This window comes from Pseudomonas sp. R3-52-08, assembly GCF_003851745.1.
Classification (GTDB): Bacteria; Pseudomonadota; Gammaproteobacteria; order Pseudomonadales; family Pseudomonadaceae; genus Aquipseudomonas.
The window spans coordinates 2,159,076-2,214,210 of the sequence record NZ_CP027730.1; the positions used below are offsets into that span (position 1 = coordinate 2,159,076).

Consider the following 55,135-nt stretch of genomic DNA (forward strand, 5'->3'; position numbering starts at 1 on the left):
CGATAATCTGGTTGTAGAGCAAGCCTGCGGCCGCGCCGTGCAAGTGGTAGTCGCGCCCCTTGAGATAGCGGAAACGATACGGCTGATCCAGGGAACCCTGCCAAGGATGCCAAACACGGCCATCCTGGCGTTCGACAAACAGGTCCACGGCAATCTTGCCGATGTCATGGAGCAACGCGCCATAGGCGATGCCAGCGGACCAAGCGTCAGTCTGGGCGGCTTGGTCTTCAGGTGCGGCGCCGGTGGGAAGCAGATACGACTGACGCAATTTCAAACTACAAGCGACCAGTTCCAACCCATGGTCTAGCATGCCGCCAAGATAAGCATGGTGGTGCGTCTCGCTGGCTGGAAGCTGCTGGACCAGCTCAGCGTATCGATGGATCGGATTTAAATAGAGTTGGCTGAATTGCGGATGGGAGAGGGCGGTGTACTGCCAAATGCGATCAAGCAACTGGCGGCGATGCTCGGCGGCTAACAAGCTCTGGGACGATTCGATGGCCAGATACCCATCGGCGACGTTTACGGTTGGTGGCGGAGGAGGTTTTTGCCTTTTGTGCCGAAACAGACTGAGCATCATGGTTCTCCCGGGAACTGGCAGAGTCAGTGGCCTTTTAGCCTTTTAGCCTTTTCGGATAGGGCTCTTACCCTTGACTCCCCATTCCCCTTCCAACCCTTGCCTATCCTTTTGGCCCGTTTCCGTTTGTGCGGCAATCGGAATATCGATTTGTCCTGGTGCCGTTTTATTGGATGCGCGTGCTGGCGCGAAAAAGGAAAGTGTCGGTACACTGCGGTGCGAATTTTATTGGGTATGCCCATGAACCTCACTGACGCCACGCTCGTGCTGCTGCTCGCGGCACGTATCCATGGAACAGACGAAGCCGTCAGGGCCTCGGCGAAGAGCGTGGTCAAGAAGCTACCACGCAGCAAACGTGATCTGATCTACAAGGTGATCGACAGCCGAAGCCCACTCGAGCTGGTGGATTATCTGGCGGAGAACCTGGATACGTAACGGCGTTCTGCGGTTATGGAGTTCCTCATGTTCTTCGGGGCAGCGCCCAGCGGTATGGGGACTTTTCTGGGCATAGAAAAAGGGTCCAACTCGTGTTGGACCCTATGAAGCGTTTGCAGCGGTGAGGTGACGATCAAGCTCCATCGTTGATGCATCGCGAGTCATCCATTACCGCCTGCTTCCGTTGCTGCTCCAGGTTGAGCACATACTCCGAAGCGCATCGGACCTGGCCACTGGCGCGGAAAATCGCGCGGTTGTCAGCCTTGAGCAGGCCGAGCCAGGAGTCGATATAGCCCTCGTGCCGAATCTCTCCCCGTATACCGGCGTAGGCACATAAAAAAGCGGCGCCCATTTCGGCGATCAACTCTTCAAATGCATAGCCTGGCGAGCCGAATGGGCAAGGTGAGATCACGCCTTCACGCTGCAACCGGGAGTGGTGTCCGGTCCAGTGCGTCAGCTCGTGAAGCACGGTGGCGTAGTATCCACCTTGGTCGTGAAACTGCGCTTTTGTTGGCAGTTGGATGAGATCCCTTATCGGATGGTAAAAAGCTTCGTCGGCAGTTCGATGAATGATGTTTGCACCCGAACTTAACAACAGATCTTCCGCAGCGCTGTTGGGGAAGAAGGGATCGCTAGGTGCCGTCTCGAGCAAGGCTTCGTCGTGCGTTTCGAGGCCCTCAGTTTGTTCGATGTTGAACAGAAAATGCGTCCTGAGAATACCAAAGTGAGCGACCTTGGGCTGACCATTTTCGTCAAGCACCGGTTGGCCTGATTCGGTCTGTTCCTCGCGCTCCATCGGCTTGTAGAGCACTGCCAGGGTACTGTGCTCACCCTTACGGATGTGCCCGCCGGCTTTTTTGGCTTGGTTGAAGGTCAGCCAACGATCTTGAGTGAACCCTTGCAGTCTGGCCTCGGTCCAGAGCAACGGTAAATTGATGCCCGAATAGGCGCGCTGTGTGATGGCGTTGATAGGGTAGGGTTGGTGATGACTGACGTCGGCTGAGCCACTGGGGGACCAGGGTTTGATCCAGGGGGCTACGCCTTGGTCTAACGCGGTAACGATCTTATCTGTCACGTCTTGGTAGATATTACGCATGACATTTTCCTCGAGAGAAAACGGAGGAACGCCTTGCCCGTCGGGGAGGGTCCCCCGATGGGTGTTGGTTGGATTGGTGCAGTACTGCGCCCAGTTTGAGTGTGGATCGGCGGCCGGGTATGGTCGTTTGTGTTCAGCGTCGATGCTCTTCCGCAAGCGCTATCAGTAACGCGTTAGGTTGGTCTGATGCCTGAAGTAGGCTGAGGCTCAGTCGCAGTAATGGTTCATGATCAGCATCACTCGCCGAGACGAACTTGGCTACCTTAAACACCACGTAAGGTGCGTTTGGATCGGCCAGGTGAGCTTTGAAGGCTGCGCGTACGATGTTGCTCAGCCTATCGAGCTGCAGCTTTTCAGGATGGCTTGAACCATCGATCAATACTGCGTGTTGCCACGCGTCTGGAGTGAATACAACGGGCAAGTGCAGAGTGTTCAGTGCTTCGCTTGTGAATGAGTCGGACATGGGTGCCTCCGTTGATAGCGCGAAGAAACCTGTCCCATAGGGGAAAAAATTTCCCTGCGGTGGGTTGAAGAAAAGCAAGAGGGTTTGGGACGAGCCGAGCTCGAAAGACGCTCGGGAGAGCAGTAGGCGTTCATCACCGCGAAGCGTGACCGTGCGAGCCACCGAACGCTAATCGCACTTGGGGGGAACCATCACCGGAGTGACGTAGCTTTGAAGGCTCTGGCTACCTGGGAAGGTGCTGTCGATAACAGCGATCCGTACCCTCTATGTAACTGGATGATATGGATGGGTCAACGGCCATAGAGGCGCAGGTGCACGAGCTGCGTCTTCTGTCTTCCAGTGAAGAGTTTTTCAACCGAGCAAGCTGATAAACGGTTAAGCATGGGCGGTTTTCAGTAGTAGTCTGTAATTTCAATTTCCACAGGAATACGCTCAGAAGAGGACGCAATCATGTCCGCTCAGCAGCCACTTCAAATCTCCCGCGCACACCGCTGGGCATATGCATGCGGTATGTCGGTAAAACGTGTTTATCGCAGGTTGAAAGGATTTGAATCCCGCGTAGCTAAACGTGCGGCGGCGACAGGTATGCCTGCGGGTGGGCTGTTGATCCGCGGGACCTTTCTGGTTACGAAGCTGGCATTCCTCCTTGGGTTGCTCTTTATCGGTTTCTGGTTGGTCGCTTCTGTCGTAACGATGATTGCTGTGATTGGACTTCTGGTGTCCAAGGCTGCCATTGACACGGATCTTGAAGACAATGACCCAGGTCCAGACTTTTTAGGGGCCAACTCCTATCTAGGTAATTACGACGACGATGGCCATTACATTGGGCATTCCAAATCATCGAGTAGTGATGTCAGATGACTCTTTTCGTAGCACCCATCAACTGATCTGTGCCTTTGCTTGCCGCGCCATGCGCTGCTTTGCTCGCACTTCCTAGCATCCCTTCAAGGCTGCTGCCAATTGAGTAGCCTGCCCAGCTCATGACAACTAGAAATAGTCCTGGCAGAACCAAGAACATCGCCCCCATCACATACTCAATCACCTGCGCCGTGACTGTTCCGTCCATAAAACCGGATGTGGGCAGCGACAGCAGCACCTGATTGGACGCCGACACTTGGTTATACAAGGTGTCGAGCATGCTGGAGTCGACCCAGCGGGCCAACTCCCACCAGAAGGTCAGCATGTGCAGCGTGAACAGCGCGAACGTCACCGTCATGATGGTCTTTAGCTGGTAGGTACTGACCAGCAGGATCAGCGGCAAGCTGATGATGACGCCCATGATCAGGAAAGCCTGCACCATCGGCAGAGCGGCGCGTAGCGCGTTCATCGCCGGGAAATTGCTGAAGGATCCGAGAGCCAGCCCAGTGTTGGTGGCCAGGTTATTAAGCCCCTGATTGATCGACCCGCCGCGAGCACTGGAGCCATAGTCCTGGTACACCTGTCCGGGCGACATGGACATCGATTGTTGGCGCGGGCTGACCAGTTCGCGCAGGGTGGCATCCTCGATCTCGTTGCTTGAGCGGCCAGTCAACCAGCCTTTCAGCTGAGTCAGTAACGAAGGGTCGACTTGCTCGATCAAGCGCTCGCGCAACCCGACACCGCTGTCATTCCACCACTGTTTGCAAGTGGGGTAGCCCGCGCCATTCTCCAGCCGTGGCAAGGAAATATCACGGGTTTCATCGTAGGGCCAACTGACTCGTGGTGTCCGTGAGCGGTCGGTGTCGTAGTAGCCCGGAGTGTCGAGAAAATAGCTTGAGCCGATCCAGGACGCATCATGACTTTGCACCTTGTCCAGCTGTGGACGATTGGTGAACAGCCGAGAGCGAGAATAGCCGTAGCAGTCACGAGTGAAGTCTGCGACTTCCTGCAGCAGTACCTGGTTATCGATGCGCGAACTGTCGATCTCCATGCGCATCTGTCGGATATCCGGTGCACAGGGGATGGAGGAGGTGGCCGCTGCGGTCACTCCTTTACTTAAGGCGTGAACCAGAAACCACCAGATCGGCACGTTGGCAGAGCGTTCGCCGATGGTGTTGAACGTGTTGCCCCAAGCGGTTTCCGCTGGCTTGGCCACACTAATGCCGCAGTGCTGGCTTGCCGCATCATCGAACGCCATTGAGGCAAGGTTCAACGGAAAGACGGGCGCACAGGCGAACAGTACTACGATATAGGCCAGCCATAATCGGTTCTCAATCCGCGGCACAGAGAGCAATCCCTTGTTGCCTTCATCCGCGCCTTGCTGACGGGCCGACAACCACTCTTGCAAGATGATCGCGCCGAAGGGCGCGGCGAATAATCCAGTATCGGACATGACGTTCCAGATACCGTTGTTGATGATCCATGCCAGCAGGGAGAGGTAAAACTCCAGGTAGCTGTTGGTGCTCATGAGCATAGTGGTGACCTCACAATCGAGTGAGCTCGACGCAGGTAAAGAGCAAGAGCCCTAATGTCCCGGCGCGCTTCACGCGCAGTCGGTCCTGTGGTCGATGTTGGTAGCGCCTCAGCAGGTCCCACCAGAGTGCTAATAGGACGCCGTAGAGCAGGGCACGCCACCACCCCAGGTAAGGCCGTATCGATTCCAAGGCATGCTGCCAGACCTCGAAACTGCCCAGCGCAGTGCGGCCGATCCAGGCGACCAGTGCGGCGGCCAGGACCATCACCGCGGCAATGCCCAGGCCTGAAAGCAAAGTGACTAGCGGTGAGCGTTTCATGGCTCACTTGCGCCTGGCGTCAGCGTCGTTGAGTCGCCTAAGTTCGGGGTCGCCTTGCTCGACGGTGCGCGACGCATCGGCACCACCGGCATGCCGGTCGAGGACCAGACTGGCGGTATTGGTGGCGAGCATCTGCCGGACCTGCAGCTCGGTCTGCAGCAGGCGTATTTCGCGCTCCAGGGTGTCGATGTTTTTCGTCAAGGCCGTCTGTGCCGGTTCGGCTGAAGCGATGTTCGGTTCGTGACTGCCTGCCAGCAGCGTGCGCAGCAGCAGGAGCGCCTTATCGAGCACACTGGACAAGGCTGTCTCGCTGGCTAGGCGTCGCGCCAGCAGCTCCTGATCAGGATCATCACGCAAGGCCTCGATCACGCCACGGGTCACCGGCAGCATCGGGCTGGAGGCTTTGGCCAGGTTGTCGGGGGTAGGCGGCAGGGAGCCTGAGAGCAGCCCTTGCAGGGACTTGACGCGTTCGTTGTAGGCTTCCTGGATTAGCGGTGTCAGTCCGCTGCCGGCGGTCGTCCGAAGGGTTTCGCAGGTATCACAGGTCGCGACTTCGCTTTCGCCCAACACGCGAACGGCCCATTCGGACTCTTCCTGGGGGGAGGCCCAGGCCTGGCAAATAGCGCCCCCCAGGCAATCGCCACTACTGATCGAAGCGCTGTCATCCACCGATCGGTTATGTAGCAGGTTGTAGCCCGCACGCACCACATCGGATGTTGCCCGAATGGGCGTCTGCCCAACACCGCCAGCCTTTGAGCCGCCGACCCATGACACCCCATTATTGCCGTTACGGGCCTCGGTGTTTTTCACCGCGGCCACCGCATCACCGCCGGTTTGTTCGAGGTTGCCCTGCATCTCCTGGTTCTTGGCCAATGCGCCCCAGCCGGCTTGGCCGACCTTGTCAGCCATCTTCTCGGCCATGGCCTGGCAGGTCAGTTTGGAACGGTCGAAGTCGATGCGCCCTTGCATCACCCCGTTACTCAACAACTCATAAAGCCCGGGGTTGGCGCGCTGGATGATCAACGCAGGCAGCGACATCACCGCTTGGGTCGCGTTCTGTACAATGCTGCCCATGATCTGCTGGAACCCTTCGGTGACGCCGTTCAACTGGTTTTGCAAGGTGTTGGTGAGGCTCATGTTTCCGCACATCATGTTCGCTTGCCAGGATCCGCCGACACCGAGCCCGTTGGGGCGATAGAGCGAGCTCGGCGAGCCCGCTGCCGAGCCGCCACCGATGGTGTACATCACCCGGTCGTCGAGCACTTCGCCTTGAGTGCCTAGACGGTAATCGTCCTCGGCGGTGTGGGCATGCGTGGCCACGGCGAGCAGTCCGCAGAGCAACAAACTCCTCGGGCCCAACCATGGTCCTGCAAGAAGCCGACTCATGAAGCACTGCCTTCGAAGTCGATGCTGAACAGGAAGGTCTGCCCCTCACGCTTACAGCAGCTATAGGGACGCCACAGCGACCAGGCGTAGCCGCCATCCGTGCTCTGCACCGGATTGCTGGGGAAAATGGCACATGTGGGTTGAACCTGAGGGTAGAGCAACTGCCATTTGTGAGTCGAAGCATCGTTTTCAATTATCGGGCCGGGAGGCCAGTAACCGTCGCGAGGAGCGGGTGTGAGCGGTAAGTACACATGCGGCTGCCAGTTGCGAGTAATGAAATCACCCGCCCGCTGCGCCATCACCGCAGCGGCTTTGAAGTCGTCGGGTTGTACCAGAAATCCTTGCCGGGGATAGACATTGCCCCACATGTTCCCTGCCAGTTGACGACCGATCTCATGGACTCCCGGCAAGAGCGACTCGGGATAAAGGCTTTCAGGGATGCCATGACGCCAGGCCAGTGAGTCCAAAGTGCTCAAGTAGTAGGACATGAACGCAGTGGCGCCGCTGGCGCAGGCGTAGCCGGATTGTGAGGCCAGGCGGGTGGCGGCCCAGCCACCTGGATGGCCGATACCATCAACGTTTTTGAAACGAAGAAGATTGTCGCGCTGGTTATTCGGCGTGATCAGATTACCGCCACCTTCCGCACCGCTGATGGGATAGGAGAGAGCGGCCATCTCAGTCCACGGATTGCTACCGGTGGTGGCATAGCTCGAGATCACTAGTTCAGGAATGAAATGACGAACCTTGGTTGAGGTTTTAACCGTGCAGCCAAAGGGAGTGCAGAGCAACCAGAAGCAGATGCCGACGACCCTGTACTCGAAACAGTCTGGAGAAAGCACAGAGGCGGTAATGCTGACGGTATCCAGCGCCGTACTCGGCCCGGATGCCAGCAGAATGCTCAGCACCAAAGGATGTAACTTCTGGGGCGAAATGTGCGGGCAGGCAGCAGACATGATCCAGGCTCTGGGTGTATGGCCTGGACAGGTTCAATAATCGAGAGAGGGGTGTCAGTGAGAAAGCCGAACGCAGGATTGTCGGTTTACAGATACCTTCTAGATCAGCAGAGGGTCATTCAGCGCTTAGCGTACTAGCAAGCGCGTCAGACTCAATGAGCAACTGATCCGTTTTGATCTCGAAAATGTTGGCGAGTTTGCAGAGTACCAATAACGACGGGTTGCCTACCCCCCGTTCGATTTGACTCACATAGGTACGATCCACCTCGGCCATGAGCGCCAATTGCTCCTGGGTAAGGTTCTTCACACGCCGCATTGAGCGGATGTTTTCCGCCAGTTGCAGACGAAGCTGTTCGTAGTCTTGAGTCATGCGCGCAAACTGCGCCTTGAGGGACTCTCAATCCACGGGATATAGTCTACATTGGCTCTGATTCGGGCTTTTTTGATGCTTAAGCCGAGTGTCAATTTTGTTTCTATGCTGCTTAGAACAGACCGAGCATTAATAAATAATCGAAAGCTAAGGTGTCTATGGACGAAAATTACGTTTCAATTCCGGCGGCGGACGGCTGCCCGAGTCTTCTGACACCGTGGGGCAGCGAATTTGCGCCTATGATCGAACGTGGCGTGCAATGCGCCCAGGCCTGGCTTAATACACCCGGTGACGTACCGCTGTGGTGGGAACTGGCGCAGGCACGGAAGACTTGTCCGGCAGGAGAATCTCAGGATGCTTTCGAAGCAGGATTTTTATTGAGAATTCAGCAACGGCTTCAAGGCGTTTCATCGTAGCCGTGCGGCTCCAACCCTGACGATATGGCCTACACGGGAAAATTTACTGGAAGGTATGGTTCCAGGCTCCATTCCTCTAGAATGGAGATCTGACAGAAGTGACGTTGGTCTGTGATAAACAGATTTACGTAGCTAGGATTCTGATAAGTGCAGATTCTGCACGCTCTGAGAACGTGGAGCGCGATATGAAAGCCGACCAAGTGTTGAGTGACGATCTGGTGAGCCGACTGGAGGGTAAAATCCCAGCCATGGCTGAAGGTGCGATCAATACGGCCTATATCAACGCGCTGGCGGCCGGACGCAGCGTGATGGAAGTCATGGACGGCAAGCTCGTTGAGACGACTGCCGACGGTAAGCACAAGGTTATTCGAGTGGCCAAGCCCAAGCATAAAGTGACCTTGGGCGGGATTATCAAGGTGCACCGCTGCTCATGACCGTCCCTCGGCTGAGGGTGTTTGCCGGCCCTAATGGTTCCGGTAAAAGCACAATGAAAAGTGCCGTCCCTTCCCACCTGATCGGGATCTACATCAACCCGGATGAAATCGAAAAGGCTGCCAAAGAGGGGGGACGCCTGGAGTTCAGCGATTTTCAACTGGAAGTCGAAGGTGACGAGGTTCTCGGCTTTATCAAGGCGCACCGACTGATTCGGTCGACCCAGCTCGTTGAAGAGGCATCCAAAATAGGCTTCAGCAATAACGGCCTGAATTTCCAGTCCGTCGCGATGAACTCCTATTTTGCTTCCGTGCTCTCTGATTTCATCCGGCACAAGCTCCTTGAAGCCCAGTTGTCTTTCACCTTCGAAACGGTGATGTCTAGCGAGGACAAAGTCGCTTTTATGCTTAAGGCAAAAGCGTCGGGATATCGAACCTACCTCTACTTTGTCGCCACTGAAGATCCTGACATCAACATCAACAGGGTCAAGAACCGTGTCGCGGCAGGTGGGCACCCAGTCCCCACGGAAAAAATTGTGCAGCGCTACGGTCGTTGCCTGAACCTATTGCCAGCAGCCATCGCAGCCTCGAACCGGGCTTATATCTTTGATAACTCCGGCGCTGATCTGGTGCTGCTCGCTGAAGTAACGGACGGGACTGACCTTGAATTCAGGGCTGATGAGATCCCTGACTGGTTCATGCAAGCCTACGTGGAGAAGGTGTTCAAGGATTTGCTGCCGGGTTGATCGAAACCTAGGATCAGCTCCGTTTCACTTAATTCCTCGCATCCTATCGATTCGTTCAGCTACCCGGTAAGCCACCTCCAATTCCGAGCAGCCGGTGCTCTGCATCAGTGTCCAGCGTTCGGCTTTTTCCTCGGGCTCCGTCATGGCCAGGGCGAGATAAAGGCTGGGCGGCACGGCCCGAAACAGCGTTTCGAGCTTCTTCGAGAGCACGACTCCCTCAGTGTATTTTCCGGGCTCCTTACTGGCGGAGAGCAGCAAGGCTTTCTGTGCCGGCGTGAGTTTCTTGAACCGTGCTATTTCTTCGATTTCCGCGGGCGGCATGTTCAAACAAATCCACCATTCGATCATGTTCAGCATGGTCTGCGCGGCGGAAGGAAAGTCGGCAAGGTTTTGCGTCGCCAGCCAGAACCAAGCGCCGAGCTTGCGCCACATCTTCGTGCCCTTGACCACGAATGGCGCCAGCAGCGGGTTTTTGGTGATGATATGGCCCTCGTCGGTGACCATGATGATCGGTCGGCCCAGGTACTGGTCTCGCTCAGCAAGGTTGTTCACGGTGTTCATCAGGCTGATGTAGCTGATGGACATTTGAGCCTCATAGCCTTCGCGAGCATAAGTGGCCAGGTCGACAATGGTCACATCGCTCTCGGGCCAAGGCGTGCCTTCACGATCGAACAGTTCACCCTCGAAACCCTGGCAAAACAGGTCCATGGACTCGCCCATTTCCTGGGCACGCTCACGACGCTTCTCCGGCAAGTGCGAGTCGGCGGCGACGCGCAGCAAGGCGTCGCGCACGTCGCGGGCCAGTACCTGGCGCTCCGCTGCGACACAGGTCTGTGCCGCATCTAGGATGCACTCGCGGATCAAGCTGCGATCGGCTCGACTCAGGCGCGCTTCTTCCTTGGCTTCGCCGCCGGTGATCATCAGCCGGGCGGTAATTTCCAGTTCGCCGAGAACATCGCGCTGGTCTTCGCGACTGGTCACCACCTCATCGTCCCACTCATCGATCAATAGACTCGCCACCTGATCCGGCTGCTCGACCAGGCGCCAGGCATCGGCGAACGGGGCGAGGCTGACCGCGGTACCAGGTTTCAATTGGACCTTGTTGACCGACAGGCCTTGCGTTGCGAAGTAGTCGCCCTGTAAACCGAATGAGTTACCGGCCTCAACGATGAACAGGCGAGGGCGGTACACCGCCATGACCTGCATCAGCAGGGTGACCAGGGTGGCCGATTTACCGGCGCCGGTCGGGCCGAATAACAGCAGATGGCCGTTCATGGCCCGGTCTAGGCGTGACAACGGATCAAAGCTCAACGGCGAGCCACCACGATTGAACAGTGTGATGCCCGGGTGGCCGGTGCCGGTGCTGCGACCCCAGATGGGAACGAGATTTGCCAAGTGTTGAGCGAACATCAGGCGTGTGTACCAGTTGCGTGTGTCGCGGGCCGGGTTGTAAGTCATCGGCAGCCAACGCAGGTAACTGTTGCACGCGGCGACTTCATCGCCCTCACGTACCGGTTGCAGCCCCGCGCCCAACAGCGCGTTGACCAGGCTGACCGATCGCTGGTGCAATTGCTGTTCATCGTGACCGCGCACGTAAAATGCCAGGGTGCCCCGGTATAGCTTGTGCTGACGGCCGATGATCGCGCGAGCCTCTTCAACATCCTGGCGGGTCTGGGTCGAGGCCAGGTTTTCACCGATGGCTTTGCGCGCCAGACGGTTCAGCTGCTCCTCGAGCACATCTTGGGGTTTGACCACCAGGGTCAGACTCATCACCGTGCCTTCGGGTAACTGGTCGAACAGCGCATTCACCGCGTCGCCCTTGCGAGTTTCACCAGTGAGTTGACCAATCAAGGGAGGCCGCCGCAGTTTGTCCACCACCATGACCCGATGGGGTTGCCCATCGAAGTACCAGAGTCCTCGTTGCACATCCGAACACGGTTCGTTGAAGAACAACCGTTCGGCGAAGTCGTGATCGAAGGGCAATTCCAGCGACCCGCCATTAGCAGGCTCTGGATAGGCAACACGTTGGTAAAAGCCCTCGGGCGTTTCATTCGTGAGCCTGGGTGCCGGATTGAGCCAGGGCAATAACCAGGCATACAAACCGCGGCCATCAACGCGTGCCGATTGCACGCCGCAGGCCTGCAACGAAGCCACGATACGTTCGCAAGCCTGTTGCAGGGATTGCACCGGGGTAAGTCCCATCTCCTCAATGCCATCCTCAAGCCAGCGATAGATCACCAGGCGCACCCGTCGATTATTGCCGCGCCAGGGTAGGCGCGTGACGGCCTTGTCCTCGAACAGACCTCCCGGCTTGGCGATGGCCTTCAGATGACGATGACTGAGTTCCAAAAACGTTTCGGTGAAGACCGTGCCTCGCGCGCTGTCTTGAATATAATCGGTGAGCCGCGTCAGGTAGGGGGTGAAGTCGTTATCGTCCTGGCAGAAAAACTGCGCCACCCAAGGCGTTTGATCCAGCTCGTCAAAGCTATCCTGCAGGGCATCTTCGAGGGCATCGCGGGCTGCCATTAGCCAATCGGGTTCGCGCCCTTCGGTGCCGATGGGCAGCAACTCGAACACCGCACCCACTGAGCGATTGTCATCGAGCAGAAAACACTGCTCGGTGTCGAGGTATTCGACCCATGGCAGATGATCGGTGAAGCTGGGATTATGTGTATAGAGCGCAGCTTCATCGGCCATTGTGGCGCGTGGGCGCAGTGGGTTGCGCCAGGCTTTCCAGGCGGAATTGCGGTTGCTCGCATCGTCGCTACACATTACAGATCTTCCTGGCGTTCACCTGGCAGTGCGTACTGCACCCGTTGATAGAATGGAAAGACGGTCGAGTATCCAGGCACTGGTGCCTGCTCGGTACCACTCAGATGCGGATATACGTACATCACCAAATCTGGGTTGGGCAGGCGAGGGAACAGGTTGCGAATTTCATTCGCTGCTGTACGCGTGTACGGTTCCTGGAGCGCAGCGGAGAGATCTGTTTGAGCCAATGGGCGGCGCAACTGTTGTCGAGCATCCAACAGCTGCTGCTGAGTGCCCTGTGAGCCGGCGCCGTTCCAGATGTCCAGCATGGTCTGCTCGCCATGAGGCAAAAGTGTGTCCTTGTCGGTGGAACACCCCGTCAGGACCCCGCAGATCAAGCTAATCCAGGTTAGGCAGAGAAGCATGGTCTTTTTCATGGCGAACACTCCGGCCCTTGGGCTCGTAGTCGATGGTGATCTCATGGTCGAGATGCAGGGCGACTTCTGCTGCCGGTGGTACGTACACGGCAGCAAAGGCTTCGCCATACAGTTTGTTGACCCACTCTCGAATGTCGCTGGCCCCACTACTGAGAATTGAGGTCAGTGCGCTATTACCACTGTTGTTAGTGACCCCGAAGGCACTGCCGCCCGAACTGATGACGCTGCTGTTGTTCTGTTCATTCCCGAGCAGGGCGGCGACGCCAGCACCGGCGGCAGTGATCAGAGTCTGACTGCCCAAGTACTGCTGAGCATTCGAGCGACGCTCGCCGGCAATGCAAGGAATGCCATACGGATCGGAGAGGTAACCGAGTCCACCGCGGATCTTGTCGGTATTTGAGCTCTGGGTGGTGGAGGCATTGCGGCTGGAGACCGTCTTTGGCTGAGGCACCGTGCGGATGGTGCCATCCGTAAACACAAAGGTGATCGACTCGACCTGTCCGCGTACGCAAGACAAGGTCCAGTCACCGGAGGCTGTGCCGCTCATCACGGCCCCTGCGACGTCCGGCAGGTCGATGCCGTTGGCCGTTAGGTTCTCGGGGCCGACCAGCACCTTGAAGGGATAGGGATCATTCACGGTGCCGTCCACAGGGACTCGGCCGATCAGCGCGGTCATGGCGACCGAGCCCATCAATGTCGCATTTTCGGGAATGGTGTAGACCGGCTGCGCACCTTCGGTACGATCACCGGATCGCGTCAGGTCACGCTCACCCTTGGTGACCTCGCGTAACTGCTTTTGGCTGCGGTTGATGGCATTGTCCTTCAAGCCCTCGAGCGAGTTGAAGGCATTAGGCAGACTCGGTGCGGAAGAGGTCTTGGTTTTACCTCGGGCTTCGGTGGAGGGAGCATCCGAGGGTTCAATCCACTGCAGCGCATCGTTGGCAGTATGCCGCCCTTCGAACTGGTCCCCATCGCCCGGTTCAAGACCCAGTCCGATCGGCATATCCTTGCCTTTGCCGGTCAGCCCCGACAACTGTTCCTGCAATTGCGTCAGCAGACCGCTAGCCTGACGACTGTCTTGTTCCGCTTTGATGCGTGCTTCATCGGCTTGCCGGCGGCCTTCGTCTACCTGCTGGGTCACACTGCCAAGTGCCGTCTGAATACGCGAGTCGACGCTGTTTTCCCGCTCGCGCAGGCGGTTGTTCTCCGTCTGCAGCGAATCGTTGTGTTTCTTCAAACCTAGCATGTCGCTGCGCATGGCCTTCACTTGGCCTACCAAGGTGGCGACCGTGTCGCGTGGGGTATCGCCCGCAATGCCGAGCGACTTGGCTTGCTCGGCAGATAATTGAATATCGCCCTGATCAACTGGGTGCTCTGGAGACGGCTTGCTGCCTCCCGCGACCCAGCTTTTCATGATGATCAGTACCACGGCCAGCAGCGCAGCCGGTACCAGCCATTTGAGCAAGGCGTTAGCCTTCATCGTCAGCACCCCGCGCAACGGGCGGAAGCATCAGGGCGTGTTCGAGGCCGGCACCGCGAGTGATGAGGTAGGCAATCGTGGTGTCTTCCGCGCTGCCGACCGGCCCGAGGAAAGCATGCTGGAAGGTCGCGGCGAACAGCTTTGCCTGCAGTCCACGTGGATCTAGTTGCACCGTCGCTGTACCTCGATTGCGCAACTTCACGGTCGTCACCCAATAGTCACCAAGCCGCCAGGCGGCGATAGGTGTGCTGGAAACGTTTTCGCTCGGCAGCAGGGTCGGCAGTTCGGTGCGCAGCTTGAGCGGGACGCGGCGTACACCGGGCAGGGACTCCACGGTGCGCAGCGGCGCGTACAGGCTTTGCGCGGCGTAGCGCGTCAACGCGTCCGGGATCGGTGTACGTTCGGGAACGGGGACGGTGCTCGATTCAGACTCGATAGCTTGCATCGGAGCATTCTTGAGAATACGCACGGGCTCCAGGGGTTGATCGCCAGGCGTGGCCGCGATATCCAAGAGGATGATCTCGCCCGTCTTAACCGATTGCAGCTGCAGTCGTGTCGGTGCAATGGCTTCCGACGCGCGCAGGTACAGCGTGCCTCCGGTTGATTGCACGCGCAGTTTATCCTTCAGAGCGGAAGGCACGCCGACACGAACAGCTTCATCGATAAAGACCACTCGTTCCTGATTGATCACCAGTGGGACCGCGAGCGGTAGGCGTTCCCAGTGCATCAGTTCGATGGCCTGCGCGGCTGCGCCCGATAGCATCAGTGTGAGGCTGAGTCCCAGGGTAGAAATCCGCTTCATGGTTCACCTCCAGGCGGGGAGATTTTTTGCGGCGTGCCCTGATAGCAATCCAGTGCAAGGCCCCACTTATTGCGTTCGGGGTCCAGATCGAACCGCACCACCCGTAACGGATAACGCACGACCACCCGTTTCACCGGTTCGGCGGCGTAATACTCATCAGCGTTGAGGTCGAGTGTGACCAGCCAGCTGTCGCGATCGAGTTGCTTGACCCGCAGTTCCGGATCTTCACTGTAGCCTCGGCCTAGAATTTCGTAGACGCCACGCACCCGTTGACGCAGTTCGCCTGCGGCCTTGCGATACTCGTAGTCGCCATCGAGGAAGGCCTTGCAGGCGGGTGTCAGGTAGGACTGCAAGCCATAGATCGCGCGGCGATAATCCTGTTCGCCATCCGAGGGCCAGCGGTTGAGTTGGCCAAAGATGTACAGGGCAAAGGCATACACATTCTCTGGGGGAACATCCCACCACTTGCGCGTGCTGCCCGCGCGCAGATCAGGGGGGACATGCACGGTCAGATCGGTTGGTGCTGAGCGCCAGCCATACCATAGTCCGGCGCTGAGCAGGGCGAGCGTCACTATCGCCAGACGTAGGCTGAAGATATGGGCCTGTTGGGCATCGACCTTGTTTCGAAATCGACTCATGGCTGCCACCGAGACAGGGCAGGGCGCAGTCGACGCGAACGGCGAACTGTCCAGGCACCGGAGTGGAGAATCAAACTTCCACGCCCCAGGCGCCAACGGCTGGCGAGTATCCATTCGAGCTTGCGGTACAACCAGGTCTCCGGTCGAGCCCGTTTGGCCCGACGCAGTAGCGTGCCCCCAACCAACAACACCACTGTCATGCCTGCGATCATGCTGGTCGGCGCCATGGCAATCGAGGCGGTGGCGATTGCCAGAGGAACGCCCACCAGCAGGCCAATGACGGCGCCGGTGCCTAGGGCCACCCACATTTCATCATTGGTTAAACCGCGCAATACGGCGGGATCACGATTGAGTCGCTCCGGCAGAAAGACCAAAGTGCCGTCGGCAAGGCGTTCGATAGTGTCGTTCATGCCAACCTCAGAGAATCGCGGAAGCTTTGGTGAGGAACCAGATGATGATCACCACCAACAGAGCGCCGATACCAACTACCGCGCCGAGGTCTTTCCAGGTCTTGCGCTGGTTTTGGACGTCGGCAAATACGGTCAGGGAATGCCAAGCCACGCCGAGAAACGCGAGCAGGGCAATCAGCAGACCTAGTAGAATGCCGGCGTCGTAGGCGTAGTTTTTGATCGTCTCGATCAATCCCGAACCTTCGCCTCGGGAAGGCGCCTCCATGGTCGGTAGCTCGGCAAAGGCTAGGCCTGGCCCAAGGACCAGCAGCAGACCGATCAGGCGTTGGCTTGCACGATCACGCAGGTTGTTTTTAAGGGGGACAAGGCACTTGAGCATGATGGCGATCTCCGGTGTTAGGACAGGGTGAAGAACATCAAAATCAGCAAGGTAAGCAGTACGCGCGCAGCGTTTCCGCCGAAGGCTCCAAAACGCACATTGCCGGTGGCCCAACCTCGGTAAGCGGTCCACATCACCCAGGCACACCACAGCAACGCCAGGACCATAACCATGGAAATCCAAAGCGCCGAACTGCTCTGTGCCGAGAAGCCGGAAGCGTTTTGAAAGGCGGCGGTCTGAGCGTCAGTCATGCTCATGGCGAAGGCTCCGCAGACGGGGTATCAAGTCGGTAATCACCGACCATTTCACGGGGATCGCGAGGTTGAGCGCGGGAGGGGGAGAGATAGTCCTGCACACCCTGGCGGATGCGCTGGATGTCTCGAGTTAGGTGGGGATAGTCGAAGCGATAACGCTCGGTTGATTCATCCTGGCTAGCTGTCTGGGCTCTTGTCGCAAGATGTTCGATAGCGTCGAGTTGCTGCAAAATCAGACTCAACTGCTCCTGTTCATGAGCAGATGCGGCATAGCTGCCACTATTGAACGTGGTCAGTACGAGCAGGCAGCAGATTCGGCAAAATACAGTTGGCATGTGCATAGCCCATTTGGTTATGGGGCTAGCATCCAACTGACGAATAGGGCTCAGCAGTAAAAAATACGAAGTGCGCGACGTCATTTTATTTCGATACCGGCGCTGACGATGTAGCGAGCTTGTTCCCTGTGTCGAGGTTATGTCGCGGAGAAAGGAAGTGAATTGGAGCGCAAATACGAGCTCGATTTATGAGGGCTTACTGAGGTCGTGCAAATGAGTCGTTAAGTCAGTGCAAATACCTCCAGGTGTCAGCGGGTCTGGGAGAAATAGCTCCAGCCAACGGTGTGTTTAACTAGTCTTCCAATACCACTTACTCAAGGATGATCCCCATGTCAGATAACTCTGAAGCCAACATAGCCACAGCGGACGCTCTCACACTGCTCCTGCACAACCAGCACGCCCTAGCAGCCGCCCTTGAAGAGGTGACCAAATGGATCTCAGAGAATGGAGTGGAAAGTGTCGCCGTTAACGCAATGGGGGCCATGGAAACGCTCGACCAAAATGCCCGAGCCATCACTGATGCGATTATGCGGCTACGTCAGTTATAGGCATCCTCTAACGCCCGCTACACGCTTGCAAGTACCGAAGTGATTCTGTTGAATTAACCTGTAACCTGTCGCTTTATTCGTTGGATCTGATCATTTGAGATGTGGGGAGTCCGATGCGAATTGACCAGCCTTGTTCCCCACCGGAGAGTAGTGTTCAGGAAACATTCCGGTAGCTGGAAACTGCCTCGCCAAGATTAGCTGTTAGAATTACACTGGTTTAGTGATCAGGCGCTTGAGAACCAGCATGAACAAAAAATTGACCGAAGAAGAGATGCGCCAAGCATTGTTCGGCAACGCTGAAATAGCTGCGCCGATGAGCACCGTTCCCGTGGAAAAAATCCAGCCGGACTTCGTTGCCGCACCCGTATCAAAAATGGCGAAAAAGAAAGCCCCCAAAGCCTTTACCCCAAGGCTTCGGGTAACTCTTCGTGTGAGCAATGAGTTTGAAGGAAAGACGCTTGAGATCGCCCATGAAGCCGATACTCTCAGTACGTTGCTGGCAGAGCAGGAAGCCACCAAAGCAGCCAGAAAAAAATTCCGGTATGTAGAAGTGGCGTCGGTCCAGTCGATGTAAACCATATTTCCGAGTATGCGGTAAGTCAGTCTGCTTCTGGCCCAGAGTGTGTAAAAACGCCTTCGCGAACACTCGCTATGATTTCAGAATTCATCGCAAGGATCGCCATGACTTTTATCCAAGGGGAATATCGAGGCCAAGGCACGTTACTTCCCGAAAGCCTTGACGATTACGTCAGCGATACAAATCCGGTGCGCATAGCCGACGCCTTCGTCGATGAACTCGACGTGGCCAGTCTGGGTTTTGACGGTGCTATTCCTGTTGATACAGGCCGGCCTGGTTACTACCTCGCAATCCTGCTGAAGATCTATATCCACGGTTATCTCAACCGCATCCAGTCGAGCCGACGTTTGGAACGAGGAGCCCAGCGCAACGTCGAGCTGATGTGGCTGCCCTGGCGTTTGATGCCAGATTTCAAAACCATCGCTAACTTCCGGAACGACAACAGCAAGGCCATCCGAGGCGTCTGTCGCCAGTTCGTTGTGCTGTGTCAGCAGTTGGGACTGTTCGGAGAAAATTTGATCGCCATCGATGGCGGTAAATTCAAAGCAGTCAACAACCGCGACCGCAATTTTACCAGCGCCAAGCTGAAGCGGCGAATAGAAGAAATTGAATCGAGTATCAATCGTTAGCTGGCGGCACTCGACTCTGCCGACCAGCAAGAACCCACAGCTTCCGAGCCCAGCGCCGTGCGGCTGGAAGAGAAAATCGCCAAGCTTAAATGCAAATGAAGGAACTTCAAGCGATGGCAGCGCGTGGGCGTTGTACGCCGGTACGATATTGATAGGCACTGGGGTCGCCCTGGGCAACGTGCTGCTGCCCGGCCTGATCAAACGCGACTTCCCGACAAAAATGGCGTCCATGACCGGCCCTTATTCCATAACGATGGGCGCAGCGGGCGCTGTCGGTTCAGCCGTAATAGTGCCGCTGACCCAATCATGGGGATGGCCGATGGCCCTGAGTTTGTTGGTCGCAGCCCCATTATTGGCGCTGGTGGTGTGGCTGCCGCAGTTGAAAAAACACGGACACGTAAATCTGTCCGGTCCGAAACAAGCGCCAACCGTGGCCGTCTGGCGTTCGCCGCTGGCATGGCAGGTCACACTCTTCATGGGACTGAACGCGATGCCTTTTTATGTCGCCGTCGGCTGGCTGCTGACGATTCTGATAGACCATGGCATATCCCCGGAGCCAGCAGCCACCGTACACGGCACGCTTCAACTGACCACGGCCATTCCCGGCCTGATTCTAACGGCCACGCTTCGCCGTCTCAAAGACCAGAAACTGGCAGCCGCTACCGTCAGCCTGTTAACCGCCTCATCCCTGATCGGGCTCATTTACGCGCCAGACTACGCCATGTTGTGGGCCGCGTTCCTGGGCTTGGGCTCTGGTGCCATCATGATGCTCGGTCTGACCTTCATCGGCTTGCGCACAAAAAATGCCGGTGACACGGCGGCACTTTCAGGAATGGCGCAGTGCGTCGGCTACCTGATGGCAGCTGCAGGCCCCTTGCTGCTGGGCCAACTGCACGATTGGACCGGTGGCTGGACAGCACCGCTGCTGATCACAGCCGCAATCTCCGTAGCCGGCGCATTCACTGGCATGCTGGCCGGGCGCAACGTTCAACTTGAACATGCTGAATCATCGTCGCGAACAAGCCCGGCAATCCAGTCAGCGAATGCACTCACGGCTGGCGAAAGAAAGCGCTGATGAGGGTATAGCAGGTGCACAGGAACCGATGCAGGCTGCCAGTCAGCAAGCACTTCGACCAGCCGCCCTTCTCGCAGATGCTCGCTGACCACGTTCTCGGCGAGCTGCACCAACCCAAAACCTTCAAGGCACATTTTGATGTAGAGCCCAGTCTCGTTGACGGCCGCTGTGCCGTTGACCGGGACTGAGACCTTTTCAGCGCCACGGGCAAAGCGCATTTCACCTGCTTGCCTTGCGCGGCCTGATAAGTAATGAATGGATCGATGGTGAGACAAATCTTGCGGGGTTTGCGGAGTACCGTTCTCTTCGAGATAGGCGGCAGACGCACAGGTCACCCAGCGAAACCGTCCGAGTGGGCGCGCAACGAGCGTTGAGTCATCGAGCTCGCCTGTACGAATGACGCAATCGACACCCTCCTGAATCAGATCAACCTGCCGGTCATTGACGCCTATCATCAGATAGATATCCGGGTAGCGCCGGTAAAAGTCTTGCAGATTTGGCATGACGATGAAGTGTGCAATGCCACCCGGCATATCGACACGCAAACGCCCCTGTGGCCGTTTTACGGAATCCGTCAGGCTGTTCTCTGTGTGTTCGATCAGCTCCAATATTTCCCTGCATTGCGCCAGATATTGAGCGCCCTCAGGCGTCAGGCTGACTCGCCGCGTTGTTCTGTTCAGCAGGCGCACCTGCAAGTACTTCTCAAGATTTTTAACGCTGCTGGTAACTGTCGAGGCCGGCAGAGAGAGCGTCTGCGCCGCCTGGATAAAGCTTCCTGCTTCAGCCACACGGACGAAAACCTGCATCGCTTGAATACGGTCCATGACTGTTAGCAGCCTCAAAGCAGTGATCGGGAAAGGTCTTATTATTCGTAGAAATTGAATAACTAAAACAGTTTTACACCTTTTTCCCGCAGTATCGCCTTGCGTACATTGCTTCCAACGAAATTTGAAGAGGTGTACAGAAAATGGCTGAATATAACCGCAGCATCGTGCAAGGCCCAGCCGCTCCGGCCGGCCGCACACTTATCCGTGGCGCCACTGTGTTGAGCATGGATGGCGATATCGGCAATCTGGCGCGCGGCGATATCCTTATCGAAGGCAGCACCATCACGGCCATTGGTGAAAACCTCGAGGCAGGCGATGCTGTTGTTATCGAAGCATCCGGCATGATCGCCATGCCGGGCATGGTTGATACGCACCGTCACTCCTGGGAAGGGCAACTGCGTCGAATCAATCCAAATGCCGAAACCCTTGAAGACTACTGCAACGCCACGCACTTCTCGTTCGCTAAATACTATCGCCCGGCTGACATGTATATCGGCAACCTGCTGACTGCATTGGGCTGCATCGATGCCGGCATCACCACCGTGGTCGATAACTCGCACAACAGCCGTACCGGCGCGCATTCTGACGCCGCAGTCGAGGCATTGCTCGATGCTGGTATCCGCTCTGTACACGCCTCCGGTGCGCCAGTTTCCGGTGAGTGGGACAAAGCCCACTGGCCCGGCAACCTGGAGCGCCTGCAGGAAAAATACGTCAAGAACGGCGACAACCCACTGCTCTCGCTGGCGGTGATGGCGCAGCTGGAGCTTGAGCTGTGGGCTGAAGCCCGGCGTCTGGGGCTGCCGATCATTACCGAATTTTTCGGTGGGGACATGGCAGCTGAGCTGGAGGGTTTGCATCGCGAGGGTCTGCTGCGCCCCGATAACATCTTCAACCACTGCACCTCGCTGCCGGACGCCGGCTGGAAAATCCTTCGCGAGGCTGGCGTGCGGGTCAACGTATGCCCGCGTTCAGATGCCCACTACGGCATTGAAGATGGAATGTTCGCCATGCAGTCGGCCCAGCGTCACGGCATCAGTCCGGGGCTGAGTGTCGATAACGAAACCTCCTACAGCGATGACATGTTCATGGAGATGCGGGTGGCGTTCTACCTGCAGCGCGTCATGGGCATGCACCAGCAGCGCTGCTGCGGCGCAGAACATCATCCGGTGACCCTACCTGCTCATGGCCTACTGAAAGCCGCCACTCTCGACGGCGCTACCTGTGCCGGATTGCAGGACAAAGTCGGCAGCCTGGCCCCCGGCAAACAGGCCGACCTGATCCTTATAAACGCGCAGGACATCAACCTTTACCCGTCAGGCAACGCATTCGGCACCGTTGTACACGCGGCCGAACGCAGTAATGTCGATACCGTCATTATTGGCGGGCGCATCGTCAAGCAGGGCGGCAAGGTGCTGGGCGTGGACAGCGAAAGGCTGCGTGCGGCGATCGACGAATCCCGTGAGCATCTGTTTGCTGCTGCAGGCTATCAGCCGGATATGTTTGCCGAGAAATTCCTGCCGCTTGAGTCAGCCAAGTAAGGAGGCGTGAGATGAACGCAGCCTACTACCTGCTGGCCGTCTGCGCAGGGCTTGGCATCACCCTGCAGACCACGCTGAATGGCCAACTCGCTAAAGGCGTGGGTGGAGATTCGGTCGCGGCGGCGCTGTTCTCTTTTACTGCCGGTGCGTTATGCCTGAGTATCTTTTCATTGATGCGCGGCGGGATAGTGGTCTCACTGGCGGCTATACCTGCCCAGCCCTGGTGGAGCCTGCTGGGCGGTCTGCTGGGTGCCGGCGCGTTGCTTAGTTATGTGGTGCTTGCGCCAAAAATCGGTCTGTCAGCCCTGCTGGGCCTCGCTATCGCCGGGCAGATTATTTCGTCACTGGTTATCGATCACTTCGGCTTGATGGGGGCATTGGAAAGGCCGGTGTCTCTCGTCAAGTTGGCCGGGGCAATGGTGATGCTCGCAGGCCTGGCCATCGCTCTGTTCGGTGACAGGTGGTTAGCGCTTTTCTCCAACTGACTGCCTTGTTTATCCCATCCTGTTTCGTAGGACGCAACCATGTTTAAAGCCCTAACCGACACCACCAGTCTTCTTGGCGAGTGTCCTGTCTGGTGTGAAAGAACCGAACGCCTGTTCTCGACCGACATCCCCGGCCGCGAGTTGCGTGCTCTGGACCCCGAAAACGGCGAAGTGCAGCGATGGTCCCTGCCAGAGCCGCTAGGGTCATTTGCCCTCACGGCAGACGAAGACATATTGCTGATGGGACTGGCATCCTGCTTGGGCTACTACAACCTGAGCTCCGGTCGTTTCAGCAAAGTCACAGCCACCCCTGGCGTGGCAGGAACCCGGATCAATGATGGCCGCTGCGACCGTATGGGAAACTTCGTATTCAGCACGATGGACACCGGCGAGCCGGTGCAAACCATAGGCAGATTTCACCGGCTCAATGCCGCGACGCTCGAGACAGAAACGCTGGACCTTCCCGAAGTGGCGATCCCGAACAGCATCTGTTTTAGCCCGGACGGTTTCACCATGTATTACGCGGACTCCCTGCAAGGATGCATTTTCTGCTGCGATTACCCATCGCTAGAAAACCAGCGTGTATTCACTACAGTCAACGGTCAGGGTGCTCCAGACGGTTCTTGTATTGATGCGCATGGTTTTCTCTGGAGTGCGGAATGGGGCGGTAGCAGAGTCGTGCGTTACGCGGCAGACGGCAAAGTTGACAGCGTGATCGGCTCCCCGTGTATTCAGACCACTTGCCCGGTCTTAGCGGGACCTGGTTATGAAACGCTTTACTGCACCAGCGCAAGGATAGGGCTGGATAAGCCGGCAGATTTCGATGGCACGCTGATAAAGCCGAAGCCGTTTTAGCTGCCGGATTGCCTGAAGAGCGATTTGCAGGACGACTGCACTGAATAGTGGGTTCTAGCCTGTCGCGCCGTTCTGAATGCCAATTGGTAGACGCGTATGAATGACCGCTTCTGGCCGAGGCTGTGTAAAAACGTTTTTGAGCGCGCCATGTGCCCAAAACCGGACTGAAAATCGCGTTTCTACGCAAAATCCACATCTTCAGACGTGCCGATAAATTTCAGATTTAACGTAGACGCGCACACTTCAATTTTGGCGAAGCGTTTTTACACACTCTGGGCCGAAAGCTGCCTTTCCTGACCGGCAGAAATCGGCGAGCAGCGGCCGTAATTCTCCTATAGTCAGAGAGCCCCCGTTGCCCAAACGCCTCACGTGCGAACTCCAAAAAGCTGCTCAGCTTTGGGGGCAGTCTTTGGTCAGGGGCGTAGAGCATATGCGTCCTTCACTGTCTCGATGCCGAAGGCGAAGCCCTCGGCCCGGTCGGCGGCGTGCAACGTATCGGCCACGGTGCTCGCTTGGGCAATACTCTGTTCAGCAACTTAAGGGCTCGGACATGCACCGCTTGCGGGAAGTCCAACGCCACGAAGGGGTCGATCACGCTGTTCATGCCCATTTCCAGCATTGAAGCTCGCGGGCTGCTCGACCGCAAGGTCGTATTGTTCTGCCTGGATCAACAGCCAGCCACCCGGCTCGTTGCGCCCGTCGGTGATCGGTCCTTGCAGCAACAAGCCACCCGGCAGGATCACGCGCAAGGCGTTCGCTTCATTCGGGCCCTGCAGGTAACGGTCGAACTCGTGCGAAACCGTCCGGTACCGACATTACGCACGCGGGCGTTCAATTCCAGCATGGTGAGGTCCTTCGACGGCTGACCCAAGTACAGTGACAGCACGGTGGCGGTCGCCAGGCCTTCATAGGCGTATGACATGGGGCAGCGTCCGACGCATTGACCAGAAAGTTAGCGTGGCAGACCAGCACCGGGAGAGTGGTTGCCGCCAGCGCAAAAAAAGGCCCCCACGCCTGAGTCAGGTGTTGGGGGCCTGTTGAACATAAACGGCGCATCAAAAAAGCCATCAATCGCGCTAAAAGGCTAACGCGACTCCTTGGCGTTGAGCATTCCAGCCGGCGGCGTACGGCGACGTTCGAGATCGTCCCACTGCTCAGGCCTGCGCTGCTCTCCACAATACGTGCAGACATATTCCTCCGGATTTAAGTCCAGGTAGTAACCCTTGCGTATATAGGGATGACCACACTTTTTTTTGAAGTCTTCACTCCGCTTTTCGAGTTCTTCAGAGACATTCCGAATTCCCTCTCAGACACGATGTTCCGCGCGTCTACTCACTACATATTTCACTGTTCAGTCAACCCGTATGAGCGGACCACGCCTTCGCTTCAATAGAACTTCCCCATTTCCTTGAACTGCTCGGTCGCCTCGATCAGCGCGCTGATAATCCCTGGTTCAGACGGCGCATGGCCTGCGTCGTTTATGATCTTCAGCACCGAGTCTGGCCAAGCTTTGTGCAAGCGGAAAGCGGAATTGGGCGTGGCAATCATGTCGTGTCCACCCTGGATGATTTTGCACGGGAGATGCTTGATCGCCTCAATGTTGGCTATCAGTTGGTCTTCTTCAAGAAACAGACGGTTTTTAAAATACCAAACGTCAAGGCGTCCCATGCCGGTACTGGTTGTTTGATCGGCGGCTTGTTCTTCAACCCCGTCCGGATCGTGGCGTAACAACGAACAACTTGCCGAGTAGCGAACCCAAGCGCGAATGGCTTCTCCGCTTGATTTCTCGTCGTCGCTCGTCATTCGATCGAGATAAGCCTGCAGCAGATCCTGGCGCTCCTCCTCGGGAATGAAGTTCACGAAATCCTCGTGTGCTTGTGGGAAAAACCGACGCATGCCATGGATGAACCAGTCGATCTCATCTTCGGTGCCAAGGAATACGCCCCGTAAGATGAAACCCAGACAGCGCTGCGGATGAGCCTCACCATAAGCCAGAGCGAGCGTGGTGCCCCACGAGCCACCGGTTATCAGCCAGCTTTCGATATCCAGATGCTTGCGAAGTGTTTCCAAGTCGTCGACCAGCGCCTGTGTCGTGTTGTTGCGCAATTCTCCCAGTGGCGTCGAACGGAGGGCGCCACGTTGATCGAACAGCACGATGCGGTAGTGATCGGGATCCCAGAACTGGCGCTTGCCGGGTGGCGCACCTTCACCGGGGCCACCGTGCAGGTACACCACTGGGACTCCGCCAGGGTTGCCGCTTTCCTCCCAATAGAGGGTATGAGGTTCATCGACTTGCAACGTACCGCTGCGTCGCGCTTCTTCGATGGCAGGGAACAAGTTGTAGGTGACTTCACAAGGAGCTTGCATTATTCATCCTCTCGGCAAACTGCTGGTGCCTCATAGATTCCTGACTTCGGCACCGAGTCGATGGCGGGCCGCTCGGAGTGGCCTTGTGAGGTTCCAAGCGGCCCAAGGTCATGTCGGTACTCATCGGCCACGCAGGCTGCGCGTGGAGGTCAGAACATGCTCCAGTTGCGGTTCTGCCAGCGCCATGTGCATGGCCAGGTCCTGCGCCTGTTCCCATTGCAGATCGGGGCGTAACCATACCTGCGCATCCTCGGCAGTGAACGCCAGCAGGCGCTGCTGTCTTGTGGAACTGTCGTTGTGCATGACCAATACGAGCCCGTCACAGCCATTGAAGTGTTCACTGACCTGCGCCAGCGCCGCGAGGAAGATCGGCCCGTTCTCGCGTGACGTGGTGTAGCTGAGGCGGTGGCTGTTTTTCAATTGCTCGGGTTCGCAGGCTTCATACCAACCGTCAACCGCTACTAGCATGCGTCCGTCGCGCTTCACCCGGTCGAATACCCTCGAACGCATTACAAGATGGAGTGGCAGATGAGTCATCGGCGGCATTGTTCCCATCGACCAGAACGGTTTCCAGCCCCAACGAACCTTGATGCATTCTAGGACGCCGTTGCGGCTGTGTATGGCATTGACCTGCATGTTCGGTTTGATCACGTTTCGGCTGTCCTGCGGTTCAAAGGTTCGGTGCAGGCTACTATCCGCAATGCCAGTTGCATTCCCCACGCCTTGGTTTTGCACCTTGGCAAACAGCGCTTCGAAACCCTCGGCTACATCATATTGAACAATGTATTCACACATCGCGAAACTCCTGGCAGTGGCACTTCTAAAGAGTCTGCCGCGTCGCGTCTTATCAATTTTTACGGATTGAATGCGGCAGATTATGTAAATGCGAACCAAGGTGTTGCCTGGCGGTTCGAAACTCCTTTTGTTGAGCAGACGAACGGCAAAAAGAATTTGCGTTTCATCGGCTTAGGTGACCACTCATCGGATGCTGCCGTTTAAAAACTGAGGTGATAGCTCGATCTTTTTGTCGTCATTCAATCGGCTTCCAAGCAAACCAGGAGGGCAGCGGATGTCAGTTAAGTCAGACAAATACCGGGACGCTCCAGAGCGCCCCGAATCACCGTCAGCAGGTCATATCGAGGTCGATTGCTTGATTGTCGGCGCCGGCCCTGCAGGGTTAACGGCGGCGGTTTATTTGAGTCGTTTCCATCGGCGAGTCGTGGTCGCCGACGGGGGGCAAAGCCGTGCAAGCCTAATTCCGCTTTCGCACAATTATCCCGGCTTTGCGCCAGGCATATCGGGCAACGATTTGCTCGATCGATTGCGCGAGCAGGCCGTGTCTTACGGGGCGACGATTGAAGCCGGAAGCGTGGAATGTCTGCGCAAAGACCACACTGGTTTCGTTGCGCAACTCAACGGACGAGCGCTGAGCGCGCGGCGTGTGGTGCTGGCAACTGGAATCGTCGATACCTTGCCGCAGATGGATCGACCCTACGATGGCATTGCACACTCGGTGATTCGGCTGTGCGCCATATGTGATGGCTACGAAGTCAACGGTGACAACGTGGCGGTATATGGCGAAGCACACTGTGCTGTTGAGCACGGGCTATTTTTGCGCAACTTCACCGACCACGTGACGGTGCTGGCCGAGGGTGATAGCGAAGCTGGTGAGGACGTGAGCGCGAGAGCGCGGTGCGCCGGTATACGTTTGATTAGGGACCGGGTCGAGTACATCGAAGTGAGGGGCGGCAAAGTCTACGTAAAAGCGGGGAAAGGTGAAGATTACTGCTTCGATATCGTCTATCCATCGCTGGGCTCACGGTATCGCTCGGAGCTAGCGGTGCAACTGGGCGCGCAGGTGGACGAGGAGGGCGCTTTGTGCGTTGACAACCATCAGCGCACATCGATTGACGGGCTTTACGCTGTCGGGGATGTCGTGGACTCGCTCAAGCAAATTAGCGTCGCTACAGGCCAGGCGGCGGTCTGCGCGACTGCTGTGCATAACAGCCTGGAACTACGTCTTTGGGATCGGTTACGGGACGAAAGAACCGTTCGGGGTACCGCTTGAGTACATAAGCGGAATAGCGTCTTCGGTCAAAATAGTTTCAGCCTAACCAGCGTAACACCGCGAGCTCCACGGTAGAGGTCATCGGACACTTCAATTCACCGTTTCGATCTCTAAATCCTGATAGCACGTATTTATTCGACGTGGAAGTCAGGCAACCCGCGATGGGGGGGCTTGCTATGATGATTTTCAGCACCGAGTCTGTCCAGGCTTTATGCAAGCGAAAAGCGGAGTTGGGCGTGGCAATCATGTCGTGCCCCCCTTGAATGATCTTGCACAGTAGGTATTTGACTGCCTCAATGTTATTTATCAGTTGGTCTTTTCCAAGAAACATCCAGTTCTTGAAATACCAAACATCAAGAAGTCCCATGCTGGTGCTGGTCTTTTGATCGGCGGCTTGCTCTTCAATGCCGTCCGGATCGTGGCGCAATAATGAACACTGGCCGAGTAACGAACCCAAGCGCGAATGGCTCCGCCGCTTGAAACCTCGTCATCGCCTGTCATTCGATCAAGATATACCTGCAGCAGATCGTGCCGCTCCTCCTTGGGAATGAAGTTAATGAAATCCTCAAGTGCAAGGGGAAAACCGGCGCATACCGTGGATGTACCAGTTGATTTCATCTTCGGTGCCCATGAATACGCCCCGGCAAGGTGAAACCCAGACAGCGCTGCGGATGAGTCTCGCCATAAGCCAGAGCGAGCGTGGTGCCCCACGAGCCACCGGTGATCAGCCTGCTTTGATGCTCGCGAAGTTTTTCCAAGTCCCCGACCAGCGCCTGCGTCGTGTTGTTGCGCAGTTCTCCAAGTGGCGTTGAGCGAAGGGCGCCGCGTCGATCGAACAGCACGATGCGGTAGTGATCCGGATCCCAGAACTGACGTTTGCCGAGCGGCGCTCCTTCACCACGGCAGCCGTGCAAGTACACGACTGGAACGCCGCCAGGGTTGCCGCTTTCTTCCCAGTAAAGGGAATACTTGGGTATGCGGCGGTGCGCTGATGCTGCTGGGAATTGCCCTTTACGGGTGCAACCGCTTGGCGACTACAGTTGCGGAGTCTGGTTGCATGTGCGACTAGCCGTCGTAGCTAACCGTTCGTCTGAGGATGATCAAAAAATTTCGATGCCCTCCTCAGATCTCTTTGTCATCAATTAGAGCGGAGAATTCAGGTGCCGGCTCGTTGAAACATTCACTTGGTGATGACTGATGAAGGAGATCGACCAATGTCCAAAATCGATAATCTGCTGGACAACAAGGGCACGCCCTTGGACAAGCAGAGCTTTACCTGGCGCGATCTGGCCGGCAAGCCGATCAGTAAGCTGGACGATGATGCATTCACCCGGGTACGGGTGATTTTGATGAACGGCGTTGAATCCGACGCCTTACGACTCAAGCACTTCGGCTCGCGGTTTCACAAAGAGTTGCAGCTGCCGCTGGCACAGATCCGCCGTGTCGAGCAGCACCAGATGACGGCGGTCAACTGGCTGCTGTCCGCGGATCATTCTCCCTTGGAAACCACCGTTGCCTACGAGCAGGTAGCGATCGAGGTGACCGCCGCCGTCGCCCAGAATGAGCCCGACCCCTACCAGGCCCAAACCTATCGCTTTGGCTTGCTGGAAGACTTCGACCACCTCTACCGCTACGCCGCTATGCTCGACCGGCTAGAGGGAAAGGACGCCAACAATATTCTGCAGGGCTACACCGACCTCGTACGGCAGGCCTACCAGCGAACATCACCGCGCCCCCGGCGATGACCTGCGAGACAACTATCACAAAGACAGTGCCGCACTGACCACCAAGATTCACGCCGCACTGATCACCGGGGCCGAATACCAGACACACGACTATTACATGAACATCGGTCCGCTGTTCGCCGACCCGGTGGCTCGCGCGCTGTACGCCGAAATCGCCTCGGTCGAGGAGCAACATGTGACCCAGTACGGTTCGTTGCAGGACCCCAGCGAAACCTTCATGGAAAAGTGGCTGGTGCATGAGGCGATGGAGGTCTACACCTACGCCAGTTGCGCCGAGCAGGAAGAAAATCCGCGCATCAAGGCGCTCTGGGAACGCTTCGTCGACTATGAATTGGGACACCTGAACCTGGCCTGCGAGTTATTCAAGCAATATGAACGCCGCGATCCCGCCGAGGTATTGGCCGGCCCGCTGCCGCGCATGATCGAGTTCAAGAGCCAGCGCGATTTCGTGCGCGAGACCTTGTCTCGCGAGGTCGACCTGCGCGCCCATGGTATCAATTACTTACCAAAGGAAAGGGAAGGGCAGGCGTCTCTGGATCAACGCGCACGCCTTAACAGTGAGGGCGTTCCAGCCAACGTGGTGTCAGCTGGCTACGCCTTCAAACCGGGCACCGAACTCAACCCAGCGGGAGAACAGCAATGAGCGAACGTCAAGTGATCATCGGCACCAACCGCACCGGCGCGCAGATGTCGCCTGAAGGCACTGCACGCCAATTGGAAGCTACGCGCATGTTTCCCGCCGATGTCCCGGGCGACATGGGCGCCTACACCGCCGCGCGCGAGAGTGCTATTCGCGAAGCCGACCTGATCGGTTCGGTGCCGTCTCCAGGTAGCGCTAAGGGTGTGGTCAAGACTGCGCTGGACAAAACTATAGGCAAGGCGCCTGAAGTGCTGCTCGACAAGCTCGGCGAGCGCCTGGCTTTCGAGCGCACTGGCGTACGTTTATATGAAGCGATGGTGGCCAAGGCCATGTCCGCACCGGGCGCCAACCCCGCATTGGTGGGCACCCTGCGCCAGATCCAGGCCGAAGAACTAGAGCACATGGACCTGGTGCGCGAAGCCATCGAAACCCTGGGCGCCGACCCCACCGCCATGACGCCGTGCGCGGACGTGGCCGGGGTCAAGGCCATGGGTGTTCTGCAGGTACTGACTGACCCACGCACGACTGTGTCGCAGTCGATGAGTGCGATCCTGACCATTGAATTGGAGGACAACGCGGCGTGGGATTTGTTGATTGAGCTCGCCCGCGCAGGTGGCCATCCGCTGATTGCGAAGCGCTTCGAGCATGCGTTGCAGCAGGAGGAAACACACTTAGCGACGGTTAGCCAATTCATTCGCGACGACCTGCTTGCCCAAGTGAGCTGACGGTTTGCGCGATGCGTAGTTTCGCGCCGGACATGGGCGTGAAACTACGCGCACTGCCTCAGGGTTCATCGGATAGGTCAGTAGAAACGACGGGTCGAGCTCGCCTTTCTGGATGTGCTCAAACAGCATGGGTGCGCAACGCTGCCCTTGGTTGCTGCCCGTCTTCAGGGTTTATATCTTATTTGGAGCAGGAGGGCCGCATTTGACTCCCAGTCCACGAACGGCGCTACATTTGCAGGGAAATTGCGGAACCCAGTCCCACGCGCTTCGAGCCAAAAGATGACTTCTTGAGACATCTCCTCCATTCCAGCGCTGACTCCGGTGTGTCTGAATCAATGTTCCCTGCCAATGTGTGCGCTTCACTTTGTCTGCCAAATCGCCTTATGCTCACGCTGGTTGATTTGCCAGCGCCACGCGTCGTAGAGCATTTGCTCCAGTGAAAAGCGCGCTTGCCAGCCCAGCTCGTCGATGGACTTTTGGGGGTCGGCCCAGCAGCAGGCTATGTCGCCTGGGCGACGCGCTTCGAAATTCAGCGGGATCCTGACGCCGCTCACCTTTTCAAAGGCGTTGATCACATCCAGCACCGAATACCCGCGCCCCGTTCCCAGGTTCCAAATACTGACGCCACAGCGTTCGCGCAACGCTTCTAGCGCGCTGATATGCCCCAACGCTAGATCGACGACATGGATGTAATCGCGAACGCCGGTGCCGTCCGGGGTCGGGTAGTCCTTGCCGTACACTGACAACGCTTGCCGCTCGCCACTGGCAACCTGAAGCAGATAGGGCAATAGATTGTTCGGTGTGCTGGTCGGCGCTTCGCCCAGCAGGCCGGAGGCATGGGCACCGATTGGGTTAAAGTAGCGCAGCAGGCCTATCGACCAGCGCGGGTCAGAGCTAGCCACGCTTTTCATAACGTTTTCACACATCAGCTTCGACATCCCGTACGGGTTGGTCGGTTGCCCGGTGGCGCACGCTTCGTTGATTGGCATGCGGGTGCAATCCCCATACACCGTTGCGGATGAGCTGAACACCAACCGGAATACGCCGGCCTTTGCCATGGCCTGGCAAAGCACCACGCTGCCGCCGACATTGGTGTCGTAGTAGCGCAATGGCTCGCGCACGCTCTCGCCGACGGCTTTCAACCCCGCGCAATGCACTACGGCGTCGATGGGGTAGTCACGCAGCAGCCTGTCGAGCAACCGTCGATTACGCACGTCGCCATAAATGAACTCCGGCCGCTTGCCCGCCAAGGCGCTTACCCGGTCGATCGTCGAGCGACGGCTATTGCACAAATTATCCAGTATCAACACTTCTTCGCCTCGGACCATCAATTCCAATGCGACGTGCGCACCGATGTATCCCGCACCGCCCGTAATCAAAATCATGCGCTCGCCCTCGTTCGCCTGGCATCTACCCGATGCCTGTTTCCTCAGTTCGGTCAGCGCTGTTTGTGCAGCTGACTGTTCAAGGTAGGGGTCGCTTTCTAGGAGGAGTTCAAGCCGTTTGACTGATCGGTATATGCAGTTCATCGGCTGCGCTGATTCTTGCACTGAACGACCTGCGACGACCGTGCTTCCAACTTTCAAGAGCCGAATAGCCTGGATAAAGACTGTTGTGCACTTGCCGTATCGACACGGTATGGCCAAAGGGCTCGATGCATGAGCCGTCATCTTTTCGCTTGATAAGGACGTTGATATGAACCTTTCGGAACAGCCCGTGCCGTTTGCCCAAGTAAGTGGGCTAAGTCCTGTTGAATCCGCCAGCCAGGCCCGTCCTACGCTGGTGTGCCTATCCCATTTGCGCTGGGAGTTCGTCTACCAGCGTCCGCAGCATGTGATGTCGCGCCTGGCGAAAGACTACGACGTGATCTTCTTCGAAGAACCGGTGGTAGGCGGTGGCGAGCCTCCTCGCCTGGAAACGTCGAGCCCGGCGGCGGGCATCCGGGTGGTCGTCCCGCACCTGCCTGAGGGCCTGGGTGAGCAGGCGATGATCGAGGCGCAGCGACGGTTGCTGGATGAGCGTCTTGCCAAGGCCGTGCAAGGTGATCTTCTGCTCTGGTATTTCACGCCCATGAGCCTGGCGTTTACCGACCACCTCCAGGCGCGGGTCACGGTGTTCGACTGCATGGATGAGCTGTCTGCGTTCAAGGGCGCGCCGGCCCAACTGGTGCACATGGAGCGGCTGCTCATGGACAAGGCCGACGTGGTGTTCACTGGCGGTTTCAGCATCTGGGAGGTCAAGCAGCACCAGCACGGCAATGCGCACCCTGTGCCTAGCAGCGTCGACATTGGCCATTTTGCGCAGGCACGAAACGCGTTGGCGGACCCTGCCGACCAGGCGCCGGTCGCGCGGCCACGCCTAGGCTTTTTCGGTGTGATCGATGAGCGCTTCGACATCGAGCTGGTTGACCATGTGGCGGCGTTGCGTCCCGACTGGCAGATCGTATTGGTTGGGCCAGTGGTCAAGATCGATCCGCAGACCCTGCCGCGACGCCCCAATATTCATTATCTGGGCGGGCGGCAATACGCCGAGCTGCCAGCTTACCTGAACGGCTGGGACGCGGCCCTGATGCCGTTCGCGCTCAATGCGTCCACCCGTTTCATCAGCCCAACCAAGACCCCCGAGTACCTAGCCGGCGGCTGCCCCGTGGTCTCGACGCCGATACGCGATGTAGTCAATGGCTACGGCCAAAGCGGTGCCGTATTTATCGCCGACACTGCCGACGCGTTTGTCAGCGCCATCGAAGGCGCTCTGCGCCTGAAAGGCACGCCCGATTTCCTAAAACGTGCCGATGCGGCGCTTGAGGGGATGTCTTGGGACAACACGTGCCGCTTTATGAAGGAGCAGATCGAATGCCTCAGATAAACCTTGAAACCGCCAAGTCCGGACCGTCCTGCCAACCCGGGCGCGGGGTGTATGACTACCTGGTCGTCGGTGCCGGGTTTGCCGGCAGCGTCATCGCCGAACGGCTGGCCCAGGGGCTGGGGCGCAACGTGCTGTTGATCGACCGACGCGCGCATATCGCCGGCAACGCATACGATCACCCGGATGCGGCGGGGGTACTGGTGCATCGTTACGGTCCGCACATCTTTCACACCAACGCGCAGCGGATCGTCGACTACCTGTCGCGCTTTACCGAGTGGCGGCCCTATGAGCACCGTGTGCTGGCGCAGGTCGATGGGCAACTGGTGCCGATCCCCATCAATCTCACCACGCTTAACAAACTGTACGGTTTGTCGATGACGTCCGAGCAAGCCGAAGTGTTCTTGGCCGAGCGCGCGGAGCCGGTGGCCACGATTCGCACGTCGGAGGACGTGGTGGTCAATCAGATCGGGCGCACGCTCTACGAGAAATTCTTCCGTGGCTACACCCGCAAGCAATGGGGCCTGGACCCTTCCGCGCTGGACAAGTCGGTGACCTCGCGGATCCCCACGCGCACCAATGAAGACGACCGCTATTTCACCGACACCTTCCAGATGATGCCCCGCGATGGCTACACGCGCATGTTCGAGCAGATGCTCGATCACCCCCGGATCGACGTGCTGCTGGATACCGACTTCAAGGACGTGCGCGATGAGGTGAAATTCAACCACGTGATCTATTGCGGCCCGATCGACGAGTACTTTGATTTCCAGTTGGGACGCTTGCCCTACCGTTCGTTGCGGTTCGAGCACCAGACGCTCGAGCAGGAGCGCTATCAGCCGGTGGCGGTGGTCAACTTCCCGGACCCGGAGGTGCCCTACACGCGCATCACCGAGTACAAGCACCTGACCGGTCAGGTCCACCCCTGCACCAGCATTACTCGCGAGTTTCCCTGCGATGAGGGCGACCCTTATTACCCGGTTCCACGCGCCGAAAACGTCGAGCTGTACAAGCGGTACAAGGCCCTCGCGGAGCAGACGCCGAATGTGACGTTTCTCGGGCGCCTGGGTACTTACAAGTACTACAACATGGACCAAGTGGTGGGCCAGGCGCTTGCGTTGTACCGCGACATTGAAGCCGCGAGCAGCGAAGCCACCGTTGCAGCCGGGCTCGATGTGTTATGAGCGCGCCGCCGGAGCAGAGCCAGAGGGAGCCCCGCGAGCGCGGTCATCACGCGCTCTTCAACAGCTTCGTGATGGCGGGCTATGAGTGCTCCAGCCAGCGCCGCCAGGATGGTCGGCGCCTGGACTTGCTGGCCGCCACCGGGCACGCGCGCTGGGCACACAAGGACTACGCGCAACTGGCGGGCCTGAATGTGCGTTGCGCCCGTGACGGCCTGCGTTGGCACCTGATCGAGCGCAGCTCCGGTCGCTACGACTGGAGCAGTTTCCTGCCGATGCTCAGGGCTGCGCGCGATCACCAGGTGCAAGTGATCTGGGACCTTTGCCATTACGGGTATCCGGATGACCTGGACGTCTGGCGCCCGTCGTTTGTCGACCGGTTCGCACGTTTTGCCGGCGCGGTGGCAGGGCTGATGGCGGATGAAGGTATCAGCGTTCCGATCTATTCGCCGGTCAACGAGATATCGTTCTGGAGCTGGGCGGGGGGCGACGTCGGTTATTTCAACCCCAATGCCCACGGGCGCGGCCAGGAGCTCAAGCACCAGTTGGTGCGCGCCAGCATCGCCGCGATCGAGGCGATTCGCGAGCGCGCGCCGGCTGCGCGTTTCGTGCAGTGCGACCCGCTGATCAACGTGGTCTCCGAGTCGCAGCGCAGCGAGGACATTGAAAACGCCGAACGCTACCGGGTGGCCCAATTCGAGGCCTGGGACATGCTGATCGGGCGCCAGTGGCCGGGCCTGGGCGGGCAGGAGGATTACCTGGATATCATCGGCGCGAATTTCTATCCGCATAATCAGTGGTATTTCCACGGCGGGCGCATTGCGCTGGGTGAGTCGGATTACCGCCCACTCGCCGGTATGCTCAAAGAGTTGCACCAACGCTATCAGCGGCCGCTGCTGATCTCCGAAACCGGGGCGGAGGACCAGGAGCGTTTGCCCTGGTTGAGCTATGTCGTGGACCAGGTGCTGATGTCGCTGGAACGGGGGGTGCCGGTGCAAGGCATTTGTTGGTACCCGTTTCTCGATTACCCCGGCTGGGATGATGGCCGTTATTGCCCCACCGGCGTGTTTGGCTACGCCGACGGAGAGGGCGAACGCGCGCCTTTCCACCCGTTGCACCTGCAGCTCAAAGCCCTGCCCGAGCGTATCGAGGCACGCTTGCGCGAGCTTGATGCAAGGCGGGCGCAGAGGCTGCGCACATGATCTTCCAGCGCTTGCGCGACGAGCCTTTGCCGACGACAGCCAGCGCGTTTTTATGGCGCTACGTGAGGGTGCGCCCGCTGCATTTCAGCGCGATGTTGTCACTGGTGATCGGCGCGGCCTGCTGCGCGGTGGCGGTGCAGTACGGCATGAAGTTGCTGGTGGACGCCATGGCCGGAGAGTCGCAGGCCGACCAGGTGTGGCATGCGTTCAGTCTGTTCATTGGGTTGATCGTGTTGGAAAACGTGCTGTGGCGGTTGGGCGGTTGGGTCGGCTGCCATACCGTGGTGGGCAGTTGCGCCGACCTGCGCGTTGACCTTTTTCATCACCTGACCGGTCATCCGATGCGCTATTTCAACCGGCATTTCGCCGGCTCGCTGGCTAATCGAGTGTCGGCGGCCGGTGCCGCCGCCAACACGGTATACGGCGGCCTGGCCTGGCGCATCGTACCGCCGTGCGTGGATTTTATCGGTGCCGTAGTGGTGTTGTTCGCCGTGCGCGGCTCAATGGCATTGGCCCTGATCGCGTGTGTGGTGCTGGTGGCCGCGTTGATCACTGTGGTCGGCGTGCGTGGCAGGAACCGGCATATCGCCTTCGCCTCGCAGTCGGCGCAGGTCGGGGGCGAGATTGTCGACCTGGTGTCCAATGTCTGGACGATCAAGGCGTTCTCCGGGCGCGAGCGCGAGCGCGTCAGGCTGGAGCGGGAGATAGGCGTCGAGGCGGGCGCGCATCGGCGCAGTTGGATCTACCTGGAAAAGGCACGCGTGCTCCACGATATCTGCCTGTCCATCATGGCCGGGTCAATGCTGGGCTGGGCGATCCTGCTGTGGCGCCAGGGCCAGGTTACGGCGGGCGATGTGGTCATGGTCAGCGCGTTGACGTTTCGTATCCTCCACGGCTCGCGCGAATTGGCGCTGGCGCTGGTGGAAGCCAGCCAGCAGATGGGCGTCATCACCGAAACGCTCGGCATCATCGCGCAGCCGCACGAACTCAGCGATGCGCCGGAAGAACTCGCGCCGACCCGGGGCAGCATCAAATTGCTGGACGTCAGCTATGCATACCCCGGCGGGCGCCAGGTGTTCAACCATTTATTCCTGGACATTCCTGCGGGCCAGAGCGTCGGGATTGCCGGTACCTCGGGTTCGGGAAAATCCACGCTGCTCAGCTTGCTCCAGCGTCTGGACGATGTGCACAACGGCGCGATCCTGATCGACGACCGGGACATCCGCTCGGTCAGCCAGGACAGCCTGCGCCGGCAAATCGCCGTGGTACCCCAGGAGCCGGCGCTGTTCAATCGCAGCATCCTGGAAAACATCGGCTACGGCCAGCCGCGCGCGACTGAGCAACAGATTATTGATGCCGCCCGGCGAGCCTACTGCGATGAGTTCGTGCAGGCGCTGCCTGATGGTTATCACACGCTTGTGGGGGAACGTGGCGTGACGCTTTCCGGCGGGCAACGCCAGCGCCTGGGGCTGGCGCGGGCGTTCCTGAAGAACGCGCCAATCTTGATCCTCGACGAGGCGACCTCCGCACTGGATTCCGATTCCGAGGCCATCATCCAGTGCGCGCTGATGGACCTGATGCGCGGCAGGACGGTACTTGCGGTGGCTCACCGACTCTCGACCATCGCCAGCTTCGACCGGGTGCTGGTGCTCGAAGAGGGGAAGGTGGTTCAGGACGGTGCACCCGATGAACTGCGTCGCCGCCAGGGACGTTTCCGCACGCTCTGGCAGATGCAGACGATGGTCCAGGACCACTGATGCCTGAGCGTGCTCGGAGCGGAGTACGCCGTTGATCGGCCTGCGCCGTTTGCCGAACGAACGCGTGAGAATAGCCTCGGTTCGAACCTTACATGGCCGTTGACGCCCTTGGGCGAGCCTACTTTTCAGGACAGAAGAGGAATTGACCATGCTGGTACAGGTAGACAGTAATCATATTGAAGGCAGTGCCGATCTTCAGGCGTGGGTAGGCAGTACAGTGGTTGACGAGCTCGAGCGCTACAGCTCGATGCTGACGCGCGTGGAAATCCACGTGGGCGACGTGAATGCGCAGAAGTCCGGTCCGCAAGACAAACGTTGCCAGATCGAAGTGCGCCCCAAGGGCCACAGCTCGTTGTCCGTTACGCATCAGGCGGAAAGCCTGGAGCTGGCCGTCGCTGGCGCCGCGCGCAAAATCCACCACGCGCTGGAACATCTGATGGGACGCTTGTCGCCCAAAGTCGAATCCACCGGGCATCTGACGGCGCCTCCGGTCCAGGAAGAATCGCCGGCGCAAATCGACGCGCTGCTCGAAGACGATTTCCTGGCCAGGCAGGCTGATCTGGACAAACACTGAGGAGGCTCCCCATGGTCCACGTTCAAACCTTTACCCGCGACACTCTGGACACGCTTCTGGCCCTGGCGGATCGCACCAACCTGAGTGTCTACATGCCCGCCCAGCAGACGTTTCCCGAGCGCACGCAAAACCCGATTCGTTTGAAGAACCTCATCAAAGACCTCGAAGGCCTGCTGGCTGATCAGGCGCAGGCCGAGACGCTGCTTGCACCGTTTCATGACCTGGTGGCCGACACCGAATTCTGGAATAGCTGCCCGCCTTCGATCGCGATCTTTGGCGGCGCCGAGTATTTTCTGGTGGTGGGGTTGCATCGGATGGTCCAAGAAACCGCCATCGTCAACCGCCACCCCTATCTCAGGCCGCTGCTGCGCCAGGCGCCAATGACCGAACGCTACCAGGCGCTGTGCCTGACGCGGGACAGCGTGCGGGTTTACGAGGGTGCCGCGCAGACACTGCAGCAAGTCGAATTGCCGGAGGCGGTGCCCACTTCCCAGGCCGATGCCTTGGGCGATCAACTGACCTCCCGTGACCAGCAAGGCCACCCCGACGGGTTCAGCGGCGCGGGTGAGCGCGGCGATCCGATGATGCATGAGTCGGGCGGTGGCGGTAAGCAGGACGAAGTGAACCTGGACCGCGAGCGGTTCTTCCGTGCCGTCGACAAAGCGATCACCGAGCACTGTTCGCGCGTCTGCAAACTGCCGTTGGTGCTGGTGGCGCTGCCCGAGAACCAGGCCGTGTTCAGGGCGCTCAGTCACAACCCCTTCCTGCTGGCGGACGGCGTGCGTAAAGACCCCGCCACGCTCTCATCAACCGAGTTGGCGCAGGCCTGCACCGCCGTGATGAGCAAGCGCTACGAGGATTCGCTGAACACCGCGTTTGATCGATTTGGCGTGGCCGTAGGGCAGCGGCTTTATGCCTCGCGGCTGGTGGACATTGAGCATGCGACGCTGGAAGGCCGGGTGGCGTTGTTGCTGGTGGAGGCTGACGGCAGCGAGCCAGGCGCCCAGGTCGCCGAGGAAGACGCTGCGCTGGACGAGCTGATCCTGGCCGTTATCCGCCAGGGCGGCGAAGTGGTGGTGGTGCCTGCCGAGCGCTCGATGCCCACCGACACCCGCGCGGCGGCTGTATTGCGTTACTGAGGCGCACGGGCTTTTTACTCAGCAGGAGCGCGAGCATGGAAAAAAGCGAAAAAGCGATGGAGATTCGGGCCTGGCACCTTTTGCTTGAAGACGATAGCTACCGCCTGGATCAGCTTGACGACTTTTATCGGACCCTCATCAACCGCGCCGACGAGCTGGTGCTGCGCGAGATCATCAGCCTGGAGGAGTGGCAGCGGCTCAAGGACGCCGCAGACGCGGTCTACGCAAAAACGCTGCAAAGCCTTGCAGCCCAGGAACGTGATCGACTCGACACCGTGGCCATCGACCTGTGCATCGATGCGGCGCAGTCGACGTCCTCCCCGAAATAAACCGACCGTCGTGTCTTGGAGGCAACCATGAACAACCCGACACTCAAAGGGGCACTGACTGCCCTGGCCCTGTCGCTGGGCATCCCGCACGCGTATGCCGCCGAAACCAAGCGCGTCGATGTGATGCTGGTGGGGGGCGGGATCATGAGTTCGACCCTGGCGGTGTGGCTCAGTGAATTGGAGCCGGGTTGGTCAATGGAGATGGTCGAGCGCCTGGACAAGGTCGCCGAGGAGAGCTCCAACGGCTGGAACAATGCCGGCACCGGCCACTCGGCGCTCGCCGAGCTGAACTACACCCCGGAAAAAGACGGCAAGATCGACATCACCAAGGCCGTGGAAATTAACGAAGCGTTCCAGATCACCCGGCAGTTCCTGGCCTGGCAAGTCAAAACCGGCGTGCTGCACAACCCGCGCTCGTTCATCAACTCCATGCCGCACATGAGTTTCGTGTGGGGCGACGACAACATCCGCTTCCTGAAAAAACGCTACGAGGCGTTGCAGGCCAGCCCGCTGTTCCGGCCGATGCAGTATTCCGAAGACCCGACTCAGATCAAACAATGGGTGCCGTTGATGATGGAGGGCCGCGATCCCTCGCAAAAATCGCCGCGACCTGGACGCCCATCGGCACTGACGTCAACTTCGGCGAGATCACCCGGCAATTCGTCAGCCACCTGCAAACCCGCCAGAACTCCGCCCTCAGGCTGTCGACGGAAGTGCGCGACAGCTAGCTAACTAATCTCCGAATGCTGGCATTAGGGTGGCAAGTAAGCGCTTGTTTGAATCTTCATCAGCGTTTTCATTGAATACATGGCGTTTATGGTCGATGGTATATGTTCGACTATTCATGGACGACCCGATATGTTTGCTAACTACGACGATCACAAGTGCATCAAATGTGATGCACCGCTCGAACTTGGCGAGAGCGAGGTCACCTACATGGTTCCATCCGCATCTGAACAGCGCTGCCCAAAGTGCCGACGCAAGTACTCCGTGCGGGTCATGAACACCGCACTTAGCCAAAGCGTTAAAAGGATGTACATCATGGTGGACAACCGAAAAAATTAGAACGCGTTATAGCTAAGCGCCATCAGTCATCGTGTAGTTGGGTCGCTTTCTCGCTCAAATCTGGTGGGGGCGGTACATATGCTTGGGCGATAAACGGGATATCACCCGACGGACGCCACCTCACGTTTGTAAGGCCGTACCGCTCACCCATTGGCTTGCTGATCCGTTTTATTTTTTCGTTCCGAAACCTAGGGATGATCCCTATCCCTACATCGCACGCTGCCCAGTGCCAAGCTTCCGCATTGTTCATGACCTCCGCTCTTACGATGAAAGATTTAGGTACGTCATGGATTTCGTATTCGATGATATATAAAGAATTTTTCATATCGCTTCTCCCTGAACTTTTTTGTTACTTCATCAGAAAGAAGGTTCAGAATTTTTGTGTTGTACAAAATAGTTCGGGTTGTACAATTCCGTCTCGCTTGTTATTCGCCGTTCGTCGACAGCGACAAATAAAAACTAAACTGACTCTGCATCCTTTGGCTCTCAATACTGAGCCTGTTCGCTCAATCAGTCTCAAGGTATTACTCCTGTTTTGCCCGCACTAAGTGCGGGCTTTTTTTAGGTTTTTATATGATGACTGAATCGTATGAAGTTAATGGCGGGTATCCATCAAGCCAATGCCCCCATCCCTATATCAGAAAGGGCTACTACCTAGGGTTGAGCCCGGATGTATACGTGTGCATGCGCTGCGGAGAACAGCGCAGGCGCGAACACTGGGAAGCTTTCGAACGTCGGCGCATGCCCCCTGCGGGATTACTCAACGTATCGGACGCAACGGTATCCCGCGGCTAACGACGCGAAGTATTCTGATATCGCCGCTTATGTTCAAAAGGCCCCCACACTTTGACCAGGTGCGCGGGCCTTTTTGTTTGCCTGCGTAAACCAGGCCCCGGCAGGCTGGTCTACCATTACCGCTGCGCTTGGTCGAAGCGTGCTTACTAAGGAAGAGCGACGTGTCGCTACCCATCACTGCGCGGCAGATGAATGCGCTAAAGGCGCTTCAGCGGCAGGACCCGGACCTGGGCGAACTGGCCATCGCTATCGCACAGGCCTTCGATGCCGCGAGGGTCGAAAACCCGGAGCTGGCCGTGTTGATCCTGGACAAGACCTGCCGGCGCATGGTCGCCCGTGAACCCGGCAGTCAAGAAGCAATGATCCAGCACCTGGCGACCTTCGGTAAGTTGAATTGCCTGATACCCACCCAGGTCAGCGACTTTACCGATCGAGTCAGGAGGCACGCTTAATCATGAACAACGGATTCAGGAAGAAGCACTGCGCGCCCTGATGGAGGCGGCGCGGTGCGCGATACGCTGGTCAGCCGACAAGAGGAAAAGTGGACGCTGGCTATCCGCCTAGGCGGCTCTGGCAGTAGCTGGTTGGCGGTACGCTCGCGCCGTGAGGCGTTGCGCATTTGGACCAGCCTGACGGCTGTAGGGCGCTTTGCCGATGGGATTGAGTTGCGTAGCTTTAATGTTGAGCTGTGACGGGCGAAAGCTTCAAGGCCAGTTGCAGCATACCAACCACGTCCGGGCCGTCCTCGTTGATCCATGTGCATAGTGCTGGCGGATCATGTGCTATTGGTGTGTCCCATCTGTTCGGCAATCCAGTCGATATAGGAATTGGCCGTGGTCGGCATTGACTGGCGTATGTGTACCGGCATTGGATAAGCCCTTGTGTAGTATCCTTTTGGCCGATTACTGCCGAAAAGTGGTCTATTACAGCCCGCTGCAGGACTTTCTCACACGCCGAGGATGGCTTGGAATGCCTAAACCTACAGGCCTGACAAAACGGAGCCATCAAGCATCCTTACCGCCACAATCCCACGCACCGAAGCCCGGTTCCTTTCTCTCTGGCTATAGCAACCTCGTGCATTACATTCAAGCAGTACGTTCTATCAAAGGTGTTTTTTGAACGTTGCCGCGGTGATAGCAGTTGCTATTCCGACCATCACCGCGCAAGGCAAGTAAATCGCCATGGGATTGAGCGAAAACGGTAGGAATAGGTAGATAATCCAGGGCACGATTAGCAGTGGTAACACTGCTCGCTTAGCACGGTGATAGACAAAACTGCTTTCTTGCCCAGCGCCAAATTTGCGCAGATCACGGCGCATTAATCCATCAACAAAACCAGTGAGCATGCTCAGTAAGAACAGCGGCGTGGCTAAGACCAGAATGGTCAGGCGCACTACGAAGGTGAAGGTAACGTACACCGCGGCCAGCACGAAATCCTCAATACTCACGTAGAGCTGATTGGTCCAGTGCCAGAACCCGTGTCCCTGGCTCGACACCCGGGCCTGATGAGCGAAGTCCGCAAATCCAGTTTTGACCAAAAGCCACTGGGTGAGGATATCCAGTATCTGGACAATCATCTGCCCGGGTTGTTGAAGAATGAGTGAAGATTTGAAGTGCGCGCTAAGCCACCCCAGTTCATTAGTCAGCATGCCTTGGCTGTGCCTCCAGCCTTGATCCCCCCAAAAGAAAAGCAGGCCAGCCCACTCGATCAAGATCGAGAACAGCAATGAGGCAATTAACAAACTGATAGTGCGCAGTACTAAGCCGATCGCCGAGATGAGCAATCCTGAGCGCTGGGTCTGTTGTGGCGGCGTGTTCCGGACGGAAGTCGCCATCGTTCACTCCATTGTGCTTTGCATTTGGTATCGTCACGAAACTTTCTGAATAGCTTGCTGCTGCATCGACTCCTGTGGTGAGACCGGGCTAGCCCACCTGATCCAAATCGAAGTTTGTAGTCGGGCCACCACCGCTAGCCCTCCACCATTGACCCGCCTGCTGGTTGTAAGTCGCCCGCATCATCTGAGTGAGCTCCTGCAGGTCCTTGGGCATGGCGTCGTCGTTAGAAGGTTTCGGTAACGGCATACGAACTTTCCAGAGCTGGCCACCGGCCTGGAAGGAGAACATCTGCCCTTTGGGCAAACTAACGATGTGTGCTGGCTCGATCAGCGGCACACTGGTGCTGCTGACACGGTCCTGTGAGGACGAGGTGAAGTCCGTGTTGGCCCCCGGATCGGAGGTGTCGGTCGCACCCGAGACCAGGGTCTTGGTCAGCACATTAACCTTGGGCAACTGCTGGGTGAGCAGTTCCGCGGTCGCGGTTTCGCGTACCCGTAGCATCTGTAGGGTGTTGAAATTGCCGACCACCTGGCCGGCCTTGGCGCGGTTGCCGATACGTGCTTCGATGTCGCTGAGGGTTTGGGTGTAGGCGGTTACCTGGATACCGGCACCGCCCCCCTTGTTGATCAGCGGAATGAACTCATCGCCCATCAACTCGTTGAACTCATCGGCATGCAGGTTGATTGGCAGTTTGTCACCAGCGTTGCCAGATTGAGGCAGCCCATGGTCAATGCCATGTTTGTAGATATGTCCCGCGACCGAGACCAAGTCGGCGAACATTGAATTGCCCACGGCGGCGGCCACTTCGGCATCAGTCAGCGCATCCAGGCCAACGTAGACGATGCCGCGTTTTCGGATGATCTGCATCCAGTCGAAGATCGGCCGCGGGTCATCCAGGTCGGTGTAGTTGGGAGCCAGTAACTGAGCGGTCTTGCCGGTGGTGAGTTTCTCCAGCAGCGGCAGTAGCGAGGCCACGATTTTGTCGAAGTAAGTGCGGTCGTAGCGCACCGCCGAACGCAGTCCGTCCATTACCGGATCAAATACACGCTTCACCGCCAGGTATTGCTCGATGGCCACCACCCGCTTTTCGCGTCCTATCATATGCCGGGGAATGTTCTTCTCTGTGAGCTTGCCTTCGAGCTGGACGATCACTTCCCACGCCTTCGGGTCGGTCTTGGCGAAAAACTGCTGGGCGTACTCGATGAACAGGGCGTCGATGTTAACCACATGTCGCTGGATCTGCAGGTAGTCCGGGCGCCGGCCCAGCTCGATCAGAGCGCGAGCTATGATGTTGACGAAACGCCAGGCGAACTCACGGAAGGCCGCCGAGTTGCCTTCACCGCTGAGCTGCCCGGCGATGCGCGACGCCACTTCCGAGATGCGCCCGAAACGTCCCACCGCGTTGTAGCGCGCGGAGATTTCTGGCCAGCCAAGATGGAAGACATAAAACTCTTTCTCCCGACCGGCGTGTTTGGCTTCGACGTACATGCGCTTGAGCAAGTCGGCATCGCCCTTCGGGTCGAAGACAATCACTACCTCATGTTCAACGCGGTGAATGTCTTGAGTGATGTATACCTCGGCGAGTCGCGTCTTGCCGACGCGGGTCGTGCCCAGCACCAGGGTGTGACCGACCCGTTCGCCCAGAGGTAGACTGACTTCCGTTTCATCGGGCTCGACCCCATGCAGCAGCGGTGAGCCTCCTACCGGAGGTAAAGGGCGCAATGGATTGAAGGCACTGTCCCAGGCAGTGACACGGGCCAATGTCGAGAGCGGAAACGGTGCCTGCTCAAGGGACCGTTCGAGTCCACGGGCTAGGCGATAACGGGCTGGTTGGTCGACATAATGGGCGACCGCTGGATCCTGAGCCTCGACCAAGCGCTGGGTGTGCAGGCGCGTCCAGCGAAATCCTCTGCCCATAAACAGACGCTTGCGGCTGACCGGGATTTCCCCACTAGTCAGTTCGTATCGGGGCAGTCTGCGAATATTGCGCCGATAGCGCAGTACCTCCCATGCTTGTCGCAGGCGTATCAGGCCGAATAGTGTATAGGCCAGCGCCGCAACCAGCCCGATCTCGGGTGACAGGGCCACAGCCCAGGGCGAGTACACGCACAACACCGCGGCGGCGATGCAGATCGCTACGGTGTACAACTCCACCGCCGGTCGGAGCTTGGACTCCATCGCATGCTCGGCCATGACCTGGACTCACTGTTCCAGTGAGGTGGCGGTGATCAAGACGGGGTAGTGCTCGATCTGCAAGCGGGTGGCGATGTCGTTACCGTTGACCGGCAGGATGGTGATGCCCGGCGCGGCGGCTCGAATCCGGGACAAAGCTTCGGTATCGGTTACTTCAACCGCTAGACCGGCTGCGCCCATTTCCTGCAGTTCAGGCGCGCGTTGACGCAACCAAGCCAGTGAGTGGGTATCCTCACCCACCAGGAAAAATGGCCGTAAGCCTGGCATGTTTAGGGCGCGAGACGTGATTTGGCCGGGGCTCAAGTGAGCGCTGCGAACGGGTAATATCCAGGTTTCATCGGCAAACGTGGATAAGTCCGCATGCATGGCGCGACCAGGCTGGAGATTGTTGTTCATGGGCGGCCTGGCAACTTGAAAATGGGGACGGTTGAAGCCGCCAAACTGGTCCTCTGCAACGGATTGTTTCGACTGGGCGAAAGCAGCCAAGAGCAGGGAGAAGTAATAGGTAATAGGAATTCGTTTCATGGTGGTGTGCCTTGTTCAGCGGAAGCTTGTAGCCGTGCGAGTTGCCGGGAGAATCCATCGCGGTAACGCGCTGCGGGTAAACCTCCCCTAGGGCGGTGATAACGCCCAGCGGCTGAAACCCAATCACCGGTGACCGCGTGATGCTCTTGCAGCAGGGCGGCAGTCACAGCCAGATTGCGGTAGGGTTCGAGAGCTTCGCAGGGACTGGAAAAACGTTGTCCGTGATAACCCAGGTTGGTTTGCCCAAGTCCGGCGTCGACCCGTTTAGCGTCATATTGTTTGAGCGCCTGGAGCAAGGCGTGACATGCGGCCTGGCGAGTGGCGAAACGGTAGGGTGTTCCGGCTATATTTAGGGTCCACGGCCACGGCAGCAGTCGACCACGGACGCGAATACCGCTCTCCTGTAAGGCAATCGCGAACAACACCGTAGACGGGATGTCGGCATCATGCGCCGCCAGTTGATAAGCCGGAGGCGGAAGTTCGTCAGCCCGAACCGCGTGCACTGCCAGTTGGAGCGCAATAGCAATCAATCGAGACTTTGCCATTGTCCATTCACCTGTTGAAATGTGACGGGTAATGGTCTTGGGGCGCCCAGGCTGAACCAGCGACCACGGTCATGGTTCAGGGTGATCTGCCGGCGTTGAACCTTGGCCGGATCAATGTCCGCTTGCCGAGCCCAGCTGCGGACGCGTTCATCCTCGCCTTGGCTGCCCACCAGGTAGATATCGAACGCCGTATCACTGCTTTGCAGACGCTGTGCTTCGGCGGTGCACGCAGAGCAGTGATCTTCGACAAACAGAGCTCGGCGCGGCTCTACCGGTGAGCTAGACGAGGGCGGGGATGCCATACCCTGAACCGGCAACAGCCCCGGAAACAGCTTGGCCCAGGCCGCTGTGTAAGCGTTTTGGTAGGCCAATTCACGCTCGGCGCGCTTGGCTTCCAGTGCTACCTGTAATTCGGCATATCGCTGGCGCTCTTGGTCGGTCTTGGACTCAACCCCGAGGGCGGTTAACGGATCGAGGTTCGGGCTCCAGAAACCGCGTGGACCGGCTTGGATCTGTTCGAAGCGTGTCCATTCCTGCTCGGTCAGGCCCCAACTCGCTGCCTGTTCAGAGTCAGAGCGCCCCAAGGGCGCGACCTGCGTGTCCTGGTTCCTTGACGGTGTCGTGACGGGGTTGCCCATCGCAGCGCCTATGGCCAGTAGCGAAGCGAGACAGACGATGGGGAGTAGTGAGGCTCTGTTCATGATCGCTTCTCAAGGGAGTTGCACTGTCTGGTCTGGCTGAGCAGCCACTGCGAAGATGGCCGCCTTCGGCTCCAGCACTTTCAGTCGCCATGTGCCAAGCTGCTCGCCGGTGTGCAGCAACCGGGTATCGTTGAGCGAGCGACTATCAGGAGGCGCGACCGCCAGAAAGCGCTCGCCACCACGGGACTCGACACTCAACACTGAGAATGGCGGCGGGAGCGGTACAGACTTGGGGCGAGAGGTTTTCTTCGGTTTGGCCGGGGAAGATGTCGGTGGAGGAAGTGTTGGCTGTGGCTTGAGGTCCAGGAGTTGCTGCTCGACGTGCTCAAGTCGTGCGCGTAGCGCGTTCATGTCGGCTGTGGTGGCTCGGTCTGCCAGACCGTCGCGTAGCTCCTGTATCTCTTGTGCCCATTGATCCAACATCGGGTCAAGTGTGTTGGCCTGTTGTTCACCGGAATCCACCATCTGCTTCAGGTCCTTCAGTGCATGCTGCAGCTTCTCCTGCGCGTCTTTGAGATCGCTCGAATCACGTTGCAAGGTTTGCAGGATCTGTAGGTGTTGGGCGTTCGCATTTCCCAGCTCGGTCACGCGTTGATACTGGTTATACAAACCACCACTCAGCCCGGAGACCGCCAGGCAAAGTAAGCCGACAATGAGGGTTTGAAACGTCAAGGCTTTCATGGCCGTGCCTCCGTCTGATGGGACGAGTCTGGTTTAGCCGGCACGATGCCGACATCAGCTTTCTGCTGTTCGAAGCAGACCGAACGGCTGACCTCATCGGTCGTGAGTTGCCAGGCGGAGCCAGCCAATACCTGTAGTGCGCTGCGTAACGGAACCGGGCCGAGCCGGTAATGGGCTGCAGGCAGAGGTCGAGTGAAAAGTGTCTTTACTGGTTCGGTGGCAGGGCAGAGCGAATAACCCGAGCGCTGCAGCACGTAGTGCATCGCCTCCTGTACCGAGGGATTAAAGTTGGACGGTATGTTCACATCAATGATTTGAGCGAGAAGATCACGTTGCTCCGTGGTGGGCTCGGTGCTCACCAGCGTATAGCGACCATAACGGATTTCCGCCGGATGGCTTGCATCGGCTGGGGTCCTTGATAACTGGGTCCGATTGGAACCACTGTCGATCTTTGGATTAGTCGGCAATGGGGTGGGGATTTGCGCGCTGCAGGCACTCAAAAAAACCAGCAGGCAGACAGGCGTAAAAAAACGCTCCATGAAAAAAACCTCATGTCAGATTCAGTGCAGAACCTGACATGAGGTGAAGGAGCGATTCAGTGAGAAAGTCGATTCAAGGAGGGCCGTCTTAACGCTGAACGCGTTGCTATTCATCAAAAATGGCGAGCGTGTCCAAGACGGCAGCGTCGGGGTCGAAATTCAACAAGCGCACATCCGCCAATGCCGCCAGATACAGTACGTTGACCAAGACTGCCGGCGTACTGGCATCGAGTTGCTCTTGCCTCAGCGATGAGTAAGAACAGCCCTCGATTTTGACCAGGTTATCGTCGGTCCAGGGCGTGCCGGTCAGCTTACACCCGACGCCATTGCAGTCCTTCAGGGCAAAGGGTTCGAACAGCAGACCGGTTGGGCTGGAGTCGAAATTGCCTGTCCGGCGCTCCAAGTAACGCAATGCTTCTTCAGTGAGGTGTGCGGTACTGATCTCCCAGGTTCGACTGTAGTGTCCTGTCTCGAAGCTCAAGCGACGGATCACGGCTTGGGCATCTTCCAGGGAGTACAGATCGCCGACATGATGCCGCTCGTTGAGCATTTCGCCCCACGGCATAGATCACTTGGCGCACCAGCTCGGTGGACTGACAGCGTTCATCCAACTCATCCGGTATGGATTGACCTTCGCTGACCGAGGCGAAATAATCATTGAAGATGCAGGGGAACAGCTGCAGTTCATCGTCGGGCAGATGGACCTGTGAGTGTGCAGGGGAGGAAAGCAGGGAGGGTAGTTGTTTTCGTAGGTGATCAGTAGCAGCCGTTCGATATGCAAGTTGTCATAACCGCGAGCAAATGGGTTTGAAGCTGGGAGCAGGGCTAGGGTTTGGTTCATGAGGGTCTCCAGAATTGAAATAAACAAGGCGCCCGTAGTCGCCTGTGAGGTTTAAAGCCAGCCGTATTCGGCAAGGGAGAGCGGGCGACCTTCACCCACGATGAAGTGATCCAGTACGCACACGTCGATCAAGGCTAAGGCCTCTTTCAGCCGAGCGGTCAAGACGCGATCCGCCTGGCTGGGTTCCGTACACCCCGAGGGGTGGTTGTGAACAAAAATGGCGGCCGCAGCGTTATGCGCGAGGGAGCGCTTAACGACTTGGCGGGGGTAAACGCTGGCGCCATCAATGCTGCCGTGAAAGAGGATTTCGAACGCCAGCACCCGGTGCTGGGCATCAAAAAAAACCACACCAAAGACTTCATGCTCTTGCTGCGCAAGGTGCAATTTTAGGTAAGCCGCCACGGTATCAGGAGCGGTCAGGTTAGGACCGCGGTTGAACAGTCGACGATCCAGAATATGCAGCGCTTCGTCGATCAGCTGGTTTTCTTGGACAATGCGATCAGCCTCGAAATCCGAGGTCTCAATCAGTGTGAGTTGGGGGCTCATGGCGCTACCTCCGAAGGGAATAATCAGGGGGGACACGCCCAAGGGGAGTGGAATCCCCAGGGTGGGTGTGGAGTTGCAGGCGTTTGCAGGTGATGCAGGGTTTACAGCCGAGTGTATCGGTGGCGTTGACCGTGCATAGGTGAACCACAACTGTCGCAAGGCAACGGAGAAAAGGCCCTTATGCCCCAGCCGGTTTCGGGATCGAAGTCGGCACTGATGGGCATTAAGCGAACCAGCCCACGATGTATCGCGGCGATGCCTTGTTCGATCTCATCCGGCGAGTGATACAGCGATAACGTGCTGTAGTCCTCGTAAGCCGCACCGAACAGGCAGTCGTTGCAAAGCCAGAAGCATTCCATATTGGTCTACTGTGCTGGTAGAAAAAAGGCGCCCGATTGAGCGCCTTGATGTAAAACATCATGGATTGTTCAGGCGGACTGAACAGCACGTGTGGCGACACGGCGGGCCGTGCGGGGAGTGGTTGGAGCTTCAGGTTCAATCCTGGGCTCTGTAGGGTTGTCGGTATCCTCAGCTTCGGCATCAGCCGACGTTGGAGAGGGTTCATTGATCGGCGCTGGCTCAGCAGGTGCTGTTGCTTCCTGCCTGGCGGGCGCTTTGTATTCGAATTTGCCATTGACCTTGATCCAGTCGATGAACAGCAAACGACCTTTCAGGCTGGCGCCAGGTTGGCCTTGTTTATCGCCTTTCTCATAGAGAAATGGGTCGATCCACAGGTCACCAATACGGAACGACAGCAAGACCTTTTTCTCGGCTCTGACGGCGTCCATATAGAGACGAATCAAGCGGTCAGCTTCGCCACCAGCGACTTTGCAATCAAAGCGGGTGTACTCCACTGCATCGGAGGCACCATGCAAGGCTGCGATATCGCAGGCCATGAATGGCTGACCGCGGCGGACCTGTACTTCACGAACACGGTTGAGGTAGCCAATACCGACGGTGTGCAGATTGAAGTAAGAGGTCGCTTCTTGGGATTGGTTGGCGTAGGCCATGGTGGTTCTCCTGTTTCAAGGGAAAACGGCGACGCACAGTCCCTGGCAGGGAAGTGAGCCCCGTCAGGGTGGGTAAGATGAAGGCGAGCGATGAACGACTCGCCACCGGCAAGCCGATGACCATCAGAATGAAGCTTCTGGGTGAGTAGCTGTGCAGCAGAGGAGAGTCTGCAGTGGTAACCCGCAGGCATGGAGTAGTCGGCATTCATTACCGCTTAAGCGGCAACCGCGCGAGCTTCCGAACGCTGATCGCACTTGGGTAAACCACCACGAACGTGGCGTAGCCTTGAAGGTTTTGGCTACCTGGGCTGTCAACGACAGCGAACCACGCCCTTTGTATAAGCCTGTCACCGGGGAGCGTCAAGACGCTACAACCCGATTTTTTAAGGCCGGAATACGGTGGTAGCCACTGGAGTTAAGAAAATGAAAAAAAAGAAGAGTGGGCCTGGCGGTGTGCCAGGCGAGGAAGAGAAAAACCACCTTTGACGGTCTTACGCAGTCGACAAGCTCCTCGCAAAACTTGGTTGAACTGCGCAATGATTCGCCAACCGACCCTTGTCGTGGCCTGGGTCGGAACATGCTGGCACGCATCCGCGCACAAAGGGTGCCCCTTGTTTCCCCGGTGGGCTCCGGGACTGAATACGATCGCCGAAGCGGATGACCGCTATTGCCGGGTAGAGGCAACAGTGGTCATCCGCCACCACAATCAGGTCGAGCACAAAACGGGAACGAGATCCCGCAGAAGAGGAGGCTCCGAACTCCGGGAGTCCGACCGAGCTACCCGGAGCGTATCGGTCTTGGGTTGCTGTTAGCGATCATCCGAAGGCACTACAGCAGACCGGGAAGGCTGACGTCAAGGCGTAATCGTCCGACGAACACACCTTCTAGATCTCAACGCTAAGCGCAAGGGTTTCCGCGGAGTTTACCCGATAGCGTCCAGATCAGAAGCGCGAGGGGCAGATAGCCCCAGACTGACTGTCCATCCCTGCCTTGGCCATGATTTGCGCGCGCACCCCTGAGCCAGATCGCTGGCTACAACCTGATAGAAACCTCAGCGACTAGCTTTTAACGTTTCAAGCATCGCCTCGGCGGCCAGAGTGGACTTTGCGGGTCGGGTGCCATTCATCCCAGTAGTAGTGGGCATCTGGATTTTTACACACGGGCTTGACGGCCGGATAGGTGGCTTGGCACGGGGTATCCAGATCCTTAAAACCCGCAACATCGGGCGCCGCGCGAAGCTTGTCGCTGAAGGCCAGGTGGTCAAAGTAACTAATACTGACATGATGGGTTTTAGCCAGTGTTGTTAGCACGTTTGGCAGTTTTTGTTCGAGTATCTGTTGGTATTCTGTTGCGCTCTTGACTTGATTGCCCTGCACCACAGCCGGCACATGACTCAAATCTGTAGTTCCCACGACCATCATGTGCTTGGCGCCTGCTGCAATCAGCGTCTCGGCGGCCCTCTGTATGTTCGCCACACTGTTCTGGCTTAACACGTCAATCGACTCTGGGTGCGAGAAGTCGGCCCATTCAAAAAAGTCGTTGGCTGAGATGAAAATGAAATAGAGCGAATTTGGATCCGCTTTGTGTGTTTTAGCGGCTTTCAGATGATCGGAGATTTGACCGAAAATCCCAGTGTCGCGATATTGCTCCATCCAGGCATAGTAGTTGCCGTTGCCGCTCTTGGCACCGCCAATCCCGTAGTCAGTCAAGGGGGTTTTCAAGGCGAGAGCCAAGTCCTCGACGGCGGTAGGGCCATTGCTCCAGCGCCCCTTCCAATACAACGCACCGGGTAACTCCTGCGCATCTTTGACCTTCTGCGTGGCCAATTGGCTAGTGAAGGTTTGACCCGCACCATTGTCAGAGTAGCTGTCACCGAAAGCATAGAGATGATCGTAGCTAGGGGCGCCAAAGGCGGTTGATGCAGTTAGTGTCAATAGAGCGGCTAAGCGAGCGCGTCGAGTCATTGAAAGTCTCCCTGGTTATCGCCTCAGACTACCGGCGGCGACATTCTTTCCTTGCCACGGTTGCGACGTATGTTTAGCCATGTGCGCAAAGACTGTCCTGTTCGCGACTGGTGTTGGCGGGTAGCGACAAGGCTGTCTATCGGCTCAAAGAAGATTCTGCTCACCTGAAAGCGTTTAATGAACTGGAGCAGATATGGGTTTCGACCGGCAATTCGCGTGATCAGTAAAGTGCGTTATGTACGACGCGTGCTTTTGCTGGTTGGCATTGTGCCCTTGCAGTCCGGATAGTCTGAGCATGACCAGAACGGCCCTGTTTTCCCTTTTCGCTTACACATGGAGGCGTTGCATATGGGGCAGGTTGGACCGGCTTCAACAGGCAACGCTAACGTAAGGGAGCTGCAATTTGCGATCAACTGTGCAATCCAACTCGCCTGCTTGGCGACGAACGCATCGAGGCTTAGACGTCCCGCCTCGATTTCATCCAGAGCCTGCTCCCAGATCGCGGTCATACCTGGATCCGTAACTGCAACGGGTACCGCCTCTATTAAGGTATGGGCCGCGGCGGAGGCCATTAAGGTGCGTTTTTTCTTGAGCAAATATCCGCGATCAATCAACCCTTTGATAATCCCGGCGCGTGTAGCTTCAGTACCGATACCGGTGGTGTCCCGAAGTTTCTGTTTCAGGCGTGGGTCGCTGACCAGTTTGGCCACGTTTTTCATCGCTTTGATCAGATCGCCCTCGGTGAGAGGGTTGGGAGCGGCAGTGCGCATGGACTTGAGTTCGACATCGTCCACGGCGCACTGAGTCCCCTGCTGCAAGCCGGGTAAAACTTGGGATTTATGCGTCGGCTCATTATCCTTGGGAGAGTCGGAGAGTATGCCTTTCCATCCCTGAACCAGTATCTGTTTGCCGACAGCGGTCAGCTGTTCTTCGCCACATTCCAGTTCGACTTGGGTTCGATCAAACTCATGATGCGGAAGAAACTGCGCAAGGTAGTGGCCACGGATAAGTTCGTAAACGTGGCGCTCGTGTTCCGACATTCGCGCAAGATTTGCCGGTTCGGTGGTAGGGATTATGGCGTGGTGAGCCGTGACCTTGGCATCGTTCCACGCTCGTGAGTGCAAGGATTGGTCTAGGTTTCCGAGCGCAGACTTTAGTGCGGGATCGGTTTGGCGCAGGGCATCGAATACTGTGCATACCTCGTTGAACATACTCTCTAGCAGATAGCGACAATCGCTGCGCGGATAGCTAGTGGCTTTATGGGTTTCATACAGGGATTGAGCGATGTTCAGGGTTTCCTGAGCGCCGAGTCCCAGTTTGCGTGAGCAGGCTTCTTGCAGAGTACTCAGGTCGAAGGGCAGGGGCGGCGCTTCCCGGAAATGCTCAGTTCGAAGAGAGAGTACTGTCGCGGTCTTGGTACCCGAAATTGCTTCGACGGTCTCACGGGCAAGCGCCTGTTGCAGGCAACGACCAGCATCATCTCGCGCGGAGTGGTGTGGTAGCCACGACGCGATGAATGGTTGCCCTTTTGAGGAAAGGTGCACATCCACTTCCCAGTAAGAAATTGAAACGAAGCTGGCAATCGCACGATCACGATCAACCACCAAACGTAACGTGGGTGTCTGGACACGTCCAACCGACAAGACACCGTCGTAACCCGCCCGCCGACCAAGAAGGGTAAACAAACGACTGAGGTTCATGCCGA

The 55,135-nt window shown here is 57.7% G+C and carries 57 protein-coding genes and 7 pseudogenes (2 of these 64 only partly in view); 26 read left to right on the forward strand and 38 right to left on the reverse strand.

The window, feature by feature from the left end:
• Positions 1-574: the 5' portion of a MobH family relaxase gene (mobH, locus tag C4J91_RS10005; protein ID WP_124365131.1), read on the reverse strand. It extends 1,154 nt beyond the left edge of the window; the window shows 574 of its 1,728 coding nt (coding positions 1-574); it begins with the start codon at positions 572-574; its stop codon lies off the left edge, out of view.
• Between the two features lie 240 nt (positions 575-814).
• Between mobH and C4J91_RS10010 the strand changes: the two genes are divergently transcribed.
• Positions 815-1,009, forward strand: coding sequence for a hypothetical protein (locus tag C4J91_RS10010; RefSeq protein ID WP_025214500.1), 195 nt, complete (start codon positions 815-817; stop codon positions 1,007-1,009).
• Positions 1,010-1,142: 133 nt separating this feature from the next.
• Here C4J91_RS10010 and C4J91_RS10015 read toward each other — a convergent pair whose 3' ends face one another.
• Both C4J91_RS10015 and C4J91_RS10020 read right to left on the reverse strand, forming a co-directional pair.
• Positions 1,143-2,105, reverse strand: coding sequence for an ArdC family protein (locus C4J91_RS10015; protein ID WP_124362160.1), 963 nt, complete (start codon positions 2,103-2,105; stop codon positions 1,143-1,145).
• Positions 2,106-2,238: 133 nt separating this feature from the next.
• Positions 2,239-2,568 carry a hypothetical protein gene (locus tag C4J91_RS10020; protein WP_124362161.1) on the reverse strand — a complete coding sequence of 110 codons (330 nt, stop codon included), beginning with the start codon at positions 2,566-2,568 and terminating at the stop codon, positions 2,239-2,241.
• A 450-nt stretch (positions 2,569-3,018) separates the two neighbouring features.
• On the opposite strand from C4J91_RS10020, the gene C4J91_RS10025 reads away from it, so the two are divergent.
• A complete protein-coding gene (locus tag C4J91_RS10025) occupies positions 3,019-3,429 on the forward strand; it encodes a DUF3742 family protein (RefSeq protein WP_164484522.1) in 411 nt (136 codons plus the stop codon).
• Here C4J91_RS10025 and C4J91_RS10030 read toward each other — a convergent pair.
• The 5 genes from C4J91_RS10030 to C4J91_RS10050 form a co-directional block, all read right to left on the reverse strand.
• A complete protein-coding gene (locus tag C4J91_RS10030; protein WP_124362162.1) occupies positions 3,422-4,960 on the reverse strand; it encodes a conjugal transfer protein TraG N-terminal domain-containing protein in 1,539 nt (512 codons plus the stop codon). The genes C4J91_RS10025 and C4J91_RS10030 overlap by 8 nt on opposite strands.
• A gap of 10 nt (positions 4,961-4,970) precedes the next feature.
• On the reverse strand, positions 4,971-5,279 hold the full coding sequence (locus C4J91_RS10035; protein ID WP_124362163.1) for a hypothetical protein: 309 nt from the start codon (positions 5,277-5,279) through the stop codon (positions 4,971-4,973).
• 3 nt (positions 5,280-5,282) lie between these two features.
• On the reverse strand, positions 5,283-6,665 hold the full coding sequence (locus C4J91_RS10040) for an integrating conjugative element protein (RefSeq protein WP_124362164.1): 1,383 nt from the start codon (positions 6,663-6,665) through the stop codon (positions 5,283-5,285).
• Positions 6,662-7,618, reverse strand: a complete 957-nt coding sequence (locus tag C4J91_RS10045; RefSeq protein WP_124362165.1) for a TIGR03756 family integrating conjugative element protein — start codon at positions 7,616-7,618, stop codon at positions 6,662-6,664. The genes C4J91_RS10040 and C4J91_RS10045 overlap by 4 nt, the downstream gene beginning before the upstream one ends.
• 115 nt (positions 7,619-7,733) lie before the next feature.
• The gene (locus C4J91_RS10050; protein ID WP_124362166.1) at positions 7,734-7,988 is read right to left on the reverse strand and encodes a helix-turn-helix domain-containing protein; all 255 of its coding nucleotides are present in this window, start codon (positions 7,986-7,988) and stop codon (positions 7,734-7,736) included.
• A 158-nt stretch (positions 7,989-8,146) separates the two neighbouring features.
• Here C4J91_RS10050 and C4J91_RS10055 point away from each other — a divergent pair, with 158 nt between their 5' ends.
• The 3 genes from C4J91_RS10055 to C4J91_RS10065 all read left to right on the forward strand — a co-directional run bounded on the left by C4J91_RS10055 (position 8,147) and on the right by C4J91_RS10065 (position 9,581).
• Complete coding sequence (locus C4J91_RS10055; protein ID WP_124362167.1) at positions 8,147-8,404, forward strand: LasR-specific antiactivator QslA; 258 nt, start codon at positions 8,147-8,149, stop codon at positions 8,402-8,404.
• A 185-nt stretch (positions 8,405-8,589) separates the two neighbouring features.
• Positions 8,590-8,838 carry a hypothetical protein gene (locus tag C4J91_RS10060; RefSeq protein WP_017529804.1) on the forward strand — a complete coding sequence of 83 codons (249 nt, stop codon included), beginning with the start codon at positions 8,590-8,592 and terminating at the stop codon, positions 8,836-8,838.
• Positions 8,835-9,581, forward strand: a complete 747-nt coding sequence (locus C4J91_RS10065) for a zeta toxin family protein (RefSeq protein WP_124362168.1) — start codon at positions 8,835-8,837, stop codon at positions 9,579-9,581. The genes C4J91_RS10060 and C4J91_RS10065 overlap by 4 nt, the downstream gene beginning before the upstream one ends.
• Before the next feature lie 24 nt (positions 9,582-9,605).
• Here C4J91_RS10065 and C4J91_RS10070 read toward each other — a convergent pair whose 3' ends face one another.
• Genes C4J91_RS10070 through C4J91_RS10110 form a run of 9 tightly spaced genes read right to left on the reverse strand, consistent with a single transcriptional unit; the run spans position 9,606 to position 17,067 of the window.
• Entirely contained in the window at positions 9,606-12,353 is a 2,748-nt protein-coding gene (locus C4J91_RS10070) for a conjugative transfer ATPase (protein WP_124362169.1), read from the reverse strand.
• A complete protein-coding gene (locus C4J91_RS10075; RefSeq protein ID WP_124362170.1) occupies positions 12,353-12,769 on the reverse strand; it encodes a TIGR03751 family conjugal transfer lipoprotein in 417 nt (138 codons plus the stop codon). The genes C4J91_RS10070 and C4J91_RS10075 overlap by 1 nt, the downstream gene beginning before the upstream one ends.
• A complete protein-coding gene (locus C4J91_RS10080) occupies positions 12,732-14,249 on the reverse strand; it encodes a TIGR03752 family integrating conjugative element protein (protein WP_124362171.1) in 1,518 nt (505 codons plus the stop codon). The genes C4J91_RS10075 and C4J91_RS10080 overlap by 38 nt, the downstream gene beginning before the upstream one ends.
• On the reverse strand, positions 14,239-15,051 hold the full coding sequence (locus tag C4J91_RS10085) for a TIGR03749 family integrating conjugative element protein (RefSeq protein ID WP_124362172.1): 813 nt from the start codon (positions 15,049-15,051) through the stop codon (positions 14,239-14,241). The genes C4J91_RS10080 and C4J91_RS10085 overlap by 11 nt, the downstream gene beginning before the upstream one ends.
• Positions 15,048-15,689 (reverse strand): PFL_4703 family integrating conjugative element protein, encoded by a 642-nt coding sequence (locus C4J91_RS10090; RefSeq protein ID WP_124362173.1) that lies wholly within the window; start codon positions 15,687-15,689, stop codon positions 15,048-15,050. Before C4J91_RS10090 ends, C4J91_RS10085 begins: the two co-directional genes overlap by 4 nt.
• On the reverse strand, positions 15,686-16,099 hold the full coding sequence (locus C4J91_RS10095; protein WP_124362174.1) for a TIGR03750 family conjugal transfer protein: 414 nt from the start codon (positions 16,097-16,099) through the stop codon (positions 15,686-15,688). Before C4J91_RS10095 ends, C4J91_RS10090 begins: the two co-directional genes overlap by 4 nt.
• Before the next feature lie 7 nt (positions 16,100-16,106).
• Positions 16,107-16,478 (reverse strand): TIGR03745 family integrating conjugative element membrane protein, encoded by a 372-nt coding sequence (locus tag C4J91_RS10100; RefSeq protein WP_124362175.1) that lies wholly within the window; start codon positions 16,476-16,478, stop codon positions 16,107-16,109.
• Positions 16,479-16,495: 17 nt separating this feature from the next.
• Positions 16,496-16,735 carry a TIGR03758 family integrating conjugative element protein gene (locus C4J91_RS10105; RefSeq protein WP_124362176.1) on the reverse strand — a complete coding sequence of 80 codons (240 nt, stop codon included), beginning with the start codon at positions 16,733-16,735 and terminating at the stop codon, positions 16,496-16,498.
• Positions 16,732-17,067, reverse strand: coding sequence for an RAQPRD family integrative conjugative element protein (locus C4J91_RS10110; protein WP_124365133.1), 336 nt, complete (start codon positions 17,065-17,067; stop codon positions 16,732-16,734). Before C4J91_RS10110 ends, C4J91_RS10105 begins: the two co-directional genes overlap by 4 nt.
• 329 nt (positions 17,068-17,396) lie before the next feature.
• Here C4J91_RS10110 and C4J91_RS10115 point away from each other — a divergent pair, with 329 nt between their 5' ends.
• The 4 genes and pseudogenes from C4J91_RS10115 (at position 17,397) to C4J91_RS10130 (ending at position 19,896) form a co-directional block, all read left to right on the forward strand.
• The gene (locus tag C4J91_RS10115; RefSeq protein WP_124362177.1) at positions 17,397-17,615 is read left to right on the forward strand and encodes a hypothetical protein; all 219 of its coding nucleotides are present in this window, start codon (positions 17,397-17,399) and stop codon (positions 17,613-17,615) included.
• Positions 17,616-17,859: 244 nt separating this feature from the next.
• On the forward strand, positions 17,860-18,189 hold the full coding sequence (locus C4J91_RS10120; RefSeq protein WP_124362178.1) for a hypothetical protein: 330 nt from the start codon (positions 17,860-17,862) through the stop codon (positions 18,187-18,189).
• Between the two features lie 107 nt (positions 18,190-18,296).
• Positions 18,297-18,937: pseudogene (locus tag C4J91_RS10125) on the forward strand (transposase); the annotation flags it as partial.
• A gap of 62 nt (positions 18,938-18,999) precedes the next feature.
• Complete coding sequence (locus C4J91_RS10130) at positions 19,000-19,896, forward strand: MFS transporter (RefSeq protein ID WP_256681671.1); 897 nt, start codon at positions 19,000-19,002, stop codon at positions 19,894-19,896.
• Here the strand turns inward: C4J91_RS10130 and C4J91_RS10135 are convergent.
• Complete coding sequence (locus tag C4J91_RS10135; protein ID WP_124362179.1) at positions 19,809-20,720, reverse strand: LysR family transcriptional regulator; 912 nt, start codon at positions 20,718-20,720, stop codon at positions 19,809-19,811. The two genes, C4J91_RS10130 and C4J91_RS10135, sit on opposite strands and share 88 nt — an antisense overlap.
• A gap of 143 nt (positions 20,721-20,863) precedes the next feature.
• On the opposite strand from C4J91_RS10135, the gene C4J91_RS10140 reads away from it, so the two are divergent.
• The 4 genes from C4J91_RS10140 to C4J91_RS27530 all read left to right on the forward strand — a co-directional run bounded on the left by C4J91_RS10140 (position 20,864) and on the right by C4J91_RS27530 (position 24,467).
• A complete protein-coding gene (locus tag C4J91_RS10140; protein ID WP_124362180.1) occupies positions 20,864-22,261 on the forward strand; it encodes an amidohydrolase family protein in 1,398 nt (465 codons plus the stop codon).
• Between the two features lie 11 nt (positions 22,262-22,272).
• On the forward strand, positions 22,273-22,746 hold the full coding sequence (locus C4J91_RS10145; protein ID WP_124362181.1) for a DMT family transporter: 474 nt from the start codon (positions 22,273-22,275) through the stop codon (positions 22,744-22,746).
• A 39-nt stretch (positions 22,747-22,785) separates the two neighbouring features.
• A complete protein-coding gene (locus C4J91_RS10150; protein ID WP_256657465.1) occupies positions 22,786-23,601 on the forward strand; it encodes an SMP-30/gluconolactonase/LRE family protein in 816 nt (271 codons plus the stop codon).
• Between the two features lie 602 nt (positions 23,602-24,203).
• Positions 24,204-24,467: a hypothetical protein gene (locus C4J91_RS27530; protein ID WP_164484523.1), complete on the forward strand. Its 264-nt coding sequence runs from the start codon at positions 24,204-24,206 to the stop codon at positions 24,465-24,467.
• 520 nt (positions 24,468-24,987) lie between these two features.
• Here C4J91_RS27530 and pip read toward each other — a convergent pair.
• Positions 24,988-25,968: a prolyl aminopeptidase gene (gene pip, locus C4J91_RS10160; protein ID WP_124362182.1), complete on the reverse strand. Its 981-nt coding sequence runs from the start codon at positions 25,966-25,968 to the stop codon at positions 24,988-24,990.
• Positions 25,969-26,088: 120 nt separating this feature from the next.
• Positions 26,089-26,763: an SOS response-associated peptidase family protein gene (locus tag C4J91_RS10165; RefSeq protein WP_124362183.1), complete on the reverse strand. Its 675-nt coding sequence runs from the start codon at positions 26,761-26,763 to the stop codon at positions 26,089-26,091.
• A gap of 274 nt (positions 26,764-27,037) precedes the next feature.
• Between C4J91_RS10165 and C4J91_RS10170 the strand changes: the two genes are divergently transcribed.
• Positions 27,038-28,036 (forward strand): NAD(P)/FAD-dependent oxidoreductase, encoded by a 999-nt coding sequence (locus C4J91_RS10170; RefSeq protein ID WP_124362184.1) that lies wholly within the window; start codon positions 27,038-27,040, stop codon positions 28,034-28,036.
• A gap of 37 nt (positions 28,037-28,073) precedes the next feature.
• On the opposite strand, the gene C4J91_RS27755 is transcribed toward C4J91_RS10170, so the two are convergent.
• Together C4J91_RS27755 and C4J91_RS27760 are read right to left on the reverse strand one after the other, a co-directional pair.
• Positions 28,074-28,493, reverse strand: a complete 420-nt coding sequence (locus C4J91_RS27755) for a hypothetical protein (protein WP_256657894.1) — start codon at positions 28,491-28,493, stop codon at positions 28,074-28,076.
• A 157-nt stretch (positions 28,494-28,650) separates the two neighbouring features.
• Positions 28,651-28,956: an alpha/beta fold hydrolase gene (locus C4J91_RS27760; RefSeq protein ID WP_256681672.1), complete on the reverse strand. Its 306-nt coding sequence runs from the start codon at positions 28,954-28,956 to the stop codon at positions 28,651-28,653.
• Positions 28,957-29,250: 294 nt separating this feature from the next.
• Between C4J91_RS27760 and C4J91_RS10180 the strand changes: the two are divergent.
• Positions 29,251-30,424, forward strand: a pseudogene (locus C4J91_RS10180) (hypothetical protein).
• Positions 30,421-31,146 (forward strand): ferritin-like domain-containing protein, encoded by a 726-nt coding sequence (locus tag C4J91_RS10185; protein ID WP_124362185.1) that lies wholly within the window; start codon positions 30,421-30,423, stop codon positions 31,144-31,146. The pseudogene C4J91_RS10180 and the gene C4J91_RS10185 overlap by 4 nt, the downstream one beginning before the upstream one ends.
• 359 nt (positions 31,147-31,505) lie before the next feature.
• Here C4J91_RS10185 and galE read toward each other — a convergent pair whose 3' ends face one another.
• On the reverse strand, positions 31,506-32,531 hold the full coding sequence (gene galE, locus C4J91_RS10190; protein WP_124362186.1) for a UDP-glucose 4-epimerase GalE: 1,026 nt from the start codon (positions 32,529-32,531) through the stop codon (positions 31,506-31,508).
• Positions 32,532-32,841: 310 nt separating this feature from the next.
• Here galE and C4J91_RS10195 point away from each other — a divergent pair, with 310 nt between their 5' ends.
• From C4J91_RS10195 to C4J91_RS10230, 8 genes and pseudogenes are all read left to right on the forward strand, one after another.
• Positions 32,842-34,011, forward strand: a complete 1,170-nt coding sequence (locus C4J91_RS10195) for a glycosyltransferase family 1 protein (RefSeq protein WP_124362187.1) — start codon at positions 32,842-32,844, stop codon at positions 34,009-34,011.
• Positions 33,999-35,192 (forward strand): UDP-galactopyranose mutase, encoded by a 1,194-nt coding sequence (gene glf, locus C4J91_RS10200; RefSeq protein WP_124362188.1) that lies wholly within the window; start codon positions 33,999-34,001, stop codon positions 35,190-35,192. Before C4J91_RS10195 ends, glf begins: the two co-directional genes overlap by 13 nt.
• On the forward strand, positions 35,189-36,391 hold the full coding sequence (locus C4J91_RS10205) for a beta-glucosidase (RefSeq protein WP_124362189.1): 1,203 nt from the start codon (positions 35,189-35,191) through the stop codon (positions 36,389-36,391). Before glf ends, C4J91_RS10205 begins: the two co-directional genes overlap by 4 nt.
• Complete coding sequence (locus tag C4J91_RS10210; protein WP_124362190.1) at positions 36,388-38,148, forward strand: ABC transporter ATP-binding protein; 1,761 nt, start codon at positions 36,388-36,390, stop codon at positions 38,146-38,148. The genes C4J91_RS10205 and C4J91_RS10210 overlap by 4 nt, the downstream gene beginning before the upstream one ends.
• 148 nt (positions 38,149-38,296) lie before the next feature.
• Positions 38,297-38,722 carry an HPF/RaiA family ribosome-associated protein gene (locus C4J91_RS10215; protein WP_124362191.1) on the forward strand — a complete coding sequence of 142 codons (426 nt, stop codon included), beginning with the start codon at positions 38,297-38,299 and terminating at the stop codon, positions 38,720-38,722.
• 11 nt (positions 38,723-38,733) lie between these two features.
• Positions 38,734-39,861 (forward strand): hypothetical protein, encoded by a 1,128-nt coding sequence (locus tag C4J91_RS10220; RefSeq protein WP_124362192.1) that lies wholly within the window; start codon positions 38,734-38,736, stop codon positions 39,859-39,861.
• 35 nt (positions 39,862-39,896) lie between these two features.
• A complete protein-coding gene (locus tag C4J91_RS10225) occupies positions 39,897-40,190 on the forward strand; it encodes a hypothetical protein (protein WP_124362193.1) in 294 nt (97 codons plus the stop codon).
• Positions 40,191-40,217: 27 nt separating this feature from the next.
• Positions 40,218-40,912 (forward strand): annotated as a pseudogene (locus C4J91_RS10230) (malate:quinone oxidoreductase); the annotation flags it as partial.
• 365 nt (positions 40,913-41,277) lie between these two features.
• Here the strand turns inward: C4J91_RS10230 and C4J91_RS10235 are convergent.
• A complete protein-coding gene (locus tag C4J91_RS10235; RefSeq protein ID WP_124362194.1) occupies positions 41,278-41,580 on the reverse strand; it encodes a DUF6555 family protein in 303 nt (100 codons plus the stop codon).
• A 631-nt stretch (positions 41,581-42,211) separates the two neighbouring features.
• Between C4J91_RS10235 and C4J91_RS10240 the strand changes: the two genes are divergently transcribed.
• Both C4J91_RS10240 and C4J91_RS10245 read left to right on the forward strand, forming a co-directional pair.
• Positions 42,212-42,502 (forward strand): hypothetical protein, encoded by a 291-nt coding sequence (locus tag C4J91_RS10240; protein ID WP_124362195.1) that lies wholly within the window; start codon positions 42,212-42,214, stop codon positions 42,500-42,502.
• 40 nt (positions 42,503-42,542) lie between these two features.
• A pseudogene (locus C4J91_RS10245) lies at positions 42,543-42,742 on the forward strand (hypothetical protein).
• On the opposite strand, the pseudogene C4J91_RS27765 reads toward C4J91_RS10245, so the two are convergent.
• From C4J91_RS27765 to C4J91_RS10315, 14 genes and pseudogenes are all read right to left on the reverse strand, one after another.
• Positions 42,726-42,920 (reverse strand): annotated as a pseudogene (locus C4J91_RS27765) (site-specific integrase); the annotation flags it as partial. The pseudogenes C4J91_RS10245 and C4J91_RS27765 overlap by 17 nt on opposite strands.
• Positions 42,921-43,152: 232 nt before the next feature.
• Positions 43,153-43,884 (reverse strand): TIGR03747 family integrating conjugative element membrane protein, encoded by a 732-nt coding sequence (locus tag C4J91_RS10255; RefSeq protein WP_124362196.1) that lies wholly within the window; start codon positions 43,882-43,884, stop codon positions 43,153-43,155.
• 88 nt (positions 43,885-43,972) lie between these two features.
• Positions 43,973-46,078 carry a type IV conjugative transfer system coupling protein TraD gene (gene traD / locus C4J91_RS10260; protein ID WP_124362197.1) on the reverse strand — a complete coding sequence of 702 codons (2,106 nt, stop codon included), beginning with the start codon at positions 46,076-46,078 and terminating at the stop codon, positions 43,973-43,975.
• A gap of 9 nt (positions 46,079-46,087) precedes the next feature.
• A complete protein-coding gene (locus C4J91_RS10265) occupies positions 46,088-46,603 on the reverse strand; it encodes an integrating conjugative element protein (RefSeq protein ID WP_124362198.1) in 516 nt (171 codons plus the stop codon).
• Positions 46,600-47,148, reverse strand: a complete 549-nt coding sequence (locus tag C4J91_RS10270; protein WP_124362199.1) for a lytic transglycosylase — start codon at positions 47,146-47,148, stop codon at positions 46,600-46,602. The genes C4J91_RS10265 and C4J91_RS10270 overlap by 4 nt, the downstream gene beginning before the upstream one ends.
• Positions 47,130-47,849 (reverse strand): TIGR03759 family integrating conjugative element protein, encoded by a 720-nt coding sequence (locus C4J91_RS10275; protein ID WP_124362200.1) that lies wholly within the window; start codon positions 47,847-47,849, stop codon positions 47,130-47,132. Before C4J91_RS10275 ends, C4J91_RS10270 begins: the two co-directional genes overlap by 19 nt.
• A 9-nt stretch (positions 47,850-47,858) precedes the next feature.
• Complete coding sequence (locus C4J91_RS10280; protein ID WP_124362201.1) at positions 47,859-48,530, reverse strand: chemotaxis protein; 672 nt, start codon at positions 48,528-48,530, stop codon at positions 47,859-47,861.
• Complete coding sequence (locus C4J91_RS10285; protein ID WP_124362202.1) at positions 48,527-49,069, reverse strand: PilL N-terminal domain-containing protein; 543 nt, start codon at positions 49,067-49,069, stop codon at positions 48,527-48,529. Before C4J91_RS10285 ends, C4J91_RS10280 begins: the two co-directional genes overlap by 4 nt.
• Before the next feature lie 106 nt (positions 49,070-49,175).
• Positions 49,176-49,910: pseudogene (locus C4J91_RS10290) on the reverse strand (ABC transporter substrate-binding protein).
• Between the two features lie 51 nt (positions 49,911-49,961).
• On the reverse strand, positions 49,962-50,456 hold the full coding sequence (locus C4J91_RS10295) for a JAB domain-containing protein (RefSeq protein WP_124362203.1): 495 nt from the start codon (positions 50,454-50,456) through the stop codon (positions 49,962-49,964).
• Between the two features lie 101 nt (positions 50,457-50,557).
• Positions 50,558-50,815 carry a hypothetical protein gene (locus C4J91_RS27770; RefSeq protein ID WP_124362204.1) on the reverse strand — a complete coding sequence of 86 codons (258 nt, stop codon included), beginning with the start codon at positions 50,813-50,815 and terminating at the stop codon, positions 50,558-50,560.
• A gap of 69 nt (positions 50,816-50,884) precedes the next feature.
• Positions 50,885-51,466, reverse strand: a complete 582-nt coding sequence (locus C4J91_RS10305) for an STY4534 family ICE replication protein (RefSeq protein WP_124362205.1) — start codon at positions 51,464-51,466, stop codon at positions 50,885-50,887.
• 1,051 nt (positions 51,467-52,517) lie between these two features.
• Positions 52,518-53,430, reverse strand: a pseudogene (locus tag C4J91_RS10310) (SGNH/GDSL hydrolase family protein).
• A gap of 233 nt (positions 53,431-53,663) precedes the next feature.
• Positions 53,664-55,135, reverse strand: partial view of a DNA topoisomerase III gene (locus C4J91_RS10315; protein ID WP_124362206.1) — the 3' portion only. It continues 496 nt past the right edge of the window; only the last 1,472 of its 1,968 coding nucleotides appear in the window; the start codon falls outside the window, past its right edge — the gene reads right to left on this strand; the stop codon is at positions 53,664-53,666.

Bases quoted from the DNA above. Each gene is read 5' to 3' on its own strand.
- C4J91_RS10010 (WP_025214500.1), top strand. From the start codon at position 815: ATGAACCTCACTGACGCCACGCTCGTGCTGCTGCTCGCGGCACGTATC.
- C4J91_RS10015 (WP_124362160.1), bottom strand. From the start codon at position 2,105: ATGCGTAATATCTACCAAGACGTGACAGATAAGATCGTTACCGCGTTA.
- C4J91_RS10020 (WP_124362161.1), bottom strand. From the start codon at position 2,568: ATGTCCGACTCATTCACAAGCGAAGCACTGAACACTCTGCACTTGCCC.
- C4J91_RS10025 (WP_164484522.1), top strand. From the start codon at position 3,019: ATGTCCGCTCAGCAGCCACTTCAAATCTCCCGCGCACACCGCTGGGCA.
- C4J91_RS10030 (WP_124362162.1), bottom strand. From the start codon at position 4,960: ATGCTCATGAGCACCAACAGCTACCTGGAGTTTTACCTCTCCCTGCTG.
- C4J91_RS10035 (WP_124362163.1), bottom strand. From the start codon at position 5,279: ATGAAACGCTCACCGCTAGTCACTTTGCTTTCAGGCCTGGGCATTGCC.
- C4J91_RS10040 (WP_124362164.1), bottom strand. From the start codon at position 6,665: ATGAGTCGGCTTCTTGCAGGACCATGGTTGGGCCCGAGGAGTTTGTTG.
- C4J91_RS10045 (WP_124362165.1), bottom strand. From the start codon at position 7,618: ATGTCTGCTGCCTGCCCGCACATTTCGCCCCAGAAGTTACATCCTTTG.
- C4J91_RS10050 (WP_124362166.1), bottom strand. From the start codon at position 7,988: ATGACTCAAGACTACGAACAGCTTCGTCTGCAACTGGCGGAAAACATC.
- C4J91_RS10055 (WP_124362167.1), top strand. From the start codon at position 8,147: ATGGACGAAAATTACGTTTCAATTCCGGCGGCGGACGGCTGCCCGAGT.
- C4J91_RS10060 (WP_017529804.1), top strand. From the start codon at position 8,590: ATGAAAGCCGACCAAGTGTTGAGTGACGATCTGGTGAGCCGACTGGAG.
- C4J91_RS10065 (WP_124362168.1), top strand. From the start codon at position 8,835: ATGACCGTCCCTCGGCTGAGGGTGTTTGCCGGCCCTAATGGTTCCGGT.
- C4J91_RS10070 (WP_124362169.1), bottom strand. From the start codon at position 12,353: ATGTGTAGCGACGATGCGAGCAACCGCAATTCCGCCTGGAAAGCCTGG.
- C4J91_RS10075 (WP_124362170.1), bottom strand. From the start codon at position 12,769: ATGAAAAAGACCATGCTTCTCTGCCTAACCTGGATTAGCTTGATCTGC.
- C4J91_RS10080 (WP_124362171.1), bottom strand. From the start codon at position 14,249: ATGAAGGCTAACGCCTTGCTCAAATGGCTGGTACCGGCTGCGCTGCTG.
- C4J91_RS10085 (WP_124362172.1), bottom strand. From the start codon at position 15,051: ATGAAGCGGATTTCTACCCTGGGACTCAGCCTCACACTGATGCTATCG.
- C4J91_RS10090 (WP_124362173.1), bottom strand. From the start codon at position 15,689: ATGAGTCGATTTCGAAACAAGGTCGATGCCCAACAGGCCCATATCTTC.
- C4J91_RS10095 (WP_124362174.1), bottom strand. From the start codon at position 16,099: ATGAACGACACTATCGAACGCCTTGCCGACGGCACTTTGGTCTTTCTG.
- C4J91_RS10100 (WP_124362175.1), bottom strand. From the start codon at position 16,478: ATGCTCAAGTGCCTTGTCCCCCTTAAAAACAACCTGCGTGATCGTGCA.
- C4J91_RS10105 (WP_124362176.1), bottom strand. From the start codon at position 16,735: ATGAGCATGACTGACGCTCAGACCGCCGCCTTTCAAAACGCTTCCGGC.
- C4J91_RS10110 (WP_124365133.1), bottom strand. From the start codon at position 17,067: ATGCCAACTGTATTTTGCCGAATCTGCTGCCTGCTCGTACTGACCACG.
- C4J91_RS10115 (WP_124362177.1), top strand. From the start codon at position 17,397: ATGTCAGATAACTCTGAAGCCAACATAGCCACAGCGGACGCTCTCACA.
- C4J91_RS10120 (WP_124362178.1), top strand. From the start codon at position 17,860: ATGAACAAAAAATTGACCGAAGAAGAGATGCGCCAAGCATTGTTCGGC.
- C4J91_RS10135 (WP_124362179.1), bottom strand. From the start codon at position 20,720: ATGGACCGTATTCAAGCGATGCAGGTTTTCGTCCGTGTGGCTGAAGCA.
- C4J91_RS10140 (WP_124362180.1), top strand. From the start codon at position 20,864: ATGGCTGAATATAACCGCAGCATCGTGCAAGGCCCAGCCGCTCCGGCC.
- C4J91_RS10145 (WP_124362181.1), top strand. From the start codon at position 22,273: ATGAACGCAGCCTACTACCTGCTGGCCGTCTGCGCAGGGCTTGGCATC.
- C4J91_RS10150 (WP_256657465.1), top strand. From the start codon at position 22,786: ATGTTTAAAGCCCTAACCGACACCACCAGTCTTCTTGGCGAGTGTCCT.
- C4J91_RS27530 (WP_164484523.1), top strand. From the start codon at position 24,204: ATGCCCATTTCCAGCATTGAAGCTCGCGGGCTGCTCGACCGCAAGGTC.
- pip (WP_124362182.1), bottom strand. From the start codon at position 25,968: ATGCAAGCTCCTTGTGAAGTCACCTACAACTTGTTCCCTGCCATCGAA.
- C4J91_RS10165 (WP_124362183.1), bottom strand. From the start codon at position 26,763: ATGTGTGAATACATTGTTCAATATGATGTAGCCGAGGGTTTCGAAGCG.
- C4J91_RS10170 (WP_124362184.1), top strand. From the start codon at position 27,038: ATGTCAGTTAAGTCAGACAAATACCGGGACGCTCCAGAGCGCCCCGAA.
- C4J91_RS10185 (WP_124362185.1), top strand. From the start codon at position 30,421: ATGAGCGAACGTCAAGTGATCATCGGCACCAACCGCACCGGCGCGCAG.
- galE (WP_124362186.1), bottom strand. From the start codon at position 32,531: ATGATTTTGATTACGGGCGGTGCGGGATACATCGGTGCGCACGTCGCA.
- C4J91_RS10195 (WP_124362187.1), top strand. From the start codon at position 32,842: ATGAACCTTTCGGAACAGCCCGTGCCGTTTGCCCAAGTAAGTGGGCTA.
- glf (WP_124362188.1), top strand. From the start codon at position 33,999: ATGCCTCAGATAAACCTTGAAACCGCCAAGTCCGGACCGTCCTGCCAA.
- C4J91_RS10205 (WP_124362189.1), top strand. From the start codon at position 35,189: ATGAGCGCGCCGCCGGAGCAGAGCCAGAGGGAGCCCCGCGAGCGCGGT.
- C4J91_RS10210 (WP_124362190.1), top strand. From the start codon at position 36,388: ATGATCTTCCAGCGCTTGCGCGACGAGCCTTTGCCGACGACAGCCAGC.
- C4J91_RS10215 (WP_124362191.1), top strand. From the start codon at position 38,297: ATGCTGGTACAGGTAGACAGTAATCATATTGAAGGCAGTGCCGATCTT.
- C4J91_RS10220 (WP_124362192.1), top strand. From the start codon at position 38,734: ATGGTCCACGTTCAAACCTTTACCCGCGACACTCTGGACACGCTTCTG.
- C4J91_RS10225 (WP_124362193.1), top strand. From the start codon at position 39,897: ATGGAAAAAAGCGAAAAAGCGATGGAGATTCGGGCCTGGCACCTTTTG.
- C4J91_RS10235 (WP_124362194.1), bottom strand. From the start codon at position 41,580: ATGAAAAATTCTTTATATATCATCGAATACGAAATCCATGACGTACCT.
- C4J91_RS10255 (WP_124362196.1), bottom strand. From the start codon at position 43,884: ATGGCGACTTCCGTCCGGAACACGCCGCCACAACAGACCCAGCGCTCA.
- traD (WP_124362197.1), bottom strand. From the start codon at position 46,078: ATGGCCGAGCATGCGATGGAGTCCAAGCTCCGACCGGCGGTGGAGTTG.
- C4J91_RS10265 (WP_124362198.1), bottom strand. From the start codon at position 46,603: ATGAAACGAATTCCTATTACCTATTACTTCTCCCTGCTCTTGGCTGCT.
- C4J91_RS10270 (WP_124362199.1), bottom strand. From the start codon at position 47,148: ATGGCAAAGTCTCGATTGATTGCTATTGCGCTCCAACTGGCAGTGCAC.
- C4J91_RS10275 (WP_124362200.1), bottom strand. From the start codon at position 47,849: ATGAACAGAGCCTCACTACTCCCCATCGTCTGTCTCGCTTCGCTACTG.
- C4J91_RS10280 (WP_124362201.1), bottom strand. From the start codon at position 48,530: ATGAAAGCCTTGACGTTTCAAACCCTCATTGTCGGCTTACTTTGCCTG.
- C4J91_RS10285 (WP_124362202.1), bottom strand. From the start codon at position 49,069: ATGGAGCGTTTTTTTACGCCTGTCTGCCTGCTGGTTTTTTTGAGTGCC.
- C4J91_RS10295 (WP_124362203.1), bottom strand. From the start codon at position 50,456: ATGAGCCCCCAACTCACACTGATTGAGACCTCGGATTTCGAGGCTGAT.
- C4J91_RS27770 (WP_124362204.1), bottom strand. From the start codon at position 50,815: ATGGAATGCTTCTGGCTTTGCAACGACTGCCTGTTCGGTGCGGCTTAC.
- C4J91_RS10305 (WP_124362205.1), bottom strand. From the start codon at position 51,466: ATGGCCTACGCCAACCAATCCCAAGAAGCGACCTCTTACTTCAATCTG.